The sequence below is a fragment of the Umezawaea beigongshangensis genome, from assembly GCF_016464305.1.
GTDB lineage: Bacteria > Actinomycetota > Actinomycetes > Mycobacteriales > Pseudonocardiaceae > Umezawaea_A > Umezawaea_A beigongshangensis.
Genome location: NZ_JAEIOJ010000007.1, coordinates 54,340 through 111,598 on the forward strand (window position 1 = coordinate 54,340; position 57,259 = coordinate 111,598).

Consider the following 57,259-nt stretch of genomic DNA (forward strand, 5'->3'; position numbering starts at 1 on the left):
GCGCTGGTCAAGCGGGTCAACGGCCGGACGCCCACCAGCGCGCTGACCTGCTTCACCGGTGCCGACGGCAGGCCGCGCGTCGCCACGGCGGGATCGACCGGCGTCGTGCGGGTCTGGGACCCCGGACTCGTGGCGGTCAGCCGCACGGGATCGGTGACCACCCGCGGCTTCGGCGACCGGGTCGCCACCGCGGACCTGCTGGGCCGGGGCGCGTACACGGCCGCGCTGGTCGACGCGCTGCGCGCAGCGCCGCACGACGACGACAGCGGGCCCACGGTCATCTCCGTGGAGGGCGCGTGGGGCTCGGGCAAGAGCTCGCTGCTGGAGTTCGTGAAGAGGGGACTCGTCCCCGCGCCGCTGACGCCGGTCCGCGAGCCCCGGTTCACCGTGCGACAGGCGCACCGCGCGCTGCGCGCGGGGCGGAGCGGGCCGCCACCGGAGCAGCGCGAGCCGGAGGACGCCGGACCGGCTCCCGTCACGTCGCTGGTGGCGACGTTCAACCCCTGGCAGCACCAGTCCAGCGAGCAGGTGTGGGCCGGGCTGGCGCGGACGCTCGTCCACACCGTCGAGACGGCCCTCTTCGCGGACCGCAACGCCCGCGACCGGTACTGGTTCACCCGCAACGCCGCCAGGATCGACCACGAGCGCACGACGCGCGAGCTGATCAAGCGGATCCGCTCGCCGTTCCTCGCGGTGGCCGCGCTCGGCCTGGGACTGTCGGTGCTCGGGCAGCTCACCAGGGTGCCGCTGCACCCGGCGTGGCTGATCGGGATCGCGACGGCGCCGCTGGCCGCGGGGCTGGTGCACACCGCGTGGCGGTACCTGGCCGTGCGGGCGTCGGTGTTCCTGCCGGGCGAGCTGTTCTCCGGCCCGGTGCGCAGCAGGTCGTTCGCCACCGGTGGCTCCGGCGCCGATCCCGTCGTGCGGGACCCCTACTACAACGCGCGGTCCGGCTACCTGTACCTCGTGCAGCACGACGTGGCCGAGATCCTCCGCGACCTGCGGCGGCGGCACGTCGAACTGGTGGTCGTGGTGGACGACCTGGACCGGTGCACGCCGAAGACCACGGCCGAGGTGTTCGAGGCGATCAACGTGTTCCTGTCGGGAGAGCTGCCCCGCACGCGGTTCGTCCTGGGACTCGACCCGGTGGTCGTCGCCTCGCACGTCGACCACGCGTACCGCGAGCTGGCCGACGCCGGGGTCGTGGCGCACCCGGACGACCCGAGCCCCGGCTGGACGTTCCTGCGCAAGCTCGTGCAGCTCCCGGTGCGGCTGCCCGCCACCGGACCGGACGACGTGAACCGCGTGCTCACCGCGCAGCTCGGGCCCGTGCACGACGACGCGGGGCCGCTGACCACCCCCGCTCCCGAGCCGCGTCCTGGCACCGCGTCCGGCACGGCGCAGGCTCCACCCGAGGCGGTGCCCGCCGTGGAGACGGTCCCGTCGCCGACGCCTCCCGCGCCCGAGCTGGTCACGGCGGCCGTGGTGGCGATCGAACGGCACCCGCGCGTGCGGGAGCACCTGCACCGCAGACTCGCCGCGCAGTCGGAGCACTCGGTGCGCGAGGAGAAGCGCCTGGTGACGCTGTGGCAGTTCTACCTGCGCGTGCTCGCGGTGCGGGACGAGGACGCCCTGGTCGAACAGGGGTGCCACCTCGTCGCGCTGGCCGAGATCGTCACCCGCTGGCCCGCCTACCAGCAGCGGCTGCACGCGCGGTACGACGGCGAACGCGGGCTCGCGGTCCTCGTCGGAGCGGTCGGCGACGACGTGGCGTGGAGCAGGGCGCTGGCGAAGCTGGGGCTCACCCGCGCCGACGAGCGCGCCGCGGCGAACCTGCGGGCGCTCCTGCTCGACTGCGACGCGCACGCGGTGGCCCTCCTGGCCGACCGGCTGCTGTAGTCCGTCGGGGTCCCGTTCCCGCCGACAGTTGCCCCGAGCGCTATTAAAGTGATATCACTTTGCTAAGGCCGCGGGGCTGCGGTCACAGAGGTGAGGGGTGCACATGAGCGCAACAGCTGTGGAGACGGCCGTGCGGATGCCGGCGCCGGCGGTGCGCGAGCGGACCGCGACGGCACTGCCGGGGCTCGTGGTGTTCCTGATCGGGGTGCTCGTCGCGCTGGGCGGCGTGGCGGTCGTCGTGCTGTCGGTGCTCACCGGCCCGAACACCGTCAGCGTCGTCGGCCTCGTGACCGGGGCGCTGATGATCGTGGCGGCTGGCGTCGTGCTGAGCGGGCTGTTCACGGTCGCCCCCGGCGAGGCGCGCGTGCTCCAGTTCCTCGGCCGCTACACCGGCACGGTGCGCGCCGACGGCCTCCAGTGGGCGAATCCGCTCAGCTCGAAGGTGAAGGTCTCCACCAGGATCCGCAACCACGAGACCGCCACCTTGAAGGTCAACGACGCCGACGGCAACCCCATCGAGATCGCCGCCGTCGTCGTGTGGCAGGTCGACGACACGGCGCGGGCGATGTTCGAGGTCGACGACTTCGTGCGGTTCGTCGGCACCCAGACCGAGACCGCCGTGCGGCACATCGCGACCAGCTACCCCTACGACACCCACGATGACTACGCACTGTCCCTGCGGGAGAACGCCGACGAGATCACCGAGACGCTCTCGATCGAGATCGGCGCGCGCGTGCAGGCCGCGGGCGTGAAGGTGATCGAATCACGGCTCACGCACCTGGCGTACGCGCCGGAGATCGCCCACGCCATGCTTCAGCGGCAGCAGGCGGGCGCGGTCGTGGCCGCCAGGACGCGCATCGTGGAGGGAGCGGTCGGCATGGTGGAACTGGCGCTCGCCCGGCTGGCCGAGCAGGACGTCGTGCACCTGGACGAGGAGCGGAAGGCGGCGATGGTGTCGAACCTGCTGGTGGTGCTGTGCGGAGACAGGTCGGCGCAGCCCGTGGTCAACACCGGATCGCTGTACCACTAGGCGCACCGTGGCCGAGCGCAAGAGCGTCCTGCTGCGGCTGGACCCCGCCGTGCACGACGCCCTGACCAAGTGGGCCGGCGACGAGCTGCGCAGCACCAACGCGCAGATCGAGTTCCTGCTGCGCCGGGCCCTGTCCGACGCGGGCAGGCTGCCCGGCGGCACGGCGCGGCCTCCCCGGCGCGGACGCCCGCCCAAGCAGGAACCCGCCGAGTGACGACGCCGCCCGCACCGCGCGGGCGGCGTCGCCGCGTCAGCCCGCGGCGATCTTCCAGCCCAGGCTGACCAGGAGCGCGACCACGACGGTCAGGAACACGCGCCGCACGAAGCCGGACCCCTTGCGGATCGCGAGCCGCGCGCCGAACACGGCACCCGTGACGTTGCAGACGGCCAGGACGATCCCCAGTCCCCACAGCACCCGGCCCGCCGGGATGAAGTAGAGCAGCGCCCCCAGGTTCGTGGCCACGTTGACGATCTTGGCGGTCGCCGAGGCGCGCAGGAACGCGAAGCCGACGACGCCGACGAGCAGGAACACGAGGAACGCCCCGGTGCCGGGACCGGCCAGACCGTCCCAGAACCCGATCGCCGCGCCGCCGACCGCCATCACGGCGATCTCCGCGCGCCGCTGGAACCGCGTCGTCTCCGCCGTGCCGAGATCGGGCTTGCGCCAGGTGTAGAGGCCGACCAGGAGCAGCGCGCCGAACACCACGGCGTTGAGCACGGCGGCCGGCAGCGCGTTGGCGAACGCCGCTCCCCCGACGGCTCCGGCGAACGCGGCGGCGGCCATCGGCCCGGCGGCACGCCAGTCCACGGTGGTCTGCCGGGTGTAGGTGCGCACGGCGGCCGAGGTGCCGACGACGGCGGCGACCTTGCTCGTCGCCATCGCGTACACCGGCTGCCCGCCCGGTGCGAGCAGCAGCATCGCGGGAAGCTGGATCAGGCCGCCCCCTCCGACGACCGCGTCGACCGCGCCGGCGAGAGCGGCGGCGGCACAGAGGAACAGCAGGCCGGCGAGTGAGACGTGACCGAAACCGGGCCAGTCCAGGGCGTTCATCACCCGGTGAGCTTAACGGGACACATGTACTGTTTTTCGTGCGCACGCGGTGTCGGTGACGGATCTCGCACCCGCTGCGGTACCGATTTCGAACGAGCCGTGACCTGCTGTTACGCTTCTCCGTCGTACCGTGCGGCGTTCCGTCGTGGAGGAAGGCTGCCCCTCGCGGGCAGTGCCGATCACAGCGCGGTACCACCACAGACCGAAGAGAACGAGGCATTCACATGGCCAACATCAAGTCCCAGCTCAAGCGGATCAAGACCAACGAGAAGGCGCGGCTGCGGAACAAGTCCGTCAAGTCGGCGCTGAAGACCTCGATCCGCAAGCTCCGCGAGGCCGTGGATGCCGGTGACAAGGACAAGGCCCTCGCGCTGCTGCAGGACGCGTCCCGCAAGCTCGACAAGGCCGCCTCCAAGGGCGTCATCCACGCCAACCAGTCGGCCAACAAGAAGTCGGCCCTGGCCAAGCGCGTCAACCAGCTCTGATCCGGCGCTGCCCGCGGGCAGCAGCCGATCTCCGGAGGCGCCGTTCCCGTTCGCGGGGGCGGCGCCTCCGTCGTGCCGGGGTCAGCGGCGGCCGTGCGCGTCGACGATCCGCAGGACGGCGCGTTCCAGCGCGTAGCCCGCGTCGGCCGCCACGCCCTTCACGTCGGCGTTGAGCCCGGCGACGATCCCCATGGCCTCGGCCAGCCCGTCCTGCTCCCAGCCCCGCGACTGCGCCTGGGCCTTCTTGACCTTCCACGGCGGCATCCCGAGCTGCCCGGCCATCGCGAACGGGTCACCGCGCCCGACGGCCGACACCCGCGCGACCGTGCGCACGGCGTCGGCGAGGGCGTCGGCCACGAGCACGTGGGCGACACCGGTGTCCAGCGCCCAGCGCAACGCCTCCAGCGCACCGGCGCGATCACCGGTCACGGCCTTCTCCGCCACGGCGAAGCCGGTGACCTCGGCACGGCCGCGGTGGTAGCGGCGCACCTCCTCGGCGTCGATCGCGCCGCCGCTGTCGGCGACGAGCTGCGACGCCGCGGCGGCCAGTTCGCGCAGATCGGAGCCGACCGACTCGATGAGCACCGCCACGCCCTCCGGGTCGATCTTGCCCCCGGCGGCGCGCACCTCGTTGCGGACGAACGCCTCCCGATCGGCCGCCCTGGTCATCTTGGGGCACTCGGTGACGGTCGCTCCCGCCTTGCGCAGCACGCCGGGCAGGTCCTTGGCCGCCTTGCTGCGCCCGCCGCCGCTGTGCACGACGACCAGGGTGATGCCGTCGGCCGGCGCCCTGCTGTAGGCCACGACCGCGTCCGCCAGCTCCTTGCCGATCTCCTGCGCGGCCTCCAGCGCGATGACCCTGCCCTCGGCGAACAGCGACGGACTGACCAGCTCGGCCAGTTCCGGCGGGGTGAGGTCGCTCACGCGCACCCTGGTCAGGTCGGCCTGCGGGTCCGCGGCGCGAGCGGCGTCCAGCGAGGCGCGCACGGCGCGCTCGACCAGCAGCTCTTCGTCGCCGACGACGAGGTGCAGGGCGTCGGGGGAGGTGGCGGTCGGGCTCACGGCGCAATCCTCCCACGCGGCCGGAGCGGGTCGCGGCCTCCCGGATCGTGGACGTCACTGGCCGTGGATCGGGACGGTGCCGTAGCGTGACCGCCGCACGTCACAACTGAACACCGCTCATCCAGAGGGGCAGAGGGATCGGCCCGAAGAAGCCCCGGCAACCCGACGTCGAGCCCGCGCGCGAGCGCGAGGCCCGGTGTCACGGTGCCAAATCCGACCCGCGACGCGGGACAGATGAGGAGACACCTCGCGATGACTGCTGCCACTGTGCCCACCAGCACCACCTTCGACCTCGGCCCGGCTCGGGCGCTGTCGTGCCGCGAGTGCGGCAACGAGACCCCGCTGGCCGCCGAGTACGCCTGCGTCGAGTGTTTCGGGCCGCTGGAAGTGGCCTACGACTTCGGCAAGATCACCCGCGAGGACATCGAAGCGGGCCCCCGGTCGATCTGGCGCTACCGCGGCCTCCTCCCCGTTCCGTCCGATGTGGACAGCCATCCCAACACCCAGCCCGGCGGCACCCGCCTCGTCGAGGCCGACCGCCTCGCGAAGGCGCTGGGCCTGCGCAAGGTGTGGGTGAAGGACGACACCGGCAACCCCACCCACTCGTTCAAGGACCGCGTGGTCGGCGTGGCGCTGGCCGCCGCCCGCGAACTCGGGTTCACGGTCCTGGCCTGCCCCTCCACCGGCAACCTCGCCAACGCCGTCGCCGCTGCGGCGGCCCGCGCCGGCTGGCGGTCCGTCGTGCTGGTGCCCTCCTCCCTGGAGCGCGCGAAGATCCTCATGACCGCCGTCTACGACGGCGCGCTGATCGCCGTCGACGGCAACTACGACGACGTGAACCGCCTGGCCCAGGAACTCGCCGCGGAGCACGAGGACTGGGCGTTCGTGAACGTCAACGTGCGCCCCTACTACGCCGAGGGTTCGAAGACCCTGGGCTACGAGGTCGCCGAACAGCTCGGCTGGCGGCTGCCCGACCAGATCGTCGTCCCCATCGCCTCCGGTTCCCAGCTCACCAAGGTGGACAAGGCGTTCCGCGAGTTCGGCCAGCTCGGCCTGGTCGAGGAGAAGCCGTACCGGGTGTTCGGCGCACAGGCCACCGGCTGCTCCCCCGTCTCGGCGGCCTTCAAGGCCGGGCACGACGTCGTGTCGCCCGTCCGCCCCGACACGATCGCCCGCTCGCTGGCGATCGGCGCCCCCGCCGACGGCCCCTACGTGCTCGACGCGGTGCGGCGCACCGGCGGCGCGATCGAGGACGTCACCGACGAGGAGGTCGTCGAGGGCATCAAGCTGCTGGCCCGCACCGAGGGCATCTTCGCCGAGACGGCGGGCGGCGTCACCGTCGCCACGGCCAAGAAGCTGATCGCCACCGGCCAGATCGACCCCGACGCCGAGACCGTGCTCCTGATCACCGGCGACGGCCTGAAGACGCTGGACGCGCTGGGCGACACCGTCGGTCCGCGCGCCACCGTGCCCCCCTCGGCCGAGGCCGTTCTCAACGCCCTGAGGTGACGACCGGGCGGTGACACCGTCCCCGAGGGCCACCCCGGTGAACTTTCCGGGGTGGCCCTCTCACGTTCCCACCCCCGTCGGTGGTAAACCTTCACCGTGGCAGACGACGTGATCCGCTGGTCTGTGAGCGGTTCGCTGTGGGGGCACTCCTCGGAGTGGATCAACGCCTACCTCGGCACGGTCGACCTGAGCAGCGCCCAGCGGTTGCGGCGCCACGTGCTGCCCTTCGCCGTCGTGTGGTCCGCCATGCTGTGCGAGGAGGAGCAGGACGAGGACTGATCCCGTCCGGTCACTCACGACGCGACGACCACCTCCTCCGTGAGCTGCCAGCCGGTCCGGGGGAACCGGCTCAGGCCGGACAGCACGTACGGCCCCACCCGCTCGGTCCCGATCCGCCACGCGGTGACCCGCTGCGGCCACGACATCAGCGCCTTGGCCCGGTTGTAGGGGTTCGCCCGCCACTCGTCGAGCCCCACCGAGAAGCGGTCGTCGAACAGCCGCCCGGCGACGAGCCGGTGCGCGTCCTCGTCCGAAGCGGCCTCGACCGTCCCGAGCACGCCGGTGACCACGGCCCGCGCGACGAGCCCGCGCCCGCCCGTCTCCAGCGGCTCGCACACGTAGTGCGCGAAGCCCGGTCTCAGCTCCCGGTGCGGCCACGGCGCGGCCCGGTGGGCCGGCTGCCACAGCGCCCACCCGAACGCCTCGGCCGTGCTCCCGGCCGGCGTCCACCCGGTGCCCAGCCTGATCCACGCTTCCTCCACGGTCACCCCTCCTGATCGCGGTGCCCGCGCCGGACCACCAGGGGACCGTCCGGTCCCGGCAGCACGGCGACGTCACCCGCCTCGTCCGTTCTCGTCACGAGCGCCCCCGCACGGGAGAGCCCGTCCACCACCAGCGGGCTCGGATGCCCGTAGCGGTTGTCCCCGCCGACGCTGACCAGCGCGATCCGCGGCCGCACCGCGGTCAGGAACCGCGGCAGCGAGTACCGGCTGCCGTGGTGCGGCACCTTCAGGACGTCCGCGGCGAGCGCGGTCTCGTCGCCCAGCAGGGCCGCCTGGCCAGCCAGTTCCACGTCTCCGGTGAGCAGAACCCGCCCCGCCGGGGTGAGCGCGCGCAGCACGAGGGACCGGTCGTTCACCGCCGTGTTCTCGTCGTCGGTCCGCACCGGCCCCGTCACGCGCGGGCCGAGCACCTCCAGTTCCAGCCCCGGCCAGGACAACCGCTGTCCCGCCCGCAGCTCCACCAGCGCCACACCGGCCCGGTCGGTCTGCCTGCGCACCTCCTCCCACGCCCACGCGGGCTCGCGCAGCGGCCCCACGGCCACCGCGCCGACCGACTGCTCGGCCAGCACCGCGGCCAGCCCGCCGACGTGGTCGGCGTGCAGGTGGCTCAGCACCAGCAGCGGCACCCGGTCCACGCCGAGCCGCCGCAGGCAGCCCGACACCGGTCCGGGACCGGGGCCCGTGTCGACGAGCACCGCGCCGCCGGGTTCGCCGACGGCCAGGGCCAGCGCGTCGCCCTGCCCGACGTCGCAGGCCACCACCGACCAGTCGCGCGCGGGCCAGCCGGGCGAGACCACCTCCACCGGCACGAGCACCAGCAGGAACCCGGCCAGCGCGGCCACCACCAGCGCCCGCACCCGACGGGCTCGCAGCAGCGCCCACCCGGCGACCAGGACCGCAGCCAGCAGCAGCCCGCCGCCCCAGCCGCCGGGCCAGGGCACGGCGGCGGACGGCACCCGCGCCGCCTCCCGGCCGACCAGGAGCAACCAGTCGACCTCCGGCCCGGCGAGCCGCACCAGCACGCTCGCCGCGCCGTCGTGCACCGCCGTGACGAGCGTGGCGAGCACGCCGAGGACCGTCGCCGGAGCCACCACCGGCGCGGCCAGGAGGTTCGCCGCGACCGCGACGAGACTGACCTGCCCCGACATCCCCGCCACCAGCGGAGCGGTGACCAGGTGCGCGGCGACCGGCACGGCCAGCGCCTCCGCCAGCCCCACCGGGACCCCCCGATCCCTCAGCCGTCCCGCCAGGCGGGGCGCGACCAGCACGAGGGCGCCCGTGGCCACGACCGACAGCGCGAAGCCCCACGCGGTGCCCAGCGCCGGGTCGTACAGCACCAGGACGATCACCGCGGCGGCCAGCGCGGGCAACGCCGAGCGCTCGCGTCCCAGCACGAGCGCGAGGAGCGCGACCGCACCCATGGCCGCCGCCCGCAGCACGCTGGGCTCCGGACCGGCCAGCAGGACGAACCCGGCCAGTGCCACCAGCGATCCGGCCGCGCAGCCACGAGGCCCGGTGCCGAGCGCCCGCAGCAGCAGGAGCACCGCGCCGCAGAGAACGGCCAGATTCGTACCGCTCACCGCGAGCAGGTGGGACAACCCCGCCGTGTGGAACTCCTCGACCACCCGGAGGGACAGACCGTCGGTGTCACCGACGATCAGCGCCGGCAGCAGTCCCGCTGCCTCCGGGTTCAGCACACCGCTCGCCTCGCGCAGACCGGCGCGCAGCGACTCGGCCGCCCGCTGCCACACCGGCGCCGGTTCCACCCGCTGCGGGGGACCGCGCACCCGCAGCACCGCCGCGGTCAGCGTGCCGGAGCGCGGCGGCAGCAGCACCCCGCTGGCCACGACCCGCTGTTCGGGCAGCAGGTCGCGCCAGCGGTCGGCCGGTGCGAGCAGCACCACCTCACCCCGGCGCTCGACGGACGTCCCACCGGTCCGCGAGACCAGCACGCGGGCGGTGAGCACCACCCGGTCGGCGCCACCCGGTCTGCTGCCGAAGCCCGCGGACTCCAGCGGCCGCGGCCGGGTCGTGAGCTCCACCAGCACATCGGCCCGCGCGCCGTGCTGGGCGGCGGCACGCAGCGGGTGGGTGTCGGCCAGGTGGACCTGCACGCCCACCCACCCGGCGGCGACGGGCGCCAGCACCACCAGCGCGACCGCCCCGGAACGCTGCCACCACCTCCTGCGCAGTGCCAGCGCACCGGTCAGACCGGCGAGGACACCGGCGACGACCGCGGCCTGCCAGTTCAGCAGCAGTCCGCACAGCGCCACGCCCCACACGGCCAGCGCCGCCGGAACCAGGCCGACGTGCGGGCTCACACCCGCACCAGGTCGGCCAACCGCGCGAACTTGTTCTCACCGATCCCGTCGACCTCGCGCAACTGCTCGACCGAGACGAACGGGCCGTGCTCGGTGCGCCACCGCACGATCCGCTGGGCCGTCACCGGCCCCACTCCCGGTAAGGCGTCCAGCTCCCCCTCGTCCGCCGCGTTGAGGTCGACCCGCTGGTCCCCGCCGGTACCGCGACCCCGATCGGCCGGTGGGGGCACGCCGACCGCGATCTGCTCGCCGTCGGCGACCTTGCGGGCCAGGTTGAGGCCGTGCAGGTCGGTGCCGGGCCGCGCGCCGCCCGCTCGTGCGAGCGCGTCGGCGACGCGGGCTCCACCGGTGAGCGTGACCAGGCCGGGCGAGGAGACCTCGCCGACGACGTCGACCACGACGGACGCCGCGGTCTGCGCGACCGGGCTGGGAGCGGCCCTGGCCGGAGCGAGCAGGTCGGGCGGACGTTCGGGCTCCGGGTGCTGGCGCCACGGGCCCAGCAGCGCGGTGAGCCCGGCCAGCACCACCACGGTCCCCACCAGCAGGACGCGCGACCGGCCCGCCGCCGGGGACCACCAGCGGTGCAGCAGGCGGTCGAGGTGGCGGCGCACCGCACCGGGGCGGGCGTGCCGGACCGCGCCGGGACCGTCGGAGTCCGCGGCGCTGGCGAACACGACGGTCGGCCCGTCTCGCGCCGCGTCGTCCGATGTGGACGATCGCGCCGCGGTGGCCAAGCCGCTCAAGCGCTTCTGCGGAACACCGGTGTCGGAGTGTCGGCCGTGATCGGTCATGCCGACGACGCTAGAACCGCCGCGGCCGACGTGCGGAAGAGATTCGTCGACTGTGGACAACGGGAGGGGTTGTGGACAACTCGGGGCTCCGCGGGGGCCGCGCACCGCCCGTTGTCGGTGGTGCGTGGCAGAATGCCGCGCCCTCAGCCGAGGTCGAGTCCTCCGGGCAGCACGACCACACCCAGCACACCGGGACCGGTGTGCGCGCCGATCACCGCGCCCACCTCGGAGACCAGGCAGCCCCGCGAGTCCGGCAGCCGCTCGTCCAGGCGGGTGGCCAGTTCCACGGCGCGCTCCGGCGCGGCCAGGTGGTGCACGGCCAGGCCCACCGGCCCGGTACCGGCGGCCTCCGCGGCGAGGTCCACCAGACGCCCCACCGCACGCGTCATCGTGCGCACCTTCTCCAGCGGCACGATGCGGCCGTCGTCGACGTGCAGCAGCGGCTTCACGGCCAGCGCGGTGCCCAGCAGCGCCGCCGCCGCACCGATGCGGCCGCCGCGCCGCAGGTGGTCCAGGGTCTCGACGCAGAAGAACATGCGGACCCGGCCCGCCGCGGCCGTCGCGGCCTCCTCCACCTCGTCCGCTCCCGCGCCGCGGGCCGCCGCGGCCGAGGCCGCCAGCACCGCGAAGCCGAGTCCCATGCCGCTGGAGCGGGAGTCCACGACGCGCACCCGCGTCCGGTCGACCTCCTCGGCCGCGAGTCGCGCCGCCTCCCACGTGCCGGACAGCTCGCGGGACAGGTGCACCGACACCACCGCGCCCGCGCCGTCGTCGAGCAACGACCGGTAGACCTCGGCCAGCTCTCCCGGTGTGGGGCGGGACGTGGTGACCCTGCGGTGCGCTCCCAGGGCCGCGGCCAGCTCGACGGGGCCGAAGTCGATCCCGTCGAGGACGCTCTCGCCGTCGACGGCGACGTGCAGGGGGACGACGTGAACGCCGTGGCGCTGGGCGAAGCCCTCCGGCAGGTACGCGGTGGAGTCGGTGACCACCACCACGGGCAGGTCGCCTCCGTCGGCGGGCGCTGATCTGCGGCTGGACACGAGCGACGAGCCTACGGCGCTTCCCCGGTCGTGCGCTCGACCGCCACGGACCGGACGGTGTCGGCGACGGCGGCGGCCACCAGTTCGTGGCCCTCCCAGCCCCAGTGCACGCCGTCGGGGTTGCCCCGCCCGGACAGCACGTGGTCGCCCACCACGGCTGGCAGGTCGACCAGCGCGACCCCGGCACGCCCGGCCCACGCGGTGATCGCGCGGACGGCGGCGGCGTGACCGGTGTGGACACCGCCGTAGAGCGCCGAGCGGTGCACCGGCGGCACGAACGCCACCACGGCCACACCGGGCCGCAGGTGCCGCACGGCACGCACCGAGTCGTCGAGGTAGCGGACCGTCAGGTGCGGCGGCAGGGCCACCGGACGCCCGCGCGTCGCACGGGCGAGGTGCGGCTGAGCCGCCCGGTAGGCCCGGCGGGCCCAGCGGCGCACCCGGTCGGGGCGCAGGTAGCGCAATCCCTGACGCAGGTAGGTCGGCAGCGGCGAGGGCAGGGTGTCCATGCCGCCGACCGCGAGGACCAGCACGTCGGTGCGGGGCAGCAGCGACCACACGCGGGGGTCGCCGGTGAGGGACCACCAGCCGTCGCGGGCCGTCCACCCGAACCCGGCGGCCAGCTCCGCGTGCCCGCCGAGCGCGGCGGCCGCGCGGTTCGGCCACAGGTCCGGGTGGTCTGCCGGCAGTGGCCCGTCCGGGCCGTGGAAGGCCAGCGAATCGGCCACCACCAGCAGTCTCACCGCGTGGAACCCGCGTTGTAGGACGACAGGCGCCAGCGGCCGTCACCGGACGGGCGTCGGGTGAACACCGTCCAGTGGCAGTTGCTGATGCCGCCGAACTGCGGCCACGTGGCCACGGGCAGGCCGAGCAGGTGCCCGGTCAGCGCGGTGATCAGTCCGCCGTGGGCGCACAGCATCACCGTGTCCGAGAACTGCTCGTCGACCTCCGCGACCACCTCGGCGGCGCGGACCGCGACCTCTACCCTGGTCTCCCCGTCGGGTGGAGCGACCGTGGGATCGGTCCGCCAGCGCTGCATGGCGCCGGGCCACTCGACCTCCACCTCGTCGGGGGTGAGCCCCTGCCACTTGCCGAGGTGGGTCTCCCGCAGACGCTCGTCGATCCGCAGCGGGATGCCCGCGACCGACGTGAACACCGTGGCGGTGTCCCTGGCCCGGCGCAGGTCGGACGCCACGACCAGCTCGGGTGCGAAGCCGGCGAGCACCGGAACCGCGAACCGGGCCTGGTTCCAGCCCGTCTCGGTCAGCTCCGAGTCCAGGTGTCCCTGCATCCGCCCGGTGGCGTTGTAGTCGGTCTCACCGTGCCGCCACAGCACGAGTCGGCTCAGCGTCATCCGCGCCTCACGCCTCCGTCGCCTCGTTCGTCCTGCCGTCGCCGTCGATGTCGTCCTCGTCGGAGGACGGGGTCGCGTCGAACTCGATCACCGGGCAGTCCTTCCACAGGCGCTCCAGGCCGTAGAAGCTCCGCTCCTCGACGTGCTGCACGTGCACCACGACGTGGACGAAGTCCAGCAGGACCCAGCGGCCCTCGCGGGCACCCTCCCGGCGCACCGGCTTGGTGCCGGACTCGCGCATCTTCTCCTCGATGTTGTCCACGATCGCGCCGACCTGCCGCTCGTTGGGAGCGGACGCGATCACGAAGCAATCGGTGATCACGAGCTGGTCGGACACGTCGAGGATCAGAACGTCGTGCGCCTTCTTGTCGGCTGCCGCGTTAGCGGCGACCAGCGCCAACCGTCGTGCCTCGTCGGTGGCTGCCACTTTTCTCCTCACCAGCGACCCGACTGTCGGGTCGTACCTCACGTGCCGTCGGACGCCGATGCGTCCGCACGAGTTAATGAGGGTACCGGCGCTGGCCACCGGTTACCGCACCGCTCCGCTCGGACCGGAACCGGGTGCGCCCTCCGGGGGTGACTACGGTGCTGAACCGTGATCGAACCACCGTTCCTGAGCGCGACGAGGGCGGGCTACGACGCCGTGGCCGCCGAGTACGTCGAGTACGCCCGCACCGATCTGGACCGCAAGCCGCTGGACCGGGCGATGCTCGCCGCGTTCGCGGACACCGTGACCGCGTCAGCTCGCGGGCCGGTCGTCGAGATCGGCTGCGGCTACGGCCGCGTGGCGGCGCACCTGCACTCCCTGGGCGTGCCGATCAGCGGGATCGACCTGTCGCCGAAGATGGTGGAGCTGGCCCGGCGGACGTACCCCGACCTGCGGTTCGACGAGGGCTCGATGACGGCGCTGGACCTGCCGGACGGCTCTCTGGGCGGCGTCGTCGCCTGGTACTCCGTCATCCACGTCCCGCCGGCGCTGCTGCCGGACGTGTTCGCCGAGTTCCACCGGGTGCTGGCCTCCGGTGGCGACCTGCTGCTCGCGTTCCAGGTGGGTGACGAACCGCTGCACCTGACGGAGGCGTTCGGCCACGCGGTGTCGCTCGACTTCCACCGGTTGTCTCCCGACCGGGTCGCCGACCTGCTGAGCGGAGCCGGGTTCGCGGTGACCGCCCGGCTGCTGCGCGAGGCCGACGAGACGGAGCGCACCCCGCAGGCCGTCGTCGTGGCGCGCAAGCCGGCCGGCGTCGGCTGACCGGTCAGTCCGGAGCGGAGTAGAGCCCGCGCTTGGAGATGTACTGCACGACACCGTCCGGGACGAGGTACCACACGGGCAGCCCCTCGGCCGTGCGGGACCGGCACGCCGTGGAGGAGATGGCCATGGCGGGCACCTCCACCAGCGACACCGAGCCCGGCGGCAGGTGCCGGTCGTCCAGCTCGTAGCCGGGACGGGTGACACCGATGAAGTGCGCGAGGTCGAACACGTGGTCGGCTTCGCGCCACGACAGGATCTGCTCCAGCGCGTCCGCGCCGGTGATGAAGAACAGGTCGGCGTCCGGGTACTGCTCCTTGAGGTCGGTCAGCGTGTCCACCGTGTAGGTGGGTCCCACGCGGTCGATGTCGACCCGGCTGACGGAGAACCGCGGGTTGGACGCGGTCGCGATGACCGTCATCAGGTAGCGGTCCTCGGCCCTGCTGACCTCGCGCTCGGTCTTCTGCCACGGCTGCCCCGTGGGCACGAAGATCACCTCGTCCAGGTCGAACCTGGCCTGCACCTCGCTGGCGGCGACGAGGTGACCGTGGTGCACCGGGTCGAACGTGCCACCCATGACGCCGATCCGGCGGGCGTTGGACATGGCTGGTGAGCCTACGTGGACGATCGGGCGGCCGGGTGTGCAGGCGTGATCACCCCCACACCCGTTCCAGCGGCCTCACCGCTCGGGGGCGAGCACCCTCCCCGCCTCGTCGCGGACCACGATCGCCTCCATCGGGCACGACTCCGCCGCGTCCAGCACGGCCTCGTCGGGCTCGACGGTCGCGTCGACCGCGCGCGCCCGGTCCGCCACCAGGACGAAGCGGTTGGAGGCGATAGCGGTGCACATGCCCGAGCCGACGCAGGTCTCCCGGTCGACGTCGATCCGCCACGGCACTGCCGTCACCACCGCACGGGGAGGGCGACCGGGCCGCGCACCAGCTTGCCGGTGGAGAACTCCACCTCGTCGGCGGGCACGTCCAGCTCCAGCGAGGGGAAGCGCCGCAGCAGCGCGGTGATCGCGACCTGGAGCTCCATCCGGGCGAGCTGCGCGCCCACGCAGTGGTGCACACCGTGACCGAACATCAGGTGCGGGTTGTTCTCGCGGTGGAAGTCCAGCACCTCCGGGTCGGCGAAGACCCGCCCGTCCCGGTTTGCGTTGAGGATGTCGGCCATCACGGCCTCTCCCCTGCGCACGAGCCCGGCCTTCAGCTCGACGTCCTCCAGGGCGATGCGCACGAACCCGCCTCCCGAGCCGAGCGGCACCAGGCGCAGCATCTCCTCCACGGCCGCCGGGACCAGGCCGGGATCGGCGCGCAGCGCGGCCAGGTGGGGCGGGCTGCGGAACAGCGCGGCGACGAAGTTCCCGATCTGGTTGGCGGTGGTCTCGTGCCCGGCGATGAGCAGCGTCACGCCGAAGTCGACCAGCTCGTCCTCGGTCAGCCGGTCGTCCTCGTCGCGCGCCCGCACCAGCGTGCCGAGCACGTCCCCGGTCGGGGCACGTCTGCGCTCGGCGACGAGCCCGGCCATGTAGGTCAGCAGGGAGTTCATCGCCGCTTCCATCTCCTGCGCCGTCAGCGACGTGGTGGCGAGGACGCCGTCGGACCAGCGGCGGAAGTCGGCGCGGTCGGCCTGCGGCACGCCGAGCAGCTCGCAGATGACGGTGATCGGCAGCGGCAGCGCGAAGGACTGCACGAGGTCGACCGGCGGGCCCTGCGCCTCCACCGCGTCGAGCAGGTCCGTCGCGATCTGCTCGGTGCGCGGACGCAGAATCTCGGTGCGCCGCGCGGTGAACGCCTTCGCCACCAGCTTGCGCAGCCTCGTGTGGTGCGGCGGGTCCATGCTCAGGATCGACGTGTCCTGGCTGAGCACGGGCATCATCCTGGGCACGTCGGCATCGACGGTGGCCGCCCGGCTGAACCGGGGGTCCGCCAGCACGGTCTTCACGTCGTCGTAGCGCAGCACCAGCCAGGCGTCACCGCCGTAGGGCATGCGGACGCGCACCATCGGCTCCTCCTCGCGGAGGGTGGCGAACAGCGGGGGCAACCGCAGGCCGTCGGGCTCGCCGAACGGAAATGCACGGGGTTCGTGGACTGTGCTCATGCTGCGGTCTCCTCGTCACCTCGGGGGTTCACGCGCACCACGCAGGAGTTCCCGCAGGAAACGCAACCACCGCTCCGGGGCGGGGGCAAGCGCACGCACACCTGTGGGCGCGTCCGACCGAGCAGTACCCCGCTGCGCCGGCGCGGTCTCACACCTCCGGCGCGAGCACCTCCGCGTTCTCCCCGCGCACCACGATCGCCTCCATCGGGCACGACTCCGCCGCGTCGAGCACCGCGTCGTCGGGCTCGACGGCCGCCTCGACCGCCTGCGCCCGGTCCCCCACCAGGACGAAGCGCTCCGGTGCTATCGCCGTGCACATGCCCGATCCCACGCAGCTCGTCCTGTCGACCTCGATCCGCCACGTCACGACCGTCACCACCTCACCGGCAGGGAGGCCAGACCGCGCACCAGCCTGCCCTTCTTGAACACGATCTCCTCGACGGGCGCCGCCAGCTCCAGCGCCGGGAAGCGCTGGAGCAGCGCGCTGAGGGCCACCTGCAACTCCATGCGCGCGAGCTGTGCGCCGACGCAGTGGTGCACGCCGTGACCGAAGGCGATGTGCGGGTTGGTCTCGCGCCGGAAGTCGATCAGCTCCGGGTGGGTGAACACGGCGTCGTCCCGGTTGGCGGACGGCATGCTGACCAGCACGGCGTCACCGGCGGGCACGGTCACCCCGCCGATCTCCACGTCCTCGGTGGCGATCCGCGCGAACCCGGCCGCACCACCCAGCGGCACGATCCGCAGCAGCTCCTCGACGGCGGCGGGCACCAGGTCGGGGGTCGTGCGCAGCGCGGCCAGGTGCTCGGGCTCGGTGAGCAGGGTGTAGACGAAGTTGCCGATCTGGTTCGCCGTCGTCTCGTGCCCGGCGACGAGCAGCGTCACGCCGAAGTTGACCAGCTCGGCCTCGGTCAGCCGGTCGCCCTCGTCGCGCGCTTGCACGAGCGTCCCGAGCACGTCGTCGGTGGGGTGCTCGCGCCGCTGCGCCACCAGCCCCGCGATGTAGTCGCGCAGGTCCTCGACGGCGGCGACGATCTCCTCCGGGGCGAACGCGGTGAGCGCCAGCGCCTTGTCCGACCAGCGGCGGAAGTCGACGCGGTCCTCGACCGGCACCCCGAGCATCTCGCAGATGAGCGTGATCGGGAGCGGCAGCGCCAGCGCCTCGATCAGGTCGACGGGCGGCCCCTGCGCCTCCACGGCGTCGAGCAGGTCGCCGACGATCTTCTCGGCGCGCGGCCGGAGCATCTCGGTGCGCCGCGCGGTGAACGCCTTGGCCACCAGCTTGCGCAGCCTCGTGTGGTCGGGCGGGTCCATCGTCAGGATGTTGGTGTCCCGCGACACCAGGGGCGTCGTCCGGGGGACGTCGGCTCCGACGGTGGCCGCGCGGCTGAAGCGCGGATCGGACAGCACCGTCCTGACGTCGGTGTACCGCGTGGCGAGCCACCCGTCACCGCCGTGGGGCAGCCGGACCCTCGTCACCGGCTCGGACCGCCGCAGCTCCGCGTAGGTCGGGTGGAGTCGCAGCCGGTCCGCCTCGCCGAACGGGTAGGTCCTGGGTTGCTGGCCGGTCGTCATCCCGTGCTCCTCCCACCGACTGCGCGCATGTAAGCGTGTGCTTACATGACTCGACCGTAGGCAGTCGATCACCAACCGTCAACGACCCGATCCGGTGATCGTGGCCGAGGAGCGCGTCCTACCGCTCGGAGCGCTCCAGCAGGACCTGCACGGCGCGGAGCACGTGCTCGCTCACCCGCTCCGGGTCGGCGCTGGCCAGCGGCTCCTTGGCCAGCACGGACCGCAGCAGCCCGATGCCCAGCAACCACGCCAGGACCAGGTCCGCCCGCACGTCGGCGTCCTCGGCGTCGGTCAGCGAGCTGAGCACCTCGGCGTACTCGTCCCCCATGCGCTGCCGGATCGCCGCGGCCGCCCCGTCGTGGGAGACGGACCGCAGCGCCGCGTGCAGCGGGTGGTCGTGCAGGCGCGGCCCCTCCTCGTCGAGCATCCGCTCCAGGACGCGGGCGAGTGCGCGCTCGGCGGGCGACTCGGCCAGCAGCTCGTGGCTCTGCCGCGCCATGACGGTCGCGAACAGGGCCTCCTTGCTGCCGAAGTAGCGGAACAGCAGCGCCTGGTTGACCCCGGCCCTACCGGCGATGTCGCGCACGGTCGTGCGGTCGAAGCCGCGCTCGGCGAACAGGACCGCCGCGGCGTCGAGCAGTGCGGCGCGGGTGGCCGCGGAATCCCTCGGACGAGTGGTCACGGGCGGGTCAGGACGTGGGGCGGACGTGCCCCTCGCCCCACACCACCCACTTGGACGAGGTCAGCTCCGCGAGTCCCATCGGCCCGCGGGCGTGCAGCTTCTGCGTGGAGATGCCGATCTCCGCGCCCATGCCCAGCTCGGCCCCGTCGGTGAACGCCGTGGAGGCGTTGACCATGACGGCCGCGGCGTCGACGCGGGCGGTGAACCGCCGGGCGGCCGTCACGTCGGACGTCACGATCGCCTCGGTGTGGCCCGAGCCGTGGGCGGCGATGTGCGCGACGGCCTCGTCGAGCGAGCCGACGACCTTCGCGGCGATGTCCAGCGAGAGGTACTCGACGTCCCAGTCCTCGTCCGTGGCGGGCACGACCTCACCGGCGAGCCCCGCGAACACGGGCTCGGCGTGCACGGTGACACCGGCCCCGCGCAGCGCTCCGGCCAGGCGCGGGACGAACGCGTCGGCCACGTCGGCGTGCACCAGCACCGTCTCCACCGTGTTGCACACGCTGGGGCGGCGGGTCTTGGCGTTGAGCACGATCCGCTCGGCGTCGTCGAGGTCCGCCGAGGCGTCCACGTAGACGTGGCAGTTGCCCACGCCCGTCTCGATCGTCGGCACGGTCGCCTGCTCGACGACGGCGGAGATGAGCCCGGCGCCACCGCGCGGGATCACCAGGTCCACCAGGCCGCGAGCGGTGATCAGGTGACGCACGGAGGCGCGGTCGTGGCACGGCAGCAGCTGCACCGCGTCGGCGGGCAGGCCGCTGGCGACGAGCGCGTCCCGCAGCACGGCGACGAGCGCGGTGTTGGAGCGCTCGGCCGAGGAGGAACCGCGCAGCAGCACGGCGTTGCCCGACTTGAGCGCGAGCCCGGCCGCGTCCACGGTGACGTTGGGGCGGGCCTCGTAGACCATGCCGACCACGCCGAGCGGCACGCGCACCTGGCGGGTCTCCAGGCCGTTGGGCAGGACGCCGCCGCGCAGCACCTCGCCCACCGGGTCGGCCAGTCCGGCGACGGTCAGCAGGCCCTGCGCCACGCCGTCGATCCGCGCGGGGGTGAGCGCGAGGCGGTCCAGCAGGGACTCGGAGGTCCCGGCGGCGCGTCCGGCCTCCACGTCGGCGGTGTTGGCCAGCAGGACCTCGTCGGCGCGCTCGCGCAGCGCGGCGGCCATCGCGCGCAGCGCGGCGTCCTTCACCTCGCGGGTCGCGAGCACGAGCTCGTCGGCGGCGACGCGGGCGCGGCGGGCGGCGGCGTGCACCTCCTCGCGCAGGTCGTCGCCGGTGCTGACGCGCTCGGGTGCCGTGGTGGTCGTCACGTCCTAGAGGGTACGGCGGCCGGTTCAGGAGTGTCGCCCAGGTTCCCGCCTGGTGAACGCGGTGTCGGTGGCACCTGCCACAGTGGACGGCGTGGACGACGCAGCGCTCCGTGAATCGGCCGACCAGCGCCTCCGAGCCCTCGCCGGGCCGGACGCCCGGCTGCGCGAGGACCAGTGGACCGCGATCCGCGCGCTGGTCGCCGACCGCAGGCGGGCGCTGGTCGTGCAGCGCACCGGGTGGGGCAAGTCGGCGGTGTACTTCATCGCCACGGCGCTGCTGCGGGAGCTGGGCGAGGGGCCGACGGTCATCGTCTCGCCGCTGCTCGCCCTGATGCGCAACCAGGTCGACGCCGCGGAGCGCGCGGGCGTGCACGCCGCGACGATCAACTCGGCCAACACGGACGAGTGGCAGCAGGTGCAGGACTCGGTGGCGGCCGGTGAGGTCGACGTGCTGCTGGTGAGCCCCGAACGGCTGAACAACCCGGACTTCCGCGACACGGTCCTGCCGTCGCTGACCGCGTCGGCCGGGCTGCTGGTGGTGGACGAGGCGCACTGCATCTCCGACTGGGGCCACGACTTCCGCCCCGACTACCGGCGGCTGCGCACGCTGCTGACCGAGCTGCCGCCGGGCGTGCCGGTCCTCGCGACCACGGCGACGGCGAACGACCGCGTGGTGCGCGACGTCACCGAGCAGCTCGGGCTCGGCTCCGGCTCGGACGCGCTGGTGCTGCGCGGCCCGCTGGACCGGGAGAGCCTGCGGCTGGCGGCCGTGCGGCTGCCCACGGCCGAGGCGCGGCTGGGGTGGCTCGCCGAGCACCTGGAGACGCTGCCCGGCTCGGGGATCGTCTACGCGCTGACCGTGGCCGCTGCGGACGACGTGGCGTCGTTCCTGCGCGACCGCGGCCACCCGGTCGCCTCCTACTCCGGCCGCACCGACCCCGCTGAGCGGCAGCGCGCCGAGGAGGACCTGCTCGCCAACCGGGTGAAGGCGCTCGTGGCGACCTCGGCGCTGGGCATGGGCTTCGACAAGCCCGACCTGGGGTTCGTCGTGCACCTGGGCGCTCCCCCGTCGCCGATCGCCTACTACCAGCAGATCGGCCGCGCCGGTCGCGGGGTGGAGCGGGCCGAGGTGCTGCTGCTGCCCGGCCCCGAGGACCGGGACATCTGGGCCTACTTCGCCTCGCTGGCGTTCCCCCCGGAGCACGTCGTGCGGCAGGTGCTCGACGTGCTGGCCGACGCGGACCGCGCGCTGTCGACGGCCGCGCTGGAGCCGCTGGTCGAGCTGTCCCGCACGCGCCTGGAGGTGGTGCTGAAGGTGCTCGACGTCGACGGCGCCGTGCACCGGGTCAAGGGCGGGTGGATCTCCACCGGGATGCCGTGGGACTACGACGCCGAGCGCTACGGGCGCATCGCCGAGGCGCGGAAGGTCGAGCAGCAGGCGATGCTCGACTACCTGAGCACCGACGGGTGCCGCATGGAGTTCCTGCTGCGGCAGCTCGACGACCCGAACGCCGCGCCGTGCGGGCGGTGCGACAACTGCACCGGCGAACGGCCGTCGGCGCGGGTGTCGGACACGGCGGCCACCGCGGCGCGCGACCGGCTGATGCGACCCGGCGTCGACCTCGCGCCGCGCAAGATGTGGCCGACCGGCATGGCGGCGGTCGGCGTCCCGCTCACCGGCCGCATCCCCGCGTCGGCCGTCGCGGAGACCGGCCGCGCGCTGGGCCGGCTGACCGACATCGGCTGGGGCAACCGCCTGCGGTCCCTGTTCTCCGACGACCGCGACGGCCCGGTGCCCGACGACGTGTTCGCCGCGTGCGTCGCGGTGCTGTCCGCGTGGGACTGGGAGACCAGGCCCGTCGGCGTCGTCACCGTGGGCTCGCGGCGGCGGCCCGCGCTCGTCGGGAGCTTCGGCGAGCGCATCGCCGCGATCGGGCGGCTGCCCCTGCTGGGCACGGTGCGGCTCGGCGAGGCGGGGCACCGGGCGAACAGCGCGCAGCGCCTCGCGGGACTGTGGAGCGGGGTTCGCGCGCCGGACCTGTCCGGTGTGGACGGTCCGGTGCTGCTCGTGGACGACCGGGTGGACACCGGCTGGACGATGACGCTGGCGGCGAAGACGCTGCGCGACGCCGGGGCGTCCGCCGTGCTGCCGTTCGCGCTGGCGACGACCGCCTGAGACCGGGGGCTGGGCAGGCGATGTGATCTGTGGGACGGTCGCGAGGACGAGGAGCGTCCGATTCGGGGGTGCCGGTGTGGGTGAAGCCGTCGTGGTCCAGAGGCACCGGTTGCCCGTCCGCACGCTCGTCGCGGCGTCCCTCGGCAACGCGATCGAGTGGTACGACTGGACCATCTTCGCCACGTTCAGCATCTACTTCGCGACGCAGATCTTCCCGGCGGGCAACGAGGCCCTCGCCCTCGTCAACACCCTCGCCACGTACGCCCTGGCGTTCTTCTTCCGGCCGCTGGGCGGCTACCTGCTCGGCCGGTTCGCCGACCTGCGGGGCCGCCGCACGGCCATGGTCGTGACGATCGCGCTGATGGCGGGCGGGTCGACGGCCATCGCGCTGCTGCCGACCTTCTCCCAGGTCGGCTGGTTCGCGCCGGTCCTGCTTCTGCTCGCCCGCATCGCGCAGGGGTTGTCGCTGGGCGGTGAGGTGTCCAACGCCTCCGCCTATCTCGCCGAGATCGCCCCGCCGGAGCGGCGCGGCCGCTACTCGGCGTTCTTCTACGTCTCCACCGGCACGGCGGTGCTGATCGCCTCGCTGCTGGGGTTCGCGCTGGCGCGCACTCTCAGCGCCGAAGACCTCTCGTCGTTCGGCTGGCGCATCCCCTTCCTCGTCGGCGGCGTGCTGGGACTGGCCGGGCTGTGGCTGCGGCGCAGCCTCGCGGAGACCGAGCAGTTCGAGCAGAACCGGGAGAAGGCGGAGAAGCTGCGCACCCCGCTGCTGACGACGCTGCGCGAGCACCCGGGGGCGGTGGGGCGGCTCGTGGGCTTCACGATGCTGTCGACCCTCTGCTACTACACGTTCTTCAGCGCGCTGACGCCGTTCGCGGTGAAGCAGCGCGGCGCGGACGCGGTGGACGTCTTCCTCGCGCTGTCGATCGCCACGGCGCTGTTCGTCGCCCTCCAGTACCCGATGGGGGCACTGTCGGACCGGTTCGGCCGACGGCCGCAACTGCTGGTGTGGTCGGCGGCGACGGCCGTGCTGATCGTGCCGCTGTCCACGCTGATCGGGCCGGGTCTCGGCGGTCTGCTGGTGGTGTTCTGCGTCGGGCTCGGGCTCTACACGATGATGACGTCGATCGCCCCGGCCGTGATGAGCGAGCTGTTCCCGACGGAGCTGCGGGGCCTGGGCATCGGCGCCTGGTACAACCTGACGGTCGCGGTCTTCGGCGGCACGGCCCCGCTGGTGATCACCGTGCTGGCGGGCAGCACGTTCTTCTTCTACGTCGCCGCGGGCGCGGCCGTCGCGTTCCTGGTGATCCTCACCCTGCCGGAGACGCGCGGCGCAGAATTGCGGTGACCGCTGGCCAAGCACCCCGCGAAAGCGATCCTTTGCGGTGAAGGTGCTGGTCGTGGTGGTGAGGAACGGAGTGGACGGGGCTAGCTTCGGGCCGCATGAAGCAGCGGATCACCACGATGCGGAGTCGGGAACTCGGCGAGGAACTGCGCCGCGCCCGCGAGCGCGCCGGGGTCAGGGGCTACGCGGTGTGCGAGGAGCTGGAGTGGTCGGCCACGAAGCTGTCGAAGCTGGAGGGCGGCTGGCGCGGCACCAGTGACGTGGAGCTGGCGGCGCTGCTGGGCAGGCTCGGCACGGACAAGCGCACGCGCGACCGGATCATCGCCCTGGCGCAGGGGCACGACACGGGCTACCTGGCCCGTCCGCACTTCAGCACCCTCGCCGATTCGCTGGTGTGCCTGATCATCCACGAGCGGGCGGCCCGCACGATCTGCAAGTACGAGCTGATGCTGGTCCCCGGACTGCTCCAGACCGAGGAGTACGCGGAGACCCTGATCCGGGGCGGCGGAGTGGACGCGGCGGAGGACGTCGGGCCGATGATCCGCTCGCGGATGGACCGGCAGGAGGTCCTCACCGGGGACGAATCACCCGACGCGGTGTTCTTCGTCCACGAGATGGCGCTCCAGGCCCCGATCGGCAACTCCCGGATCATGCACGACCAGATGATGCGCTTGGCGTTCATGAGCGAGTGGTCCCGGCTGAGCCCGCGCGTGGTGCCGCTGGCGGTGAACCACCCGCTCCTCGCGCGGTCGTTCGTCCTGATGACCTTCGACGAGGTCGGCCCCGTCGCCTACGTGGAGACGGACGTCGCGACCCTGTTCGTGGACGACCGGCGAGCCGTCGAGTTCTACCACCGCAAACAGGCAGCTCTGTCAGAACTGGCTCTGGATGCGGAACAATCGCGGTCGGTGTTCGCCCACTGGGCCGACGTCTACGACCGGCGAGAGGACCGCGATGAGCAGGACGTGGCGCACGAGCAGCTACAGCGGAACCGGTAACGAGGACTGCGTCGAGGTCTCCTTCACCTCGGACGTGGCGGTGCGGGACTCCAAGAACCCCGCCCCCGAGCTGACCTTCCCCACCGGCACGTGGCACGAGTTCCTGCGCCGGGTCAGCGGCGACCGGACCTGATCGAGGCGGAGCGGCGGGAACGCACAGCTCGTGTCCCCGCCGCTCGTCGTCACGGCACGTAGCAGGTGCTGGAGAAGCCGGACACGTGCGTGCGCATGTTGGTCAGCTCGTACCACTCTGTGGTGCGGCGGCCGTCCGGGCAGGTGACGGCGTCACCGTGCACCAGCCGGTGAATGGTCGCCATGTCCCTCGGATTGCCGTGCCCCACGACGGTGGCGTTGACGCTCGGCCTCGTGCGGATTCGCACACCGGGCTGCGTGAAGTCGCTGACCCAGTTCCGCGCCACCGATTCCGACGCCGCCGGTGCAGGAGCCGGAGCGGCGGCCGAAACCGGCACGAACGCCAGGGCCAGGACCACGGCGACGAACGCGGTGGACATCGTTCGACGGATCATGTCTTCCCCCTCTGCGAAGAACGGTCTCGCTGTCAGCAACCACCCTCGGGATTCGTCCAGAACACCTCGCGGAGGAAGCTGTAGTGCACCCATCCGGTGACACCCGTGTCCCGGTTCGTGAGCCGGTACCAGGTGGAGATACCACCGACGAGATCACCGTCACGGGCACAGCGCAGGTCAGCGCCCTGGCCGTTGTAGCCCTTGCCGTTGATGCGGCTGTTCAGCCGTGGCGTCTCGCGGATGTTGACGCCGTCGGCGTCGAAGACGGCCGTCCCGTTGGCGGGCACGGCGATGCTCACCGGCGTGCGCGCCTCCGCGGACGCGCTCGACGACCCCGCGCTCACGAGCACCCACAGCACGGTGACGACGATCGACACAATTGCTCGAAATCGATTCATGTTCCCCCCGAACACGGCGTTGTTCCGCACGGAGGAACCAGTGTCGAACCAGATGTGGTCCCCCCGGACTCACGAGCACCACGGCGCGTTCCCGTGATGTGCTCGTCGTCGACGATAGGCCGAATGCGGGAAAGCGGATCTGAATTCACACGATCGAGCGAGCAGGAGCGAGCACTCCGATGACCGGCGAACGGTCCCGCCGCTCAGCGGCCGTGCTCTCGTCACCACCGGCGACGACGCCGTGGACCGCATCCCTCGTGCGGACCCCACCACCGGAGTCGCGCGGTGCGGACACGCCCCGTCCGACGTGTCCCGAACGCTCCACTCGCGGTGCCTGAACGCTCAACTCACCGTGCTGGAACGCTCAACTCGCGGGTTACAGCGGGGGGAGGGGGACCAGGTCGTCGGCGTGGACTATCTCGCGGCGGTGGTCCGGGGGGAGGTCGGCGGTCTTGCGGCCGATCAGGGCCGGGAGTTCGGCCGCGTCGTGGGCCACCACGCCGCGGGCGACCACGGCGCCGGAGGCGTCGGCCAGTTCCACGACGTCACCCGCCTCGAAGGTGCCCTCGACGGCGGTGATGCCCGCCGCCAGCAGCGACCTGCGGCGGCCCGCCACGGCGGCCACCGCGCCGTCGTCCAGGACGAGGCGGCCGTTGGTGTCGGTCGCGTAGCCCAGCCAGAAGCGGCGGGCCGACAGGCGCGGACCGGTGACCGCGAACGCCGTGCCCACGTCGGCTGGCCCCAGCGCGCGTGCGGCGTCGAACGAGCCCGCCAGCAGCACCGGCACACCGGCCGCCGCCGCCAGCCGGGCCGCGGCCAGCTTCGAGGCCATGCCGCCCGTGCCCAGGCCCGACGCGCCGACCGAACCGGCCTTCACGTCCGACACGTCGGCGGCACCCTCGACCTCCGTGACGCGCCGCGCGCCGGGCACCCTGGGGTCGCCGTCGTAGAGCGCGTCCACGTCCGACAGCAGGACCAGGGCGTCCGCCCCGACCAGGTGCGCCACCAGCGCGGCCAGCCGGTCGTTGTCGCCGAAGCGGATCTCCTCGGTGGCCACGGTGTCGTTCTCGTTGACCACCGGCACCGCGCCCAGCGCCAGCAGCCGGGAGAAGGTGCGCTGGGCGTTGCGGTAGTGCGCGCGCCGCACCACGTCGTCGGCCGTGAGGAGCACCTGGCCGACGGTGAGCGAGTAGCGTCCGAAGGAGTTGGCGTAGGCGTGGGCCAGCGTCAGCTGACCCACGCTGGCCGCGGCCTGCTGCGTGGCGAGGTCCTTCGGCCGCCGGGCCAGCCCGAGCGGGGCCAGCCCCGCCGCGATGGCGCCCGACGACACGAGCACGACCTGGCTCCCGGCCGCGCAGCGCGCCGCCACGGCGTCCACGAGGGCGTCCAGCCGGGACGGGTCGAGCCCGCCCTGCGCCGTGGTGAGCGAGGACGAGCCGACCTTGACCACGACCCGGCCGGCGGCGGCGACCGCCCGCCGGGTCCGCGACACACCCGCGAGCGTCATTCCCCGTCGAAGTCCTCGTCCTCGAAGTCGCCGTACAGACCCGGCACGCGACGCGCCTTCTTCAGCGCCTTGCGCTCGTGCGCGCCGATGCGGCTGTTGTTCTCCAGCCGGACGTCGGTGCCGCGTCCGGACATCGTCATCGCGATGCCCGCCGGGGTCGTCGGCTCCCAGTCGAACACGACGTCGCCGACCATCACCGAGCAGCCGGGCACGGCGCCCATCTTGATGAGCACCTCCTCGACGCCCAGACGCGCGAGCCGGTCCGCGAGGTAGCCCACGGCCTCGTCGTTGGAGAAGTCGGTCTGCCGGATCCAGCGCTCGGGACGCTCGCCCCGGACGATGAAGCCGCCCTCGGAGTCGGGGTCCTCGACCACGGTGAAGCCCGCGTCGTCGACCGCCGTCGGACGCAGCACGATCCGGGTCGCCTCCGGCGTGGGCAGCGAGTCGCGGTACTTCTGCACCACGTCGGCCAGCGCGAAGGTCAGCTCGCGCAGACCGGAGCGGGTCGCGGTGGACACCTCGAACACCGGCAGGCCGCGCGCCTCGATGTCGGGGCGCACGATGTCGGCCAGGTCCTGCGCGTCCGGCACGTCCATCTTGTTCAGCACGACCACGCGCGGCCGGTCGGCCAGCTCGCCACCCAGCGACGGGGTGTAGCGGGCCAGCTCCTCCTCCAGCGCGTCGATGTCGGACAGCGGGTCGCGGCCGTCCTCGAACGTGGCGCAGTCCACGACGTGCACCAGCACCGCGCAGCGCTCGATGTGGCGCAGGAAGTCCAGGCCGAGGCCCTTGCCCTGGCTCGCGCCGGGGATGAGGCCGGGCACGTCGGCCATCGTGAAGACGTTCGTGCCCGCGGTGATCACCCCGAGGTTGGGGACGAGCGTGGTGAACGGGTAGTCGGCGATCTTCGGCTTGGCCTCGGACAGCACCGAGATCAGCGACGACTTGCCCGCCGACGGGAAGCCGAGCAGGCCGACGTCCGCGACGGACTTCAGCTCCAGGACCAGGTCGCTGGCGTCACCGGGCTCGCCGAGCAGCGCGAAGCCGGGCGCCTTGCGGGCCTTGGAGGCCAGCGAGGCGTTGCCCAGGCCGCCGCGACCGCCCCTGGCGGCGATGAGGCGCGTCCCGTGACCGATGAGGTCGGCGACGACGTTGCCGGCCCCGTCGAGGACGACGGTGCCGTCCGGGACCTTCAGCTCCAGGTCGGTGCCGTTGGCACCGTCGCGGTTGGCACCGGCACCTGGCTTGCCGTTGGTGCCCTTGGCGTGGGGGTGGAAGTGGAAGTCGAGCAGCGTGTGCACGTTGGCGTCGACCACGAGGACGACGTCGCCGCCCTTGCCGCCGTTGCCACCGTCGGGGCCGCCCAGCGGCTTGAACTTCTCGCGGTGCACCGAGGCGCACCCGTTACCCCCGTCACCAGCGGCAACGTGGATCACCACCCGGTCGACGAATCGGGACACGGGGATTCCTCTCTCGACGTGCTGCACGAAAAACGGCGAGGGGCGGGTACCCGGTTCGACCGGTCCCGCCCCTCGCCGGGGTAGCGCTTGAGTCGTCGTGGAGCAGGTCTCAGGCGACCTGGGCCTCGACGATGTTCACGGTCTTGCGACCGCGCTTCATGCCGAACTCAACCGCGCCGGGGGCGAGGGCGAACAGCGTGTCGTCCTTGCCGCGACCGACGTTCACGCCGGGGTGGAACTTGGTGCCGCGCTGACGAATCAGAATCTCGCCGGCCTTGACGACCTGACCACCGAACCGCTTGACACCCAGGTACTGAGCGTTGGAGTCGCGGCCGTTGCGGGAGCTGGACGCACCCTTCTTGTGTGCCATGGCTAGTCAGATCCTCACTTACCGGTGATGCCGGTGACCTCGACGCGGGTCAGCTTCTGGCGGTGACCCTGGCGCTTGTGGTAGCCGGTCTTGTTCTTGAACTTGTGGATGCGGATCTTGGGGCCCTTGGTCTGCTCGACGACCTTGCCGGTCACCGCAATCTTCCCCAGGGCGTCAGCGTCAGCAGTGACGTCATCGCCGTCCACGACCAGCAACGCCGGGAAGTTGATTTCGGTGCCCGGCGCGCCTTCGAGCTTCTCGACCTCGACGACGTCGCCGACAGCCACCTTGTACTGCTTGCCGCCGGTCTTGACGATCGCGTACATCGGGACGGAAGTCTCCTGCTACTAGACGGTGACGGGCCATGCGCGCGGTTCTGCTGTACTGAGAGCGAACCGGATTGCCACACGACAGGGCCCACCGGACGGCGGGCCGCTTACCAGGTTACGGGCCGGGGCTCGACGAGGTCAAACCGGGGTGTCCGCCACGCTTCGCCGACTCGGCCAGATACCGCTTGACCAGCACCGTACCGGCTGCGTCGGGTGGTTGACCAGCGCGCAACCAGAGGCTCTCCAGCAGCATCGGCCGGGCCACGGCGGACGCCTCGGCACCGCTCAGCGCACCCCCGGATGTGTCCCCTCTCACCAGCGCGGCGACCTCGCCGTCGTGCAGCGCCGCCGATCCGAGGTGGGCCAGGCAGCGCGCCGCGCCGTCGTCCTCCGCCAGCTCCCGGTACAGGTCCAGGGCCCGCCTCCAGCGGCGCACGGCCTCCAGCGGCCTGCGACGCCGCCAGCTCGTCACGCCGAGCAGCTCCGTGACGTGCGCCCTGGCCGACCAGTCGTCGGCCGCGGTCGCCAGCTCACCGGCGCGGGTGAGGTGCTCGGCCGCCCTGATCGGTTGCCCCTGGAGCAGCCGCACGACCCCGAGGTTCAGCCGCGCGCAGACCTGCGCCGCCAGGTCGACCCGCGGCAGCAACTCCAGGCAGTGCCGCAGCGACCGCTCGGCGTCGAGAAGGACGTCCTGCACGCTCGCCGGTGTCCCGCCGTCGCGACGGGCCCGCTCGGCCCGCTCGACGTGCAGCAGCGCCCAGGCGAGCTGCTCGCGCCCCGCGACGACCGACGACCTGCGCCCGTCGACCTTCCCCAGCTCGACCTCCGCCTCCTCGGACCGTCCCGCCATCCGCAGCGCCGCGGCCCGGCGCACGCCCGCGAGCGCCTGCACGGTCGGGTCCTCGTGGCGGGCCGCGGCCGCGGCCAGGCCGTTCGCCGCCGCCAGGAGCGCTGCGCCCTGCTTCTCGCGGGAGTGCCACACGTCGAGGGCGTCGGCGACGCGGCACAGGTCGGGGAACGTGCCCGCGGACGAGTCCGGTTGCCGGAGCAGCTCCAGCAGCAGGGCCTCCTCCGCGCGGAACCAGCGACCGGCGACGCCCGCCGTGCCGGGCACGACCAGGTCGGCCGCTCTCGCCTCGGCGAGGTCCGCGTAGTGGCGCACCAGGCGGGCGACGGCGCGGCTGCGGACGCTCCTGGCGCGGCGCTCGTCCGGACCGACGCCGTGCCGCACGGCCCAGCGCACCTCCTGCGGCATCCGGTAGCGGCCGGGCGGGACGTAGCGGACCAGGTCGCGCGTGGTCAGCTCGCGCAGCGGGTCACCCGGTCCGGCGGGCACCAGCGCCGTCACGGCCTCCGGTGGCAGCTCCGTCACCGGCAGCGCGGCCAGCGCCTCCATCAGCCGGACCGCGTCGCGCGACAGGGACGCCCTGATGCGGGCGAGCACCGTGAGGCGCACCCGGAACACGTCGCCCGGCGTGTCCGCGGTGGCCGTCACGGCGGCGGCCAGCTCGGCGAGCGTCCAGTCCGCGGCGGGACCGGTGAGCGCGGCGGCGACGTCGCGGATCGCCCGCGGACGCCCCAGGCAGGCGGCGACGAGGCGGTGCACGTCGTTGCGCTCCGCGTCGTCGGCCGGCTCGGCGCCGGGGCGGCCGAGCTGCTGGAGCAGCAGCCGCGCGCCGTCCTCGGTCGACAGCGGCCCGACGTGCACGACGTCCGACTCGCGCACGGCGTCGGCCACGGCCTGCTCACCGGCGATCACGAGGGTCACGTCCGGCGCGGCGCCCAGCTCGTCGACGAGCCAGCGGACCTGGTCCGGACTGGACACCTGGTCGAGCAGCAGCACGGTCCGCGTGCCGCGCAGCTCGGCCAGCAGCCGGTCGGCGGCGCTGGCGTGCGCGGCGTCGTCGTCGCGCGCCGGCACGTCCACGCCGAACCCCTCCAGCAGCCTGGTCACCACGACCCTGACCTCCTCGGGCGACTGCGAGGAGCGGCTCCGCAGGTCGAGGCGGTACTTGGCGGGGACACCGGGCTCCACGTCGTCGGCGGGGAGCTCGCGGACGACCTCGGCGGCGACGGCGGACGTGCCGATGTCGCGGGGGCCGACCACGGCGACCAGCCGATCGGCCGACGCGCGCTCGACGGCGGCGCGCAGGTCGTCCTCGCGACCGAGCAGTTCGGTCTCCGGCGGGTTCCACAGCAGCCGCGGCGGACCGGAGGGCGCGGCGACCTGCGGCGGGTCGTCCTCGGAGTCGGGGACCGCCTGCACCCGCCGGTAGGCGAACCAGATCAGCGCGAGGCCGGACAGGACGGTCAGGGCGATCGCCGGGTAGGAGACCACGTTCTTGATCCGGGGACTGAGCACCTTGTCGGACACGACGCCGCTGAACATCTGCACGGCGACGCCGGAGAGCAGGACCGCCAGCGCACCGCGCAGGTCGACGCGGTCGTACCAGGCCGCGCGCCGTTCCGGTCGCCTCACCGGCCGCCTCCTCCGGTCAGTCCGCGCACGACGACGCGCCAGGTGAGCAGGAACAGCACGACCGGCACCACCGCCGACAGGACGGCCCCCGCCGCGAGCGGGCCGGAGGACGTGGCGAACTGCCTGGCCTGGCCCCACAGGGCGAGCGACAGCGGACCGGCCCCGGCCCCGTTCACCAGCAGGCCGAGGGTGAAGTCGTTCCACACCTGCACGAACTCCAGCACGGCGACGGCCACCAGCGCCGGGGCCGCGTGCCGGAGCACCCGGTCGAACACCGTGCGGCGGCCGACCTCGCCCAGCCGCGCACCGGCCACGAGGCCCGACGGTGCCGTGGCGAACGCGGCGCGCAGCAGCAGCACGGCGAACGGCGTTCCGGCGGCGGTGTGCACCAGGATCAGCGGCACGCGCGAGTTCGCGAGGCCGAACTGCGTGATCACCGCGTTCAGCGGCTCGGCGTAGACCTGCACGGGCACGACGGCCAGCAGCGTGAGCAGCACGACCAGCGACCGGGTCAGCAGCGGCGGCAGCTCTCCCCAGGCCAGCTGGTAGGCGGCGGGCACCGCGACCAGCAGCACGAGAGCGGTCGCCGTGATCGCGACCAGTGTGGTGGAGCCGAGCGCGGAGGCCAGGCCGTTGCCGAGCACCTCCGCGTACGACTCGACGCCCGGACCGGCGCGACCGGGAGCCCACCACCCCGCGACGGCGGCGTCTCGCGGGTCGCGCACGGACGTGAGCAGCAGGGACAGCAGCGGGTACGCCCACAGCAGCGCCACCCCCGCGGTCAGCGCGACGCCCCACCACGGGCCGTACCCGGTCGTCGTCCGCGGTGTCGCGGGCGGTGACGTGGCGGGCGGAGCCAGGCGCGGCCACGAGCTGCGCAGGCCGCGCATCCCGAACAGGGCGACGACCGCCACGACCGCGAACAGCAGCACCGACAGCGCCGCCGACTCGCCCTCCGTGCGGAACGGGCCCTCGCGCCACCAGTTCAGCGCCACCACGTCGGCGTTCGCCTGCACCGAACCGGGCACCATCACCAGCACGAGGTCGAACAGCCGCACCGCGGCGACCACGACCGTGAGCAGCACCACGGCCGTGACGGGCCGCAACAGGGGGAGCACCACGGTCCGCAACTGCCGCCAGCGGCCCACGCCCTCGCTGCGGGCCATCCGCAGCAGGTCGCGGGGGATCGCGTCCAGTCCGACCCGGAACAGCGCTGCGGCGAAGCCCACCCACGCCCACACGAACGCCGACGCGATCACGACGTGCACCCACGCCGGGCCGAGCCAGTCCGGCGGCGACCAGCGCGGGCTGATCGCCTCCTCGGGCAGCTGGAGCCGGTAGGTGCTGGCGGAGGAGCTGCGGACGGGGATGCGGAACACGCCGCCCCCGTCGGTGGTGGCGGTGCCCTCGGGCGCTCCCAGCGACGTCGCGACCACCGGAACGCCGCTCAGCGCGCGGTCGCCGAACATCACCCGCCCGCTGAGCACGCCGGGCTCCGTGCCCGGCTGCGGTGCGGGGTCGCGCAGGTCCACCACGTCGACCAGCACACCCAGCACGGCCAGGTCCACCACGGCGCCCGCGACGAAGGTCTGCTCGGTCACCAGTCCGTCGGCGGGCGGCCGCGCCTCCAGGGCCGTGCGACTGCCGACCGAGAGGTCGGGACGCGCGCCGGCCGCCGGGGCCGGATCGGTCACGGCGTCGTGCGCGGCCACCACCAGCGCCGACACCGCGCCCCGCTCGTGCGACGGGTCGTAGAGCATCCGGAACGCGATCCCCGAGACCAGCATCGACACCGCCGTCGGGGCGACGAGGACGAGGATAAGGAGTCCCGCGCCGAAGCGGACGCGGCGGCTGAGCACCGCGAGAGCGAAGCCGACCACGCACACGCCGACCGCGACGAGCACCCACGACAGGCTGCCGTACACGGCCGCGCGGGTCTCGCCGTCGCGGAGCAGCGCCGCGTAGTTCCCCAGCGGCGGCCCGCCGAGGCTGACCGCGACTGTGTGCACGACCGGCGCCACCAGCACGGCGCCGACCAGCAGCAGGCAGGGCAGTCCCAGCAGCCACCCCCGCATGGCGCGGCCCGGCCTGCCGTCGACGGCCGGGCCCGCGAGGTCGCGACCGGCGATCTCCAGCTCCAGCTCCCCCGGCACGCTCACCTCCCCCTCGCCAGTTCCGCCATGCGACCGGCGGCGCGCTCGGCCGCGTCGCGGACCCGCGACGGGGTGTCTCCCACGCCGCGCAGGAAGTCCTGGAGCACCCGCCACAGCCCGCGCCCGTCACCGCCGCCGATCGCACCGAGCTGGTCGGCGAGGTCGAACACCAGCTTCTGCTCCGTCTGCTCGCGGACCTCGACGGCGAGAGCGGCGATCCGGTCCGTCGGGTAGGCGCTCACGCCCACCTCGCGGTGCACGGACAGGAAGCCGCCGTTGCGGGCCCACGCGCGCCCCGCCTCGGCGGTGCCCAGCCACGACGCGAGCGCCAGGCCGCCCGGTGTGCCCGGCGCGGGCACCACGACCACGTCGCCGCCGACCTTCGGCGGCTGGACCTCGCCCCCCGGCAGCGGGAAGCGGAACCAGTCGAGCCACCCCCGGTCCAGGTCGGCCGGGGCGTGCCGGGCGATGACCGGGTAGGTGAAGTCGGCGCCCGCGATCATCGCCGCGCGGCCGGGCAGGAAGTCGTCGACGACGGCGGCCTCGGCCTGGGTCAGCAGCGCGCCGGCCGCCCCGCGCGGGAACGCCCCGCGCTGGGACCACACGTCGCCCAGCCGCTGGAACGCCGTGAGCACCCCGTCGTCCTGCCAGCGGGGCTCGCGACGCGCCAGTGCCGCGTACAGCTCGGCGTCGACGCCGAGCAGGACGTTCTCGAAGAAGTCGCAGAGCACCCACCCGTCGGCCCCGCCGAGCGCGAGCGGCGCCACGCCGGCGTCGGCGATCCTGGCGTTGAGCTGCACCCAGTCGCCCCAGTCGCGCGGCGGCAGGAGGCCCAGCCGGTCGAAGACGTCCCTGCGGTACCAGACGACCGACTTGTGGGCGACCTTGTAGGGCACGCCCAGCAACCGGTCCCCCGGGGTGAGGATGCGCTGCCACGTCTCGGGGAACTCGTCCGCGAGCGCCGCGTCGTCCAGCGGGGCCAGGTCGCGGGCCAGCCCGCTCACCGCCCAGAGCCGGGGCAGCAGCACGGCGTCCACCGCGCCGCCCCGCCGCGAACTGAGGACAGCGCCGATGTCGTCGCCCAGCGGCACGACCTCCGCGTCGTAGCCGGTGGCGTGGCGGAACTCCCGCAGCACGGACCGGAAGGTCGCCAGCTCCCAGCCGCTCCACGGCACCGCCACCCGCACCGTTCCGGCCGGCCCGCCCGCGCAGCCCGCACCCGCCAGCAACAGGGGCAGGGCCAGCGCGGCGCGGCGGGAGAGCACGTCAGCGGCTCCGCTCCGACAGGTCCTCGACGGTGTCGGCGAACCCGGTGAGGCGGTCCGGCGAGTCGGCGACCACCAGCACCGCCACCCCGTCGAGCGGATCTCGGCGGGTGAGCTGCGCCGACCAGCCGGGGTGGGACGCGCGGTCCTCCAGCACCAGTGCGGCGGGAGCGCGCAGCAGCGCCCTGGCCAGCCCCACCCACAGGCGGCGGCAGGCGGTCAGCTCGTGCGGGTGCAGGTCGAGCACGTCGAGCAGGTTCAGCTCCGCGGCCGTGAGGTTGAGCTGCGGGCGCACCTGGCCGGTCTGGAGACCGGCGCCGGTGCGGCGGCCGTAGGTGATGTTGGCCTGGACGGTGAGGTTCGGCAGCAGACCGCCGTCCGCCGGCACGAACGCGATCTCGGAGGCGATCCCGGCCGCCGGAGGGGGGACGCGCTCGCCGTCGACCTCCACGTGGCCGGACAGCGGCGGCGTGATGCCGGTGACGGCGTCCACGAGCGCCGCGGCCAGGTGCGCGTCGGGGACGACGAGGCCGGTGATCCGGTCGCGCGGCACGTCGAGGTCCAGGGGCTGGTCGAAGCCGCGTGGCAGGAGTGCGCACAGCTCCAGGCCCACCCGCACCACCCCCTCGACGTGCTCGGACCTGAAAAACTAGCGGGGCCCGGACACCCGGTGAGACGAAAACGGCCGGGCTGCGCCCGATCGGCGTAGCCCGGCACGTGTTCGTCGGTGGATCAGCTCTCGGTGTCGCCGCCCTGCGGCGGACCGGCCGGACGGGAGGCCGCCCGGCGGGACGTGCGGCGCTTCGTGGTGACCACCGGAGCGGGCATCTCGACCGGTGGCTGAGCCGGGGCGTGCCCGTTCAGCGTCGCCACCGCGCTGACGCTCTCGATCTCGCCGGCCTCGTGCTTCACCGGCGCACCGGTGTCGCGACGGGCCCTGCGGCGACCGCGCCGCTCGCGCTTGCCGGAGTCCGGCTCGTCCTGGTCGACGGACACCGCGCTCTCGGTGAGCGGGGTGCTCTCGACCTCGTTCTCCGACGCGGTGGTGGCCTGGGCGGGCACCACGACGTCCGCGACGGGCTCGGTGACAGCCGCCTCGGCCGCTGACGCGTCGACTGCCGGCGTCTCCACGACGGGCGTCTCCACGACCGGAGCCTCGACGACCGGCGTCTCGACGACCGGCGCCTCGACCACGGGGGTCTCGACCACCGGAGCCTCGACGACCGGGATCTCCGGCTGGACCGGCGTCTCGGCCTGCGCCGAGCCCTGGTCGCCGCCCCGGTTGCGCTGGCGGGACTTGCGGCCACCGCCCTGCGACTGGGCACCGCCGCCGTTCTGGCCGCCACCGCTGTTCTGGCCGCCACCCTGCTGGGTGCCGCCGTTGCCCTGGCCGCCGCCCTGGCCACCGCCGTGCGAGTGCACCGGATCGGTGGACATGACGACGCCACGACCGCGGCAGTGCTCGCACGTGGTGCTGAACGCCTCCAGCAGCCCCGTGCCGACCCGCTTGCGGGTCATCTGCACGAGCCCCAGCGAGGTGACCTCGGCGACCTGGTGCCGCGTGCGGTCCCGGCCGAGACACTCGGTGAGCCTGCGCAGGACCAGGTCCCGGTTGGACTCCAGCACCATGTCGATGAAGTCGATGACGATGATGCCGCCGATGTCGCGCAACCGGAGCTGGCGGACGATCTCCTCCGCCGACTCCAGGTTGTTGCGCGTGACGGTCTCCTCGAGATTGCCACCCGATCCGGTGAACTTGCCGGTGTTGACGTCGATGACCGTCATGGCCTCGGTGCGGTCGATCACCAGGTAGCCGCCCGAGGGCAGCCAGACCTTGCGGTCGAGCGCCTTGAGCAGCTGCTCGTCGATGCGGTGCGCGGTGAAGGCGTCCGTGTTCGACACGTGCTTGCGCAGCCGGTCCTGGAGGTCCGGCGCGACGTGGCGCACGTAGGCGTCGATGGTCTCCCAGGCGTCGTCGCCCTGGACGATCAGCGCCGAGAAGTCCTCGGTGAACAGGTCGCGGACGACCTTCACCAGCAGGTCGGGCTCCTCGTAGAGCAGCTGGGGGGCCTGGGCCTTCGGCGTGGCGGCCTTGTCCTTGATGACCTGCCACTGCGCCTGCAGACGAGTGACGTCGCGGCCCAGCTCCTCCTCGGCGACACCCTCCGACGCCGTGCGGATGATCACACCCGCGTCCTCCGGGACGACGCGCTTGAGGATGTCCTTGAGGCGCTTGCGCTCGGTGTCGGGCAGCTTGCGGCTGATGCCCGTCGCCCCGCCGCCCGGCACGTAGACCAGGAAGCGGCCGGGCAGGCTGATCTGCGTGGTCAGCCTTGCGCCCTTGTGGCCGACCGGGTCCTTCGTGACCTGGACGAGCACGCTGTCACCGCTGGAGAGGGCCTGCTCGATCTTGCGGGCCTTGCCCTCCAGACCGGCGGCGTCCCAGTCCACCTCACCGGCGTAGAGCACGGCGTTGCGGCCGCGGCCGATGTCGATGAACGCGGCCTCCATGCTGGGCAGCACGTTCTGCACGCGGCCCAGGTAGACGTTGCCCACCAGCGAGCCGGTGCCCGACGAGGTGACGAAGTGCTCGACGAGCACGCCGTCCTCCAGCACGCCGATCTGCGTGCGGTCGCCGCGCTCGCGGACCACCATCGTGCGCTCGACGGCCTCGCGGCGCGCGAGGAACTCGGACTCGGACAGCACGGGCGCACGACGGCGACCGGCCTCGCGGCCGTCCCTGCGGCGCTGGCGCTTGGCCTCCAGGCGGGTCGAGCCGCGCACGCTGCGCACCTCGTCCTGCGCGGCGGCCGAGTCGGCCCGGTCGTCGCGCGCGTCGCGGGTCTCCCGGACGTGCACGACCGTGTTCGGCGGGTCGTCCTCGGTCACGACCGGCTCGTCCTCGGCACCGGTCTTGCGACGGCGGCGACGACGCCTGCGACGGCTGCCGCCGTCGTCACCGGCGGTGTCCTCGGCCTCCTCGGCCTGGTCCTCCGGCTCCTCCTGCTCGGCCTCGGACGACTCGTCCTCGTCCGAGCCGCTGTCCTCGGCGCCCTTGCCCCGACCGCGACCGCGGCGACCGCGGCGCCGACGACGGCGGCTGTCGCTCTCGTCACCGTTCAGGTCGGCGTCGTCGGCCTGGTCGTCCTGGTCCTCGTCGATCTCCTCGACGAGTTCGGGCTCCGGCTCCTCGACGACCCTGACCCGGCCGCGGGACTTCTTCGGCGCGGGCGGCTCGTCGGCGGGCTGCGGCGGCAGGAACACCGGCGACGGCGCGGCGAAGACCGGCGCGAGGGCGACCGCCTCACGCGCCTCGCGCGGCGTGACCGCGGGCTCCTCGTACTGCTCGTCCAGCTCACCGGTGACGATGTCGTCCCAGGTCAGGAGGACTTCTGCGACCTTGAGGGCGACGTCGCGGGCGACGCTCGACTGAGCGCCGCGCACCACCTCGCCGAGGTCGTTCAGGGTCGCGATGACGACCTTGCTCTCGACGCCCAGCACCTTGGCCAGGGCGTGCACCCTGAGCTTGGGGGGAAGATCCGCCAGCTCGGGGTGTGCGGATGTGACGTTATCCCCGCCGGAAGCTCCGGCGGGCTTGTCCGTGTTCGACATGCAGCTCCTCCGCCCCCGGGCGCGTCCAGTCGAGGACGCGGCCGCGCAGGGGCCTCTCTTGTCCACTCTCCACCGCGGCTGGCGGCGGGAATCCTTGCCTTGCACCGCTCGGCACCCGGACTTCCAACGAGTCCACCGGTGACGAGCAGCAGGTCCGTCGACGACGCCGTCAGCGCCGCTCCACGGCTCCCGGGTCCTGCTCCACCGCCCTGTCCAGGGCGAACGGGTCGATCAGGCCACCTTCGTCGTCGAGCCGTCCCTGCGCCATCCGGGTCGCCTTCGCGGGCACCGGCGGAACCAGACCGGCGACGACGCGGAGCGCGCTCAGCACGTCATCGGGTCGAACAGCAGGTGTTGTCTGCCGCACGACCGCGTCCAGTATCCCACACGGCGGTGACGATGCGACGCCTTCGTGTTCCGCGTCGCTCGCCCGCTCTCTCGCACGGGCCCAAACGACAGCGGGGCGCACGTCCAGAACGCGCTTGCCGTCCTTCGTGGCCCGTTCGACCTCGACCGACTCGGTCGCGAGCAACCGCTCGACCGCGTCGCGCAGGTCCTCCGCCGACACGCCGGGCAGCTCCACGCTCCACCGGCTCGCCTCGATCCGCTCGGTGAGGTTGCCACCGGCGGCCTGCACGACCTCCAGCACGTCCAGCCCCGGCGGCATGGCGTCGTCGAGCGCGACGCGCAGCGCCTCCGGGTCCACCGCGTCCACGACCGACACCTCGACGTACTCGGCCTCGCTCGCCACCCCGGTGGGCGCGGCGCCCACCCAGGAGATCTTCGGGTGCGGGCTGAAGCCCTGCGAGTACGCCATCGGCGCTCCGGCGCGGCGCAGTGCCCGCTCGAAGGTCCTGGCCACGTCGCGGTGGGACGTGAACCGCAGCCGTCCGCGCTTCGCGTAGCGCACGCGGAGCTTCTGGACGGCCGACGCCGACGGGTTGGGCTGCTGCTGGCGGCTCAGTGCCGTTCCCCCTCCACTGGTGCCCGACGGTCGAGCGGCCCGTCGGCGCGTGCTGTTGCTCCGACAGGACGGTACCCTGGGTCTTGTTCGGCACGTTGCGCTTGTCTGCTCACGCCGCTCTGGCTACCGTCCGGTTCGACCGGACGTCCGCCCACCCCGAGCATCGGCCTGGCAAGCCGTGGAGGTCTCCTGTGCCTCTCTCCCGCCGTGCGCGCGCGGCAGCGATGACCGCTGCCGTCCTCGCGACCGGCTGCCTGGCCGTCACACCCCCGGCAGCCGCAGATCCCGAGGTCGTGGCGCCACCGTCGGACGGCTGCATCCAGCCGGGACCGACGCTGCGCTACCTCGTCGTGTTCGACGAGGAGACCGCGGAGGACGAGGCGGCCGCGGAGGTGCGACGGTCCTGCGGCACCACCACCTTCTACTACCCCGAGATCTCCGTCGCCGTCGCGGTGTCACCCGATCCGACGTTCTTGCGGCGCATCGGCTCCGAGCGCGCCTACAGCGCGCAGGGCGAGGCCCTGTCCCGACAGGACGGCACGCCCGCGCGCAAGAAGAGCGACGGCACCGAGGGCACGAAGACCGCGCCCGCGAACGGCCTGACCTCGGCCGATCTGAGCGACGAGCAGTGGGACATGGCCCTGATCAGGGCGAACGAGGCGCACGCCGTGACGACCGGCAGCCGGGAGGTGGTCGTCGGCGTGCTGGACTCCGGCATCGACGCCACCCACCCCGACCTGGTCGGGGCGCTCGACCCCGCGCTGTCCGCTGGGTGCCTCACCGGGCGACCCGACCCCGCTCCGGCCGCGTGGGCGCCGACGAGCTCCAGCCACGGCACGCACGTGGCGGGCACCATCGCCGCGGCGGACGACGGCCGCGGCACCACGGGCGTCGCGCCCGGTGTGCGGATCGCCGCGGTGAAGGTCGTCGACGACGAGGGGTTCATCTACCCCGAGTACGCCGTGTGCGGGTTCATGTGGGCCGCCGCCAACGGCATGGACGTCACCAACAACAGCTACTTCATCGACCCGTGGGCGTTCACCTGCCAGGACGAGCCCGGTCAGTCCGTCGTGTACCGGGCCGTCGAGCGCGCGGTGCGGCACGCGGCGTCCTCCGGCGTGCTCAACGTCGCGGCGGCCGGCAACGGCGGCGTCGACCTCAGCAAGCCCGGCAGCGACACCGCGAGCCCCACCAACGCCGCCACCCCGAACGCCAGGCACCGCCTGGTCGACAACTCGTGCCTCGTGCTGCCCGCGCAGGTCCGCGGCGTCGTGGCCGTGTCGTCGGTCGGCCAGGAGAAGGTGAAGTCCGGGTACAGCTCCTACGGCCTCGGAGCCGTCGACGTGACCGCGCCCGGTGGCGACACCGGTCAGGTCGAGGACGGCCGCACGAACGGCTGCGTGCTGTCGACCGTGCCGCAGGGCTACGACTACTCGTGCGGGACGTCGATGGCGGCCCCGCACGCCTCCGGCGTCGCGGCCCTGCTGTCCTCGACGCACCCCGGCAGCTCGCCCGAGGAGCTGACCAGGCTGCTCGGCGCGCAGGCGGACACCCTGGCGTGCCCGGCGGACTACGACCTCAACGGCACGGGCGTGCAGGACGCCTTCTGCACCGGGTACTCCGAGTACAACGGCTTCTACGGCCACGGCCTCGTCGACGCGGAGGCCGCCGTGGAGAACGCGCCGAGCACGACCGGCAGCACCGGCAGCACCGGTGGCGCCAGCAACACCGCTGCCGCCGCCGGCAGCGCCACCGGTGGCGAGGAGAAGACCCCGGAGACCCCGAAGGCCGCGACGCCTCCGGCCGCCGAGGAGACCCCGGCCGCCACCACGCCGACGATGCCGGTCCTGCCCGTGCTCAGCGCCGCGACCTCCGGGTGATCCGGGCGGCTCCTCCCCCGGAGGAGCCGCCCCGCCCGATCAGGTGCCGCTCAGCGCCGAGTTGCGCACCGGCGAGCCCTTGCCGACCGGCGTGATCGGCAGCAGCGTCTTGCCGCTCGGGCCGACCTCGATGTCCGTGCCCATCGCGGGGCACACACCGCAGTCGAAGCACGGCGTCCAGCGGCAGTCGTCCTGCTCGCGCTCGTCGGTCGCGTCCTGCCAGTCCGCCCAGAGCCACTCCTTGTCGAGCCCGGAGTCCAGGTGGTCCCAGGGCAGGACCTCCAGCTCCTCGCGCTCGCGGGTGGTGTACCAGGCCAGGTCCACGCCCAGCGGCTCCAGCTCGGCGGCGGCGCTGCCGACCCAGCGGTCGTAGGAGAAGTGCTCCGACCAGCCGTCGAACCGGCCGCCGTCGCGCCACACCCGCTCGATCACGCGCCCGATGCGCCGGTCGCCGCGCGACAGCAGTCCCTCGATCAGGGAGGGCTTGCCGTCGTGGTAGCGCATGCCGATGCTGCGGCCGAGGCTCCGGTCGGAGTTGACGGCCTCGCGGAGCTTGCGCAGCCGGTCGTCGACGACGTCCGGGGCGCACTGCGCCGCCCACTGGAACGGGGTGTGCGGCTTCGGCACGAACCCGCCGATGGAGATGGTGCAGCGGATGTCCTTGCGGCCGCTGACCTCGCGACCGGCGCGGATGACGTTCTTCGCCATCTCGGCGATCTGGAGCACGTCGTCGTCGGTCTCGGTCGGCAGGCCGCACATGAAGTACAGCTTCACCTGGCGCCAGCCGTTGGAGAACGCGGCGCTGACCGTCCTGATGAGGTCCTCCTCGGACACCATCTTGTTGATCACGCGGCGCAGCCGTTCGCTGCCGCCCTCGGGGGCGAAGGTCAGACCGGAGCGGCGGCCGTTGCGGGACAGCTCGTTGGCCAGGTCCACGTTGAAGGCGTCGACGCGCGTGCTGGGCAGCGACAGGCCGGTGTTGGTGCCCTCGTAGCGGTCGGCGAGGCCCTTGGTGATCTCCGCGATCTCCGAGTGGTCCGCGCTCGACAGCGACAGCAGGCCCACCTCCTCGAACCCGGTGGCCTCCAGGCCGCGCTGCACCATCGCGCCGATGCCCTCGATGGAGCGCTCCCGCACCGGACGGGTGATCATGCCCGCCTGGCAGAAGCGGCAGCCGCGCGTGCAGCCGCGGAAGATCTCCACGCTCATCCGCTCGTGGACGCTCTCGGCGAGCGGCACCAGCGGCTGCTTCGGGTAGGGCCACGCGTCGAGGTCCATCGTGGTGCGCTTGAACACCCGGTAGGGCACGCGCTCGCGGTTGGGGACCACGCGCTGGATGCGGCCGTCGGGCAGGTACTCGACGTCGTAGAAGCGCGGCACGTAGACGCCGCCGGTCTCGGCGAGACGGGTCAGCACCTCGTCGCGGCCGCCGGGACGCCCCTCGGCCTTCCACTGCCGGACGATGTCGGTGATCTCCAGGACGGCTTCCTCGCCGTCGCCGAGCACCGCGCAGTCGACGAAGTCCGCGATCGGCTCCGGGTTGAACGCGGCGTGCCCACCGGCCACCACGATCGGGTGGTCTTCGGTGCGGTCGGCGGCGTGCAGCGGGATGCCGGCGAGGTCGAGGGCGGTGAGCATGTTCGTGTAGCCCAGCTCGGTGGCGAAGCTCAGTCCGAACAGGTCGAACGCGCCGACGGGGCGGTGGCCGTCCACGGTGAACTGGGGGACGTCGTGCTCGCGCATCAGCGCTTCCAGGTCGGGCCACACCGCGTAGGTGCGCTCGGCCAGCACGTCCTCCAGCTCGTTGAGGACCTCGTAGAGGATCATGACGCCCTGGTTGGGCAGCCCCACCTCGTAGGCGTCCGGGTACATCAGCGCCCACCGCACGGAGGCGCCGTCCCAGTCCTTGAGGGTGGCGTTGAGCTCCCCGCCGACGTACTGCACCGGCTTGGAGACCCTCGGCAGAAGCGGTTCCAACCTGGGGAACACCGACTCGACGGTCATGGTGGTCCAGGGTAACCGCTGGCGGCGCACCTCCCGTTCGCGGCAGCGGGTGTGACCGCGCTCTCCCGCCGAGCCGGTGGTGATCCACGGGCGGGCGACGACATCATCCCCGCGCGAATCGTGCGGCGAGCGGAGGTGGAGGCGGTGCTCGGAAGCGGGAGGGCCGTCAGCAGCCCCACCGGTCACAACCGCGTGCGCGGCACCGCGAACCCGGACCTCACCGCGCGCGAGGCGTCAGCCGGCGGCGACGGTCCAGGTGGTGAACCCGCCGGGTACGCCGCGGACCGCGACAGCGCACGGGCGCTGGCGGAGATCGTCCTCCCCCGGCTGCCCTCCTAGCCGGGCACGCGACGCAGCGTCCCCTCCCAGAGCGGATCGGACGAGCGGTGCCGCACCTGCCCGTCGCGCAGTTCCAGGACGGTGCTCGTGCCGGTTCCGCAGTCGTCGCCGTCGGGTTCCACGGTGATCCTGCCGACGCGCACCGAGCGCAGGACCAGGTCGACGGTGCACCCGGTGCGGGTGGTGGTCAGCCGGCCGACCCGCTCGCCGTGCGCCCCGTCGACCAGGGTGATCCGGATCGCCTGCGGGGTGCCGCCGGAGCCGTCCGGCACCACCGTGCCGGACCAGGTGCCGATCAGGCCCATCGGCACGGTCATCTGCTCCAGCGAGGGCCTGGTGACCGGTCGTTCGTCGGCGACCGGTGGCGTCGTGGTCGCGCCGGGGGTCGTCGTGCCGGTGGTGGCCTCCGCCGTGGTCCGCCCGAGACCGCCCGGCACGCCGGTGAGCGCGACGCCCGCGGTTCCGGTGACCAGGGCCAGCGCCACGGCGGCCCCCGTCCACAGGCCGCGGCGCGGCGACCGGCGGCGTGGAGACGGCACCGGGGCGATCAGCGTGGGACGCGGGGGGTGCGCGGCGGCCCGCAGCGCGGCGGCGTCCGCGCCCTGACGGCGGATCAGGTCCCGCAGCGGTTGCGGGAGCCACGCGCCGCGGGCGGGCTGCACGCCGATCAGGCCGAGCAGCCGCTCGGTGGTGGGCCGCTGCTCCGGCTCCTTCGCCAGGCACGCGCCGATCACGGCGCGCAGCCGGGACGGCAGCAGTTGCAGGTCCGCCTCGCCGTGCACGAGGCGGAACAGGGTGGCGGCGGTGGACGCCTCGCGGAACGGCTCGCGTCCGGTCGCGGCGAAGAACAGCGTCGCGCCGAGGGAGAACACGTCGGCGGCGATGGTGAGTTCGCGGCCCTGGACGTGCTCGGGCGCGGCGAAGCCGGGCGAGCCGATCACGAAGCCCGTGGCCGTGACGCCCCGCGACTCCTCCACGGCCCTGGTGATGCCGAAGTCGATCACGCGGGGGCCGTCGGCGGCGAGCAGCACGTTGCCCGGCTTGAGGTCGCGGTGGATCAGACCGGCGCGGTGGATCTCGCGCAGCGCGGCGGTCAGCCCGGCGGCCAGCCCCAGCACGACGTCCTCGCCCAGCGGCCCGAACCTGCGCACGGCCGAGTCCAGCGTGGGACCGGGCACGTAGGCGGTGGCCAGCCACGGCACCGGCGCGGCCGGACCGGCGTCGACGACCGCCGCCGTCCACGCGCCGTCGACCGAGCACGCGGCGGCGACCTCGGTGCGGAAGCGGCGGCGGAAGCGGTCGTCGTCGGCGAACTGCTGGTGGACGAGCTTGACCGCGACCAGCCCTCCGTCGGGGGCGAGGGCGAGGAGGACGCGCCCCATCCCGCCCGCGCCGAGACGCCCGAGGACCCGGTAGCGGTCGACGCTCCTCGGATCGGCTGTGGTCAGCGGTTGCACGCCCACTCCGACGCCGCTGACCAGGGCGCCGTTCCGCCTACTTGAGCAGCAGTCCGGCCAGCCTCCTGCCGGCCACCACGACCCCGGTCGCCGCCATCACCGCGAAGTACGCGACGTTCCCCAGCGCCGCCCAGGTGACGTGGCCGGTGGTGAGCCCGCGCAGCAGTTCGACGGCCTGGTACAGGGGTGTCACCTGGACGACGACCCGCACACCGGCCGGGTACACCGACAGCGGGAAGAACGTCGTGGAGAACAGGAACATCGGCAGCACGGCGAGCTGGACCAGGTCGAAGTCCTGCCACGAGCGCATGAACGTCGTCGCGGCCATGCCCACCGCGGCGAACGCGAACGCCACCAGCAGCGCGGCGGGCAGCGCCAGCAGCGCCCACGGCGACAAGATCAGCCCCATGCCCAGCATGACCAGCAGGAACGCGGCGGAGTACAGGCCACCGCGCAGCAGCGCCCAGCTGATCTCGCCGATGGCGATGTCCAGCGGCCCCATCGGCGTGGCGAGCATCGCGTCGTAGAGCCTGGCGTACTTGAACTTGAAGAAGATGTTGAACGTGGCGTCGTAGACCGCGCCGTTCATCGCCGACGCGGCGAGCAGCGCGGGCGCGACGAACGTCGCGTAGCTCAGCGGCTGACCACCCGGCCCGGCCACCTCCGACACGAGCTGCCCGAAGCCGACGCCCAGGGACAGCAGGAAGAGCACCGGCTCGAAGAACCCGGACACGATCGCGAGCCACGCCCGCCGGTTCACCACCAGCGCCCGTTCCACGATCACTCCGCCGCGCCCCGAGTACAGGCCGGGCGGGACGATCCTCAGGACGAGCCCCGAACCGCGTCGCGAGACCGCCCGCTCCCGCGTGTGCGTCATCACTACACCGCCAGCCTGCGCGTGAAGTACCTGCGGCCCAGCACCGCGCCGACCACGACCAGCGCGCTCAGGTACGCCACGTGCCCGAGGAGGGCCACCGGGCCCAGGGTGCCGAACGCGGCGCCCCTGGACAGCTCGATGCCGTGCCACGCCGGGGTGATCCACGCCAGCGGCCAGGTCCAGGACGGGAGGTCGCTCATCGGGAAGAACGCGCCGGTGAACAGGGTCATCGGCATGACCACGAACCGGAACAGGCCGTTGAACGCGCTGTCGGTCCGCCGGGTCGCGGTCCAGGCCACCACGACGGCGCTGAACGCCGTGCCCGCGAGCAGCGCGAACACCCACGCCCACAGCACCGCGGGCCCGGTCAGCGCGCCGAGCAGCCCCGCGACGGCGAGGAACACCGCCAGGCTCGCGCCGAGGCGCAGCGCGTTCCAGGTGAGCTGCCCGGCGAAGACCTGCCCCGGCGTCAGGGGCGTGGCCACCGCGCCCCAGTAGGTCTTGGACCACTTGAACGCCGAGAACACCGCGTAGGTGGAGTCGAAGTTCGCGTTCTGGATCGCCGTGGTCACGAGCAGGGCCGGCACCAGGTGCTCGACGTAGCTCAGGCCGCCGGTCGCCGCGCCGGGCCGCACCTGCGAACCGAAGCCGAAGCCCATCGCGAGCAGGAACAGCACGGGACCGAGGAACGTCGAGAACGCCGACGAGCGCCAGTTGCGCCGGTACCAGAGCCAGTGGCTCTCCACGGAGAGCCAGGTCGCCCGGACGGGCCCGACGACGACGCCGGTCGAGCGCGAGGCGGGGATCGTGGTCCGCGTCATCAGTCCACCAGTGTCCGTCCGGTCAGGCGGAGGAACACGTCCTCCAGGGAGCTGCGGCGCACGAGGCTCGACAGCGGGCGCACACCTCGGGCGTGCACGGCGTCGAGCACGCCGTCCCCGTCGGCGGTGTAGAGCAGGAGGCGGTCCGGCAGCACCTCGACGCGGTCGGCCAGCGGCGTCACCACCGGGACCACGGCGTCCTGGTCGCCGGGGGCGAAGCGCAGCTCCAGCACCTCGCGGGTCGAGTGGCGGGCGATCAGGTCCTGCGGCGAGCCCTCGGCGGCGATGCGGCCGCCGTCCATGACGACGAGCCGGTCGCAGAGCTGCTCCGCCTCGTCCATGTAGTGCGTGGTGATGATGAGCGTGACACCGGACTGCTTGAGCCGGAACAACCGGTCCCACAGCAGGTGGCGCGCCTGCGGGTCCAGACCGGTGGTGGGTTCGTCGAGCAGCAGCAGGTCCGGGTCGTTGACCAGCGAGCGGGCGATGGTGAGGCGGCGCTTCATGCCGCCCGACAGCGGCTCCACCTCGTGGTCCGCCCGGTCGGCGAGCTGCGCGAAGTCGAGCAGCTCGACCGCCTTGCTCCTGACGTGCGCGCGGGACAGGCCGAAGTAGCGGCCGTAGACCTCCAGGTTCTGCCGCGCCGTCAGCTCGGTGTCGAGGTTGTCCTCCTGCGGGACCACGCCGATGCGGGAGCGGATGCGCGGGCCGTCGACGTCCGGGTCCATGCCGAGCACGCGCAGGTCGCCGCCGGTGCGGGGCGAGGTGCAGGCGACCATCCGCATGGTCGAGGACTTGCCGGCTCCGTTCGGGCCGAGGAAGCCGAACGCCTCACCCCGGCGCACCTCCACGTCGATGCCGCGCACGGCCTCGAAGTCGCCGAAGTGCTTGGTGAGGCCGCTCGCGCGCACGAGCGGGAGATCGACTGTGGTCACGGTTCGCGACCCTAGCGACACCCACCGACAGTTCGCCGCTGATTTCCCGCGCGGCCGGACGGACCAGCGGCCCGGACCTCCACGAGGTCCGGGCCGCCGACGTGCGGGAACTTCAGAGAGCCGGGAACCAGAGCGCGATCTCGCGCTCGGCGGACTCGGGCGAGTCGGAGCCGTGGACCAGGTTGAACTGGACCTCCAGGCCGAAGTCGCCGCGGATCGTGCCCGGCGTGGCCTTCTCGACGGGGTCGGTGCCACCGGCGAGCTGCCGGAACGCCGAGATGGCGCGCGGGCCCTCGACGACCAGCGCCACCAGCGGGCCGCCGGTGATGAAGTCGACCAGGTCGGCGTAGAAGCTCTTGCCGTCGTGCTCCGCGTAGTGCTGCTCGGCGGTGGCGCGGTCGACGGTGCGCAGTTCGAGCGCGGCCAGGGTCAGGCCCTTGCGCTCGATGCGGGAGATCACCTCGCCGACCAGTCCACGGCTGACACCATCGGGCTTGACCAGGACCAGGGTGCGCTCGCTCACGGCCGTCCGTACTCCTTCGTGCGGGTGTGGATGACCCGTGCGAGTGCACGGGGACGCTCAGCGTAGCCGCGCCGCCTCGCACCCGCGTCGGAGGTGCTGCTCCACGACCCGTCTCGAACGGTCGACTCGCGGGTCGGCGGGTCAGGACCACCACCGGTCCCGCTGCCCGGCGCGCACCGCGTCGCGCGGCCGGTCGCCGACCGTCCCCGTGCCGGTGCCCGCCGCGGCGGCCGGACGATCTCCCGCACGCCCTCGACGACGCGCGGGTCCTCGGTCGTGAGGTCGTCGAGCCCGGAGAAGTCGTCCTGCTCGGTGGACTCTCCGGCGAACGTCGAGTCGCGGCGGTCGTCGCGGCGGTCGCCGTCGGCGAAGCGGTCGGGCATCACGACGTAGAACCGCTCGCCGGTCAGGTCGTCGCGCAGCACGTCGCGCGCGAGGTCGCGGTCACCGGGGCGCACGCCGGGAGCGACGTCGGCGACCTCCTCGCCGCAAGAACGTGCGGGCGTGTCGTCCGGTCCGCGGACCGGACGACACGCACCTCACCAGGACGGCGAAGCGCCGACAAGGGCCAACCGGGGCCCATGTGGCCGCAAGTTCTTGCGGGAAGGAGTCAGCGGCGTTGCGGCTGGAGGGTCGTCGACCACAGCGAGCTGCCGGTGGCGTCGCGCAGCGACACGGTCAGCTCACCGCTGCGGCCGTTCACCTCGACCTCGCCGAAGTGCTGGAACCCGTCCAGCGGCGAGCTGTTGGCCGCCGGCGGGGCGTGCACGAACACCGCCTCCGGGCCGAACGTCGGGTCCAGGGCGTTCGGGCCGAACCCGCCCGCGTGCAGCGGCCCTGACACGAACTCCCAGAACGGGTCGAAGTCCCCCACGGCGGCCCGGTCGGGCGAGTAGTGGTGCGCGGCGGTGTAGTGCACGTCCGCGGTCAGCCACACGACGTTGCGCACGCGGCGGCGCGCGAGGTCGCGCAGCACGCCCGCCAGCTCGTGCTCGCGCCCGCCGGGCACGCCGGGCAGCCCGTTCGCCACACCCTCGACACCGGCGCCGTCCGGCACGGTCAGGCCGACGGGCAGGTCGGCCGCGACGATCTTCCAGGTCGCCGTGCTGCGCGCGAGCGAGTCCACCAGCCAGCGGGCCTGCCTCTCCCCCAGCACGTGCCCCCGACCGTCGCGCGGCGCGGTGTTGGCGTCCTTGTAGGTGCGCATGTCGACCACGAACACGTCGACGTGCCTGCCCCAGGAGAACGACCGGTAGACGCGGCCGTCCACGGCCCGCGCCCGGTCGATCGGCTGCCACTCGTGGAACGCCCGGAACGCCCGCTCCGCGAGCACGTCGACCCGCTTCTCGGTGTAGGCGGGCGAGTCCAGGATCTCGCCGGGGTACCAGTTGTTGGTCACCTCGTGGTCGTCCCACTGCACGAAGCTCGGCACCTGCGCCGCGAACGCCCGGTAGAGCGGGTCGGCCATGTTGTAGGCGTACTGGCCCCGGTACTCGTCGAGCGTCTCGGCCACCTTGAGCTTCTCCGGTGTGACGGTGTTGCGCCAGATCCGGCCGTCCGGCAGCGTCACCGTCTCGGTCAGCGGGCCGTCGGCGTACACGGTGTCGCCGCTGTGCACGAAGAAGTCCGGGTTCCGCTCCGCCATCGCGCGGAAGATCGGCATGCCGCCGAGGTCGGGGTTGCTGCCCCAGCCCTGGCCCGCCACGTCGCCCGACCAGGTGAACCGCACGTCCTCGCGGCCCACCGGCGCGGTGCGGAAGGTCCCGGTGACGGCCTCGCTGCGGGTGCGGCCGTCGAGGTCCTCCGCGACGACGCGGTAGTGGAACTGCCCGCCCGGCCGCAGGCTCCGGACCCGCACCTTGCCGGTGCCGCCGGTCTCCGGCGTCAGCAGCGGCCCGCGCACCCGGCGGGAGCGGCGGAACGACGGGTCCTCCGACACCTCGACCACCATCCGCGACGGCCGGTCGGCCCGCGTCCACACCAGCGCGCCGTCCGTGCTCACGTCGCCGGACTGCACGCCGTGCGTGAGCACCGGACGCCCGCCGCGCACGAGGGACGCCGCGTTCGCCACGCCCGTCGCGGGCAGCAGCACGGCGCCCGCCCCGATTGCACCGGCACGCAGCAGCGTCCGCCGGCCGATTCCCCGCTCATCGCTCATGCGGGTGGTTGTAGTCCCCGATCGAGGCCACCGCACCAACCGGAACCGACCTGCGGGTGAACTCAGGCCGGAGGCTGCTGCTGAGCGGGCAGCCGTCCCTCCGCGATGCGCTTGGTCATGTCCCGGCGCAGCCACAGCAGGTACGCCCAGACGAGGCTGAAGACCACGCCCACCGCGCCCAGCGCCGTCATCGCGAACCACGAGGCGACCATCACCACGTGCAGCGCGATCACGACGCCGATCGCCCAGCGGTGCTTGAGCAGCCCCGCCGTGACGGCCAGGCCCACGAGCAGGGCGAACACCAGAGCGCCGGTCGTGGTGCCGATGCCGCCGCCGAGCCGCGCGACGACCGGGATCGCCAGCGCGACCACGATCACCTCGAGGATCAGCGTCGCGGCCATGATGCCGCGGAAGCCCTTCATCGGGTCCTTGCGCGGCGCGGGCACGGGGGCGTTCTCGGTGGTCATGACGGCTCCTTGCCGAAGAGTCCGCGTGCTTCGCCCGCGGTCACGACCGACCCGGTCACGACCACACCGGCGCCGGACACCACACCGTCGTCGTCGGCCTCCTCGGCCAGCTCGACGGCGTTCTCCACCGCGTCCACGAGCCGCGGCGCGACGACCACGCGCTCGTCGCCGAAGATCTGCACGGCGAGCCCGCCGAGGGTGTCGGCGTCCATCGAGCGCGGCGAGGAGTTGCTGGTGACGACGATCTCGGAGACCACGGGCTCCAGCTCGGTCAGGATGCCGGTGACGTCCTTGTCCTCCATCACCCCGACCACCGCGACGAGCTTGCGGAAGCCGAACTCCTCGCTCAGCGCGGTGGCGAGCGCCTTCGCGCCGTGCGGGTTGTGCGCGGCGTCGACGAGGACGGTCGGCGCGGCGCGCACGGGCTCCAGACGGCCGGGCGAGGTGACGGTGGCGAACGCCTCGCGGACCGCCTCCACGTCGAGCTGCTTCTGCGCGCCCGCGCCGAAGAACGCCTCGACGGCGGCGAGCGCCAGGGAGGCGTTGCGGGCCTGGTGCGCGCCGTGCAGCGGCAGGAAGATCTCGTCGTAGACCCCGCCGAGGCCCTGGAGCGACAGCATCTGGCCGCCCACGGCGACGTACCGCTCCAGCACGCCGAACTCGGCGCCCTGCCGGGCCACGGTGGCGTCGACCTCGCGGCAGCGCTCCAGGACGACCTGCGCCGCCTCTGGCTGCTGCTCGCCCACGACGACGGTGGAGCCGGGCTTGATGATCCCCGCCTTCTCCCGCGCGATGGTCTCGACGTCGCCGCCGAGGTACTCGACGTGGTCGATGCCGATGGGCGTGATCACGGCGATGCGGGCGTCGGCGACGTTCGTCGCGTCCCACGAGCCCCCGAGACCGACCTCGATCACGGCGGCGTCGACGGGCGCGTCGGCGAACGCGGCGAACCCCATCGCCGTGATCACCTCGAACGTGCTCATCGGCACGTCGGAGCGCGCGTCCACCATCGCCAGGTACGGCTCGACGTCCCGGTAGACCTCGACGTAGCGCTCGGGGCTGATGGGCTCGCCGTCGATGCTGATGCGCTCGGTCGCGAGCTGGAGGTGCGGGCTGGTGTAGCGGCCGGTGCGCAGACCGATGCGGGTGAGCAGCGCGTCGATCATGCGGGAGGTGGACGTCTTGCCGTTGGTCCCGGCGACGTGGAGCACGGGGTAGCTGTGCTGGGGATCGCCGAGGACGTCCACCAGAGCGCGGACGCGGTCCAGCGAGGGCGCGATCCTGGTCTCCGGCCAGCGGGTGTTCAGCTCGGCCTCGACGACGCGCAGCGCCTCCAGTGCCCCCGGATCGAACTTGGGCACGATCACTTCTCCCGGCGGTTGCGGACTGTCACGACCCGAGTCTACGACCAGACGCGACCAGCGCCCGGAAGGCGTCCACGCCGGTCAGCCGCCGGTCGTGGCGGGCCAGCCGTTGGGCAGGCAGCCGTCCAGGCCGTAGGTCTGCTGGAGCATCACCGGCGCCGGGAGTCCGGGGCCGGGGCACGGGGTGTGCTGGTGGCCCAGGCCGTGACCGACCTCGTGGTTGACCAGGTACTCGCGGTAGGCGGTGAGCCCCGTGCTGAAGTGCGGGACGCCCAGCTCCCAGCGCGCCTGGTTGATCACGGCCCGGCCGTTCGCGAAGCAGGACACCTCGCCCGCGGTGTTCAGCGGGGCGCACAGGGCGTCGACGGTCTCGGGCGAGGCGAGGGTGACGCGCAGGTCGGCGTCCGTCCCGGCGACCCGCTGGAACGCCACGTCACCGGTGTGGCTCCAGCTCCGCGGGTCGGACAGGATGCGCTGCACGTCGGCGGCGAACGCCTCCGGAGCCTCCGGCAGGCCCTGCTCCACCTCGACGACGTAGCGGACGACGTGCGGCGCGGACGGCGCCTCCTGCCCACCGGGCGCGGCGGTGAACGCCCCGGTGGCGCGTCGCACCACCGGAACGGCGGCCGACGGCGGAGGAGGAGCGCTGGACGACGCGGGCGACGACGACGCGGACGGCGACGACGCGGGCGATGACACGGACGGCGACGCGGGCGCGGGCGGGAGCGCGGACGCGGGGGACGGCTCGGCCACCGGAGCCGACGACGAGGGCTGCGCGTAGCGCGGGCGGGGGACCTCGCACGAGATCAGGGCCACGGCGACGGCCAGCACCAGTACCACTCGCAGCGGGGAGATCGCGTCCACGCGACCAGCTCACCACAGAGCGGCGCTGATCACCGTGAAGTGCGGTGGGGCAGTGATCTCCGCCCCACCGCACCGCACGGGACTACGCCTGCGGCAGCGCCGCGAGACGGGCGTTGACCCGCTCGATCTCGGCGGCGGCGGCGTCCCGGCGGCCCTGCACCTTCGCGACCACGTCCGCCGGGGCCTTGTCGGTGAAGGCGGGGTTGTTCAGCTTCGCCCCGGTCTGGGCGAACTCCTTCTCCGCGACGGCGAGGTCCTTGCTCAGACGCTTGCGCTCGGCCTCGACGTCGATGGCGCCGGACGTGTCCAGCTCCACCTTCACCGCGCCCTTCGCGAGGGCCACCTCCAGCTGCACGGTCACCGCGAACTCGTCACCGGGCTCGGTGAGCCTGGTGAGCGACCGCACGGACGGCACCTGGTCGGCCAGGTCGACGCAGCACGCGCCACGCACCTTGCCGGCCACCTTCGCCGACGGCTTGATGCCCTGCTCGGAGCGGAAGCGGCGGATCTCGGTGACGAGCTTCTTCACGCCGTCGATCCGCTCGGCGGCGACGGCGTCGCGCTCGGCGCCGGTGGTCGTCGGCCACGGCGCGATCACCAGCGACTCGCCGCCGGTCAGCGTCGTCCACAGCGTCTCGGTCACGAACGGCGTGAGCGGGTGCAGGAGCCGCAGCACCACGTCGAGCACGTGGCCCAGCACCGCCTGCGTGCTCTCGGCGCGCGCGCCGCCCTCGGCGATCTGGACCTTGGACAGCTCCAGGTACCAGTCGCAGAACTCGTCCCACGTGAAGTGGTAGAGCGCCTCGCAGACCCTGGCGAACTGGAAGGCCTCGAACTGCTCGTCGACGTCGGACACGAGCTGGTCGAGCAGGTCGAGGATCCAGCGGTCGGCGTCGGTCAGCTCCTCGCGGGGCGGCACCGGGCGGTCGGTGGTGGCGCCGTTGGACAGCGCGAACCTGGTGGCGTTCCACAGCTTCGTGGTGAAGCTGCGGGACCCGGCGGCCCACTCCTCGGCCACGGCCAGGTCGGAGCCGGGGTTCGCGCCGCGCAGCAGCGTGAACCGGGTGGCGTCGGCGCCGTAGGTGTCCATCCACTCCAGCGGGTCGACGACGTTGCCGACCGACTTCGACATCTTCTTGCCGTTGGCGTCGCGCACCAGTCCGTGCAGGTAGACGTGGTCGAACGGCTGGGCGTCGTCCATCGCGTAGAGGCCGAACATCATCATCCTGGTGACCCAGAAGAAGAGGATGTCGTAGCCCGTGGACAGCACCGACGTGGGGTAGAACTTCGCCAGGTCGTCGGTCTTCGCGGGCCAGCCCAGCGTGGAGAACGGCCACAGGCCGGACGAGAACCACGTGTCCAGCACGTCCTCGTCCTGGTACCAGCCCTCGCCGGTGGGCGGCTCCTCGTCGGGACCGACGCACACGACCTCGCCGGCGGGGCCGTACCAGACGGGGATGCGGTGGCCCCACCAGAGCTGGCGCGAGATGCACCAGTCGTGGAGGTTGTCCACCCAGTCGAAGTACCGCTTGGTCATCTCGGGCGGGTGCACGGTGGTGCGGCCGTCGCGCACGGCGTCACCGGCGGCCTTCGCCAGCGGCTCGACCCTCACCCACCACTGGAGCGACAGGCGCGGCTCCACGACGGTGTTGCAGCGCGAGCAGTGGCCCACCGAGTGCACGTACGGGCGCTTCTCGGCGACGACGCGGCCCTCGTCGCGCAGCGCGGCGACCACGGCGGGACGCGCCTCGAACCGGTCGAGCCCCTCGAACGGACCCGGCGCGGTGATGTTCGCGCGGCCGTCCATGATCGTGAGGTTCGGCAGGCCGTGGCGCTGGCCGATCTCGAAGTCGTTCGGGTCGTGGGCCGGGGTCACCTTCACCGCGCCCGTGCCGAACTCCGGGTCCACGTGCTCGTCGGCCACGATCGGCACGCGGCGACCGGTCAGCGGCACCTCGACCTCGGTGCCGATCAGGTGCTGGTAGCGCTCGTCGGAGGGGTGCACGGCGATGGCCGTGTCGCCGAGCATCGTCTCGGCGCGCGTGGTGGCGACGACGATGGAGTTCTCGCCCTCGCCGTAGCGGATGGAGACGAGCTCGCCGTCGTCGTCTGAGTGGTCGACCTCGATGTCCGACAGCGCCGTCTGGCACCGCGGGCACCAGTTGATGATGCGCTCGGCGCGGTAGATCAGGCCGTCGTCGAACAGCCTCTTGAAGATCGTCTGCACGGCCTGCGACAGGCCCTCGTCCATCGTGAAGCGCTCGCGGCTCCAGTCCACCCCGTCGCCGAGGCGGCGCATCTGGTCGAGGATGCGGCCGCCGTACTCGGCCTTCCACTCCCACACGCGCTCGACGAACTTCTCGCGGCCCAGGTCGTGGCGCGACATGCCGGAGTGCGCGAGGTCGCGCTCCACGGCGTTCTGCGTGGCGATGCCCGCGTGGTCCATGCCGGGCAGCCACAGCACCTCGTACCCCTGCATCCGGCGGCGCCGGGTGAGGGCGTCCATGACGCTGTGGTTGAGGGCGTGACCCACGTGCAGGCTGCCGGTGACGTTGGGCGGCGGGAGCACGATGGTGAACGGCGGCTTGTCGCTGCTCGCGTCGGCGGTGAAGTAGCCGCGGTCGACCCACGACCGGTACAGCTCGCCCTCTACCTCCGTCGGGTTCCACGACGGAGGGAGTTCGGGACGCTGCGGTGTCGTGTGGTTCTCGGTCACCCCCCAAGTCTACGAAGGTCGGCCGTCGACTCGGCAGCCGATACCTGATAACGCCGCGCCTCCCGCGCCCGATCACGTCCAGGTCAGCACGAATCCGGGAGCCACCCGTGGACACGCACGACATCGACGACCACCCCGACCTGCGGGACGGGGCCTGGATCCGCGCGGCGAACCGGCGGGCGAGGCGCGACGCCCGCCGGACGCGCCGCCGCGCCCGGCTGCCGGCGCACAGCGGCGCGCTCGTCGCGGCGATCTCCGTCGCATCGGTCGGGGTGCTGCTGGTCGGCCTGCACCAGCGGGGCGTCCTGGACCCGCTGCTGCCGGACCGGGCCGCCGCCTCTCCGACGACGGAGACGGGGACGGAGACGGAGACGGGCACGACCGCGACCCCGGCGTTCGACCCCGAACGGCCGTTCACCGGGACGCCGGCCGCCTCGTGGGCCGAGGGCGAGGCGGGCGTCGTCCCCCCGGCCGCCGCGCCGGTCGGCGACTTCGCCGCCGAGCAGGTGGCCGACGCCTGCGAGCGGGTCCGGCGGGTGCCGGTGGCGAGCAGGCTCGACCGGTCGATGCTGGAGCGGCACGACCCGTCGGCGTTCCTCCCCCTGCTCGCTCCCGACCACCGCGCGCAGGTCGAACCGCTGTTCGCCGGCGGTCAGGACCAGGTGGCGGCGTCGTACGCGACGCGCGTGCGGAGCGGGTCGACCCTGCTGCCGGCGTCCCCGAGGGTGAAGGGCCGCACGTGGGCCGAGCAGGCCGGGCCCGGTCAGCTGGTGGTGCACACCGACTACGCGTTCAGCTACGCCTTCCGGCCCGGCGAGTCGCAGACGGTCCTGTCCCCGATGGACGTCGTGTCCGTGCACCGCGCACGGTGACGACCACTACTTCGACCTGGACCAGCCGCTGAGCCGGGAGGACGGGTGCGCTCGCTGACCGCTCACCCGAAGAGCCGCTGGTCAGCACTAGTGACCCACGTCACAATTGAACCGATCGGCAAGCACGGGGACGCGTCGTCCACAGTGGACGAGACGTCGG

The 57,259-nt window shown here is 73.2% G+C and carries 55 protein-coding genes and 1 riboswitch (1 of these 56 cut by a window edge); of the genes, 15 read left to right on the forward strand and 40 right to left on the reverse strand.

Annotated features, from left to right (window positions below):
- From IMZ35_RS18245 to IMZ35_RS18255, 3 genes are all read left to right on the forward strand, one after another.
- Positions 1–1,899: the 3' portion of a P-loop NTPase fold protein gene (locus IMZ35_RS18245; protein ID WP_199442328.1), read on the forward strand. The gene continues 1,146 nt to the left of window position 1, outside the view; only the last 1,899 of its 3,045 coding nucleotides appear in the window; its start codon lies beyond the left edge, outside the window; the stop codon is at positions 1,897–1,899.
- A 103-nt stretch (positions 1,900–2,002) separates the two neighbouring features.
- On the forward strand, positions 2,003–2,929 hold the full coding sequence (locus IMZ35_RS18250) for an SPFH domain-containing protein (protein ID WP_199442329.1): 927 nt from the start codon (positions 2,003–2,005) through the stop codon (positions 2,927–2,929).
- Between the two features lie 7 nt (positions 2,930–2,936).
- Complete coding sequence (locus tag IMZ35_RS18255; protein WP_199442330.1) at positions 2,937–3,143, forward strand: type II toxin-antitoxin system antitoxin; 207 nt, start codon at positions 2,937–2,939, stop codon at positions 3,141–3,143.
- A 36-nt stretch (positions 3,144–3,179) separates the two neighbouring features.
- Here the strand turns inward: IMZ35_RS18255 and IMZ35_RS18260 are convergent, their stop codons facing one another.
- Positions 3,180–3,980: a TSUP family transporter gene (locus IMZ35_RS18260; RefSeq protein WP_199442591.1), complete on the reverse strand. Its 801-nt coding sequence runs from the start codon at positions 3,978–3,980 to the stop codon at positions 3,180–3,182.
- Positions 3,981–4,204: 224 nt separating this feature from the next.
- On the opposite strand from IMZ35_RS18260, the gene rpsT reads away from it, so the two are divergent.
- Positions 4,205–4,465, forward strand: coding sequence for a 30S ribosomal protein S20 (gene rpsT / locus IMZ35_RS18265; RefSeq protein WP_199442331.1), 261 nt, complete (start codon positions 4,205–4,207; stop codon positions 4,463–4,465).
- Positions 4,466–4,546: 81 nt separating this feature from the next.
- On the opposite strand, the gene holA is transcribed toward rpsT, so the two are convergent.
- Positions 4,547–5,527 carry a DNA polymerase III subunit delta gene (gene holA, locus IMZ35_RS18270; RefSeq protein ID WP_199442332.1) on the reverse strand — a complete coding sequence of 327 codons (981 nt, stop codon included), beginning with the start codon at positions 5,525–5,527 and terminating at the stop codon, positions 4,547–4,549.
- A 114-nt stretch (positions 5,528–5,641) separates the two neighbouring features.
- Positions 5,642–5,768, forward strand: a riboswitch (SAM riboswitch).
- A gap of 11 nt (positions 5,769–5,779) precedes the next feature.
- On the opposite strand from holA, the gene thrC reads away from it, so the two are divergent.
- Positions 5,780–7,036, forward strand: a complete 1,257-nt coding sequence (gene thrC, locus IMZ35_RS18275; RefSeq protein ID WP_199442333.1) for a threonine synthase — start codon at positions 5,780–5,782, stop codon at positions 7,034–7,036.
- Between the two features lie 96 nt (positions 7,037–7,132).
- Positions 7,133–7,315 (forward strand): hypothetical protein, encoded by a 183-nt coding sequence (locus IMZ35_RS18280; protein ID WP_199442334.1) that lies wholly within the window; start codon positions 7,133–7,135, stop codon positions 7,313–7,315.
- A gap of 14 nt (positions 7,316–7,329) precedes the next feature.
- Here the strand turns inward: IMZ35_RS18280 and IMZ35_RS18285 are convergent, their stop codons facing one another.
- From IMZ35_RS18285 to rsfS, 7 genes are all read right to left on the reverse strand, one after another.
- The gene (locus tag IMZ35_RS18285) at positions 7,330–7,803 is read right to left on the reverse strand and encodes a hypothetical protein (protein ID WP_199442335.1); all 474 of its coding nucleotides are present in this window, start codon (positions 7,801–7,803) and stop codon (positions 7,330–7,332) included.
- The gene (locus IMZ35_RS18290) at positions 7,800–10,139 is read right to left on the reverse strand and encodes a ComEC/Rec2 family competence protein (protein ID WP_199442336.1); all 2,340 of its coding nucleotides are present in this window, start codon (positions 10,137–10,139) and stop codon (positions 7,800–7,802) included. Before IMZ35_RS18290 ends, IMZ35_RS18285 begins: the two co-directional genes overlap by 4 nt.
- Entirely contained in the window at positions 10,136–10,930 is a 795-nt protein-coding gene (locus IMZ35_RS18295; RefSeq protein WP_199442337.1) for a ComEA family DNA-binding protein, read from the reverse strand. The genes IMZ35_RS18290 and IMZ35_RS18295 overlap by 4 nt, the downstream gene beginning before the upstream one ends.
- Before the next feature lie 143 nt (positions 10,931–11,073).
- Positions 11,074–11,931, reverse strand: coding sequence for a DegV family protein (locus tag IMZ35_RS18300; protein WP_199442592.1), 858 nt, complete (start codon positions 11,929–11,931; stop codon positions 11,074–11,076).
- 50 nt (positions 11,932–11,981) lie between these two features.
- Positions 11,982–12,713, reverse strand: coding sequence for a diglucosylglycerate octanoyltransferase (gene octT / locus IMZ35_RS18305; RefSeq protein ID WP_307868341.1), 732 nt, complete (start codon positions 12,711–12,713; stop codon positions 11,982–11,984).
- The gene (locus tag IMZ35_RS18310; RefSeq protein WP_199442338.1) at positions 12,710–13,324 is read right to left on the reverse strand and encodes a histidine phosphatase family protein; all 615 of its coding nucleotides are present in this window, start codon (positions 13,322–13,324) and stop codon (positions 12,710–12,712) included. Before IMZ35_RS18310 ends, octT begins: the two co-directional genes overlap by 4 nt.
- A gap of 7 nt (positions 13,325–13,331) precedes the next feature.
- Positions 13,332–13,751, reverse strand: coding sequence for a ribosome silencing factor (gene rsfS, locus IMZ35_RS18315; RefSeq protein WP_199442339.1), 420 nt, complete (start codon positions 13,749–13,751; stop codon positions 13,332–13,334).
- Positions 13,752–13,919: 168 nt separating this feature from the next.
- Between rsfS and IMZ35_RS18320 the strand changes: the two genes are divergently transcribed.
- Positions 13,920–14,576, forward strand: coding sequence for a class I SAM-dependent DNA methyltransferase (locus tag IMZ35_RS18320; RefSeq protein WP_199442340.1), 657 nt, complete (start codon positions 13,920–13,922; stop codon positions 14,574–14,576).
- 4 nt (positions 14,577–14,580) lie between these two features.
- Here the strand turns inward: IMZ35_RS18320 and nadD are convergent, their stop codons facing one another.
- The 7 genes from nadD to IMZ35_RS18355 all read right to left on the reverse strand — a co-directional run bounded on the left by nadD (position 14,581) and on the right by IMZ35_RS18355 (position 20,239).
- Positions 14,581–15,177 (reverse strand): nicotinate-nucleotide adenylyltransferase, encoded by a 597-nt coding sequence (nadD, locus tag IMZ35_RS18325; protein ID WP_199442341.1) that lies wholly within the window; start codon positions 15,175–15,177, stop codon positions 14,581–14,583.
- A gap of 75 nt (positions 15,178–15,252) precedes the next feature.
- Entirely contained in the window at positions 15,253–15,480 is a 228-nt protein-coding gene (locus IMZ35_RS18330; RefSeq protein WP_307868343.1) for a ferredoxin, read from the reverse strand.
- Positions 15,477–16,676, reverse strand: coding sequence for a cytochrome P450 (locus IMZ35_RS18335; RefSeq protein WP_199442342.1), 1,200 nt, complete (start codon positions 16,674–16,676; stop codon positions 15,477–15,479). Before IMZ35_RS18335 ends, IMZ35_RS18330 begins: the two co-directional genes overlap by 4 nt.
- Before the next feature lie 148 nt (positions 16,677–16,824).
- A complete protein-coding gene (locus tag IMZ35_RS18340) occupies positions 16,825–17,052 on the reverse strand; it encodes a ferredoxin (protein WP_307868345.1) in 228 nt (75 codons plus the stop codon).
- Positions 17,049–18,248, reverse strand: a complete 1,200-nt coding sequence (locus IMZ35_RS18345; RefSeq protein WP_199442343.1) for a cytochrome P450 — start codon at positions 18,246–18,248, stop codon at positions 17,049–17,051. The genes IMZ35_RS18340 and IMZ35_RS18345 overlap by 4 nt, the downstream gene beginning before the upstream one ends.
- A 118-nt stretch (positions 18,249–18,366) precedes the next feature.
- Positions 18,367–18,930: a TetR/AcrR family transcriptional regulator gene (locus tag IMZ35_RS18350; protein WP_199442344.1), complete on the reverse strand. Its 564-nt coding sequence runs from the start codon at positions 18,928–18,930 to the stop codon at positions 18,367–18,369.
- A 7-nt stretch (positions 18,931–18,937) separates the two neighbouring features.
- Positions 18,938–20,239, reverse strand: a complete 1,302-nt coding sequence (locus tag IMZ35_RS18355) for a glutamate-5-semialdehyde dehydrogenase (protein ID WP_199442345.1) — start codon at positions 20,237–20,239, stop codon at positions 18,938–18,940.
- A gap of 91 nt (positions 20,240–20,330) precedes the next feature.
- Between IMZ35_RS18355 and IMZ35_RS18360 the strand changes: the two genes are divergently transcribed.
- The 4 genes from IMZ35_RS18360 to IMZ35_RS18375 all read left to right on the forward strand — a co-directional run bounded on the left by IMZ35_RS18360 (position 20,331) and on the right by IMZ35_RS18375 (position 24,891).
- Entirely contained in the window at positions 20,331–22,415 is a 2,085-nt protein-coding gene (locus tag IMZ35_RS18360) for a RecQ family ATP-dependent DNA helicase (RefSeq protein WP_199442346.1), read from the forward strand.
- Between the two features lie 76 nt (positions 22,416–22,491).
- Positions 22,492–23,763 (forward strand): MFS transporter, encoded by a 1,272-nt coding sequence (locus IMZ35_RS18365; protein WP_199442347.1) that lies wholly within the window; start codon positions 22,492–22,494, stop codon positions 23,761–23,763.
- A gap of 95 nt (positions 23,764–23,858) precedes the next feature.
- Positions 23,859–24,758 carry a helix-turn-helix domain-containing protein gene (locus IMZ35_RS18370; protein ID WP_199442348.1) on the forward strand — a complete coding sequence of 300 codons (900 nt, stop codon included), beginning with the start codon at positions 23,859–23,861 and terminating at the stop codon, positions 24,756–24,758.
- Positions 24,715–24,891, forward strand: a complete 177-nt coding sequence (locus IMZ35_RS18375; RefSeq protein WP_199442349.1) for a DUF397 domain-containing protein — start codon at positions 24,715–24,717, stop codon at positions 24,889–24,891. Before IMZ35_RS18370 ends, IMZ35_RS18375 begins: the two co-directional genes overlap by 44 nt.
- Positions 24,892–24,940: 49 nt before the next feature.
- On the opposite strand, the gene IMZ35_RS18380 is transcribed toward IMZ35_RS18375, so the two are convergent.
- The 12 genes from IMZ35_RS18380 to IMZ35_RS18435 all read right to left on the reverse strand — a co-directional run bounded on the left by IMZ35_RS18380 (position 24,941) and on the right by IMZ35_RS18435 (position 39,768).
- The gene (locus IMZ35_RS18380) at positions 24,941–25,285 is read right to left on the reverse strand and encodes a hypothetical protein (protein WP_199442350.1); all 345 of its coding nucleotides are present in this window, start codon (positions 25,283–25,285) and stop codon (positions 24,941–24,943) included.
- Between the two features lie 32 nt (positions 25,286–25,317).
- Positions 25,318–25,662, reverse strand: coding sequence for an SH3 domain-containing protein (locus IMZ35_RS18385; protein ID WP_199442351.1), 345 nt, complete (start codon positions 25,660–25,662; stop codon positions 25,318–25,320).
- A 397-nt stretch (positions 25,663–26,059) separates the two neighbouring features.
- Entirely contained in the window at positions 26,060–27,190 is a 1,131-nt protein-coding gene (proB, locus tag IMZ35_RS18390; RefSeq protein ID WP_229372520.1) for a glutamate 5-kinase, read from the reverse strand.
- Positions 27,187–28,650 (reverse strand): GTPase ObgE, encoded by a 1,464-nt coding sequence (gene obgE / locus IMZ35_RS18395; RefSeq protein WP_199442352.1) that lies wholly within the window; start codon positions 28,648–28,650, stop codon positions 27,187–27,189. The genes proB and obgE overlap by 4 nt, the downstream gene beginning before the upstream one ends.
- Before the next feature lie 109 nt (positions 28,651–28,759).
- Complete coding sequence (gene rpmA / locus IMZ35_RS18400) at positions 28,760–29,020, reverse strand: 50S ribosomal protein L27 (protein ID WP_199442353.1); 261 nt, start codon at positions 29,018–29,020, stop codon at positions 28,760–28,762.
- A 14-nt stretch (positions 29,021–29,034) separates the two neighbouring features.
- Positions 29,035–29,346: a 50S ribosomal protein L21 gene (rplU, locus tag IMZ35_RS18405; protein WP_199442354.1), complete on the reverse strand. Its 312-nt coding sequence runs from the start codon at positions 29,344–29,346 to the stop codon at positions 29,035–29,037.
- Between the two features lie 118 nt (positions 29,347–29,464).
- The gene (locus tag IMZ35_RS18410) at positions 29,465–31,828 is read right to left on the reverse strand and encodes a tetratricopeptide repeat protein (protein WP_199442355.1); all 2,364 of its coding nucleotides are present in this window, start codon (positions 31,826–31,828) and stop codon (positions 29,465–29,467) included.
- Entirely contained in the window at positions 31,825–33,987 is a 2,163-nt protein-coding gene (locus tag IMZ35_RS18415) for an ABC transporter permease subunit (protein ID WP_199442356.1), read from the reverse strand. The genes IMZ35_RS18410 and IMZ35_RS18415 overlap by 4 nt, the downstream gene beginning before the upstream one ends.
- Positions 33,984–35,246, reverse strand: coding sequence for an ABC transporter substrate-binding protein (locus tag IMZ35_RS18420; RefSeq protein ID WP_199442357.1), 1,263 nt, complete (start codon positions 35,244–35,246; stop codon positions 33,984–33,986). Before IMZ35_RS18420 ends, IMZ35_RS18415 begins: the two co-directional genes overlap by 4 nt.
- 1 nt (position 35,247) lies before the next feature.
- A complete protein-coding gene (locus IMZ35_RS18425; RefSeq protein ID WP_199442358.1) occupies positions 35,248–35,859 on the reverse strand; it encodes an ATP-binding cassette domain-containing protein in 612 nt (203 codons plus the stop codon).
- 119 nt (positions 35,860–35,978) lie between these two features.
- The gene (locus IMZ35_RS18430) at positions 35,979–38,858 is read right to left on the reverse strand and encodes an Rne/Rng family ribonuclease (protein ID WP_199442359.1); all 2,880 of its coding nucleotides are present in this window, start codon (positions 38,856–38,858) and stop codon (positions 35,979–35,981) included.
- 169 nt (positions 38,859–39,027) lie between these two features.
- Positions 39,028–39,768 carry a TIGR03936 family radical SAM-associated protein gene (locus IMZ35_RS18435; protein ID WP_199442360.1) on the reverse strand — a complete coding sequence of 247 codons (741 nt, stop codon included), beginning with the start codon at positions 39,766–39,768 and terminating at the stop codon, positions 39,028–39,030.
- A gap of 278 nt (positions 39,769–40,046) precedes the next feature.
- Between IMZ35_RS18435 and IMZ35_RS18440 the strand changes: the two genes are divergently transcribed.
- On the forward strand, positions 40,047–41,702 hold the full coding sequence (locus IMZ35_RS18440; RefSeq protein WP_229372522.1) for a S8 family peptidase: 1,656 nt from the start codon (positions 40,047–40,049) through the stop codon (positions 41,700–41,702).
- Between the two features lie 39 nt (positions 41,703–41,741).
- On the opposite strand, the gene IMZ35_RS18445 is transcribed toward IMZ35_RS18440, so the two are convergent.
- Positions 41,742–43,706: a TIGR03960 family B12-binding radical SAM protein gene (locus IMZ35_RS18445; protein ID WP_199442362.1), complete on the reverse strand. Its 1,965-nt coding sequence runs from the start codon at positions 43,704–43,706 to the stop codon at positions 41,742–41,744.
- A gap of 144 nt (positions 43,707–43,850) precedes the next feature.
- Here IMZ35_RS18445 and IMZ35_RS18450 point away from each other — a divergent pair, with 144 nt between their 5' ends.
- A complete protein-coding gene (locus IMZ35_RS18450) occupies positions 43,851–44,045 on the forward strand; it encodes a hypothetical protein (RefSeq protein ID WP_199442363.1) in 195 nt (64 codons plus the stop codon).
- Here the strand turns inward: IMZ35_RS18450 and IMZ35_RS18455 are convergent.
- The 10 genes from IMZ35_RS18455 to IMZ35_RS18500 all read right to left on the reverse strand — a co-directional run bounded on the left by IMZ35_RS18455 (position 44,042) and on the right by IMZ35_RS18500 (position 53,259).
- Complete coding sequence (locus tag IMZ35_RS18455) at positions 44,042–45,502, reverse strand: serine/threonine-protein kinase (protein ID WP_199442364.1); 1,461 nt, start codon at positions 45,500–45,502, stop codon at positions 44,042–44,044. The two genes, IMZ35_RS18450 and IMZ35_RS18455, sit on opposite strands and share 4 nt — an antisense overlap.
- A 37-nt stretch (positions 45,503–45,539) precedes the next feature.
- Positions 45,540–46,379 (reverse strand): ABC transporter permease, encoded by an 840-nt coding sequence (locus IMZ35_RS18460; RefSeq protein WP_199442365.1) that lies wholly within the window; start codon positions 46,377–46,379, stop codon positions 45,540–45,542.
- A 2-nt stretch (positions 46,380–46,381) separates the two neighbouring features.
- Positions 46,382–47,200 carry an ABC transporter permease gene (locus tag IMZ35_RS18465; protein WP_199442366.1) on the reverse strand — a complete coding sequence of 273 codons (819 nt, stop codon included), beginning with the start codon at positions 47,198–47,200 and terminating at the stop codon, positions 46,382–46,384.
- The gene (locus tag IMZ35_RS18470; protein WP_199442367.1) at positions 47,200–48,135 is read right to left on the reverse strand and encodes an ABC transporter ATP-binding protein; all 936 of its coding nucleotides are present in this window, start codon (positions 48,133–48,135) and stop codon (positions 47,200–47,202) included. Before IMZ35_RS18470 ends, IMZ35_RS18465 begins: the two co-directional genes overlap by 1 nt.
- Positions 48,136–48,247: 112 nt before the next feature.
- Positions 48,248–48,658: a nucleoside-diphosphate kinase gene (gene ndk, locus IMZ35_RS18475; protein ID WP_199442368.1), complete on the reverse strand. Its 411-nt coding sequence runs from the start codon at positions 48,656–48,658 to the stop codon at positions 48,248–48,250.
- Positions 48,655–49,116: a hypothetical protein gene (locus IMZ35_RS18480; RefSeq protein ID WP_199442369.1), complete on the reverse strand. Its 462-nt coding sequence runs from the start codon at positions 49,114–49,116 to the stop codon at positions 48,655–48,657. Before IMZ35_RS18480 ends, ndk begins: the two co-directional genes overlap by 4 nt.
- A gap of 152 nt (positions 49,117–49,268) precedes the next feature.
- Complete coding sequence (locus IMZ35_RS18485) at positions 49,269–50,816, reverse strand: alkaline phosphatase D family protein (RefSeq protein ID WP_199442370.1); 1,548 nt, start codon at positions 50,814–50,816, stop codon at positions 49,269–49,271.
- Between the two features lie 62 nt (positions 50,817–50,878).
- Positions 50,879–51,283: a DUF4233 domain-containing protein gene (locus IMZ35_RS18490; RefSeq protein ID WP_199442371.1), complete on the reverse strand. Its 405-nt coding sequence runs from the start codon at positions 51,281–51,283 to the stop codon at positions 50,879–50,881.
- Positions 51,280–52,644 carry a bifunctional tetrahydrofolate synthase/dihydrofolate synthase gene (gene folC, locus IMZ35_RS18495; RefSeq protein ID WP_199442372.1) on the reverse strand — a complete coding sequence of 455 codons (1,365 nt, stop codon included), beginning with the start codon at positions 52,642–52,644 and terminating at the stop codon, positions 51,280–51,282. The genes IMZ35_RS18490 and folC overlap by 4 nt, the downstream gene beginning before the upstream one ends.
- An 84-nt stretch (positions 52,645–52,728) precedes the next feature.
- The gene (locus IMZ35_RS18500) at positions 52,729–53,259 is read right to left on the reverse strand and encodes a DUF3152 domain-containing protein (RefSeq protein WP_199442373.1); all 531 of its coding nucleotides are present in this window, start codon (positions 53,257–53,259) and stop codon (positions 52,729–52,731) included.
- On the opposite strand from IMZ35_RS18500, the gene IMZ35_RS31790 reads away from it, so the two are divergent.
- A complete protein-coding gene (locus tag IMZ35_RS31790; protein WP_199442374.1) occupies positions 53,246–53,428 on the forward strand; it encodes a hypothetical protein in 183 nt (60 codons plus the stop codon). The genes IMZ35_RS18500 and IMZ35_RS31790 overlap by 14 nt on opposite strands.
- Positions 53,429–53,593: 165 nt before the next feature.
- On the opposite strand, the gene IMZ35_RS18510 is transcribed toward IMZ35_RS31790, so the two are convergent.
- On the reverse strand, positions 53,594–56,227 hold the full coding sequence (locus IMZ35_RS18510; RefSeq protein ID WP_199442375.1) for a valine--tRNA ligase: 2,634 nt from the start codon (positions 56,225–56,227) through the stop codon (positions 53,594–53,596).
- Between the two features lie 107 nt (positions 56,228–56,334).
- Between IMZ35_RS18510 and IMZ35_RS18515 the strand changes: the two genes are divergently transcribed.
- The gene (locus tag IMZ35_RS18515; protein ID WP_199442376.1) at positions 56,335–57,099 is read left to right on the forward strand and encodes a hypothetical protein; all 765 of its coding nucleotides are present in this window, start codon (positions 56,335–56,337) and stop codon (positions 57,097–57,099) included.
- The last annotated feature ends 160 nt before the right edge of the window (positions 57,100–57,259 follow it).

Excerpts from the sequence above, each read along its gene's own strand:
- proB (WP_229372520.1), bottom strand. The coding sequence starts at position 27,190 with ATGACGCTCGCGGGTGTGTCGCGGACCCGGCGGGCGGTCGCCGCCGCC.
- IMZ35_RS18460 (WP_199442365.1), bottom strand. The coding sequence starts at position 46,379 with ATGACGCACACGCGGGAGCGGGCGGTCTCGCGACGCGGTTCGGGGCTC.
- IMZ35_RS18260 (WP_199442591.1), bottom strand. The coding sequence starts at position 3,980 with ATGAACGCCCTGGACTGGCCCGGTTTCGGTCACGTCTCACTCGCCGGC.
- IMZ35_RS18380 (WP_199442350.1), bottom strand. The coding sequence starts at position 25,285 with ATGATCCGTCGAACGATGTCCACCGCGTTCGTCGCCGTGGTCCTGGCC.
- rpsT (WP_199442331.1), top strand. The coding sequence starts at position 4,205 with ATGGCCAACATCAAGTCCCAGCTCAAGCGGATCAAGACCAACGAGAAG.
- IMZ35_RS18375 (WP_199442349.1), top strand. The coding sequence starts at position 24,715 with ATGAGCAGGACGTGGCGCACGAGCAGCTACAGCGGAACCGGTAACGAG.
- IMZ35_RS18485 (WP_199442370.1), bottom strand. The coding sequence starts at position 50,816 with ATGAGCGATGAGCGGGGAATCGGCCGGCGGACGCTGCTGCGTGCCGGT.
- IMZ35_RS18430 (WP_199442359.1), bottom strand. The coding sequence starts at position 38,858 with ATGTCGAACACGGACAAGCCCGCCGGAGCTTCCGGCGGGGATAACGTC.
- rpmA (WP_199442353.1), bottom strand. The coding sequence starts at position 29,020 with ATGGCACACAAGAAGGGTGCGTCCAGCTCCCGCAACGGCCGCGACTCC.
- nadD (WP_199442341.1), bottom strand. The coding sequence starts at position 15,177 with ATGTCCAACGCCCGCCGGATCGGCGTCATGGGTGGCACGTTCGACCCG.
- IMZ35_RS18335 (WP_199442342.1), bottom strand. The coding sequence starts at position 16,676 with ATGAGCACAGTCCACGAACCCCGTGCATTTCCGTTCGGCGAGCCCGAC.
- rplU (WP_199442354.1), bottom strand. The coding sequence starts at position 29,346 with ATGTACGCGATCGTCAAGACCGGCGGCAAGCAGTACAAGGTGGCTGTC.
- IMZ35_RS18445 (WP_199442362.1), bottom strand. The coding sequence starts at position 43,706 with ATGACCGTCGAGTCGGTGTTCCCCAGGTTGGAACCGCTTCTGCCGAGG.
- IMZ35_RS18345 (WP_199442343.1), bottom strand. The coding sequence starts at position 18,248 with ATGACGACCGGCCAGCAACCCAGGACCTACCCGTTCGGCGAGGCGGAC.
- IMZ35_RS18250 (WP_199442329.1), top strand. The coding sequence starts at position 2,003 with ATGAGCGCAACAGCTGTGGAGACGGCCGTGCGGATGCCGGCGCCGGCG.
- IMZ35_RS18295 (WP_199442337.1), bottom strand. The coding sequence starts at position 10,930 with ATGACCGATCACGGCCGACACTCCGACACCGGTGTTCCGCAGAAGCGC.
- IMZ35_RS18465 (WP_199442366.1), bottom strand. The coding sequence starts at position 47,200 with ATGACGCGGACCACGATCCCCGCCTCGCGCTCGACCGGCGTCGTCGTC.
- thrC (WP_199442333.1), top strand. The coding sequence starts at position 5,780 with ATGACTGCTGCCACTGTGCCCACCAGCACCACCTTCGACCTCGGCCCG.
- IMZ35_RS18370 (WP_199442348.1), top strand. The coding sequence starts at position 23,859 with ATGAAGCAGCGGATCACCACGATGCGGAGTCGGGAACTCGGCGAGGAA.
- IMZ35_RS18440 (WP_229372522.1), top strand. The coding sequence starts at position 40,047 with ATGACCGCTGCCGTCCTCGCGACCGGCTGCCTGGCCGTCACACCCCCG.
- IMZ35_RS18490 (WP_199442371.1), bottom strand. The coding sequence starts at position 51,283 with ATGACCACCGAGAACGCCCCCGTGCCCGCGCCGCGCAAGGACCCGATG.
- IMZ35_RS18310 (WP_199442338.1), bottom strand. The coding sequence starts at position 13,324 with ATGACGCTGAGCCGACTCGTGCTGTGGCGGCACGGTGAGACCGACTAC.